This window comes from Enterovirga sp. CN4-39, assembly GCF_049446235.1.
Classification (GTDB): Bacteria; Pseudomonadota; Alphaproteobacteria; order Rhizobiales; family Beijerinckiaceae; genus Enterovirga.
The window spans coordinates 112,824-167,386 of the sequence record NZ_JBMSEF010000007.1; the positions used below are offsets into that span (position 1 = coordinate 112,824).

57 protein-coding genes and 1 tRNA gene (2 of these 58 cut by a window edge) are annotated in these 54,563 nt (G+C 67.9%); 34 read left to right on the forward strand and 24 right to left on the reverse strand.

The genetic code is table 11. The features are described 5' to 3' along the window. Together alr and ACO2SS_RS13495 are read right to left on the reverse strand one after the other, a co-directional pair. Positions 1-126 carry the 5' portion of an alanine racemase gene (gene alr, locus ACO2SS_RS13490; protein ID WP_423278191.1) on the reverse strand. It extends 1,053 nt beyond the left edge of the window, so 126 of the gene's 1,179 nt are visible here — the first part of the coding sequence; it begins with the start codon at positions 124-126; its stop codon lies off the left edge, out of view. Beyond that, positions 71-1,558 carry a replicative DNA helicase gene (locus ACO2SS_RS13495; protein ID WP_423278192.1) on the reverse strand — a complete coding sequence of 496 codons (1,488 nt, stop codon included), beginning with the start codon at positions 1,556-1,558 and terminating at the stop codon, positions 71-73. The genes alr and ACO2SS_RS13495 overlap by 56 nt, the downstream gene beginning before the upstream one ends. Positions 1,559-1,676: 118 nt before the next feature. Here ACO2SS_RS13495 and ACO2SS_RS13500 point away from each other — a divergent pair, with 118 nt between their 5' ends. Beyond that, entirely contained in the window at positions 1,677-2,006 is a 330-nt protein-coding gene (locus ACO2SS_RS13500; protein ID WP_423278193.1) for a hypothetical protein, read from the forward strand. Between the two features lie 45 nt (positions 2,007-2,051). On the opposite strand, the gene rplI is transcribed toward ACO2SS_RS13500, so the two are convergent. The 4 genes from rplI to rpsF all read right to left on the reverse strand — a co-directional run bounded on the left by rplI (position 2,052) and on the right by rpsF (position 4,419). Continuing rightward, a complete protein-coding gene (gene rplI / locus ACO2SS_RS13505; RefSeq protein ID WP_423278194.1) occupies positions 2,052-2,618 on the reverse strand; it encodes a 50S ribosomal protein L9 in 567 nt (188 codons plus the stop codon). A 15-nt stretch (positions 2,619-2,633) separates the two neighbouring features. Further along, positions 2,634-3,626, reverse strand: a complete 993-nt coding sequence (locus ACO2SS_RS13510; protein WP_423278195.1) for a DUF2232 domain-containing protein — start codon at positions 3,624-3,626, stop codon at positions 2,634-2,636. A 124-nt stretch (positions 3,627-3,750) separates the two neighbouring features. Next, positions 3,751-4,008 carry a 30S ribosomal protein S18 gene (gene rpsR / locus ACO2SS_RS13515; RefSeq protein ID WP_171217731.1) on the reverse strand — a complete coding sequence of 86 codons (258 nt, stop codon included), beginning with the start codon at positions 4,006-4,008 and terminating at the stop codon, positions 3,751-3,753. Between the two features lie 3 nt (positions 4,009-4,011). Beyond that, positions 4,012-4,419, reverse strand: a complete 408-nt coding sequence (gene rpsF, locus ACO2SS_RS13520; RefSeq protein ID WP_423278196.1) for a 30S ribosomal protein S6 — start codon at positions 4,417-4,419, stop codon at positions 4,012-4,014. A gap of 316 nt (positions 4,420-4,735) precedes the next feature. On the opposite strand from rpsF, the gene ACO2SS_RS13525 reads away from it, so the two are divergent. The 7 genes from ACO2SS_RS13525 (at position 4,736) to era (ending at position 9,632) form a co-directional block, all read left to right on the forward strand. Next, complete coding sequence (locus ACO2SS_RS13525; RefSeq protein WP_423278197.1) at positions 4,736-4,942, forward strand: hypothetical protein; 207 nt, start codon at positions 4,736-4,738, stop codon at positions 4,940-4,942. A gap of 12 nt (positions 4,943-4,954) precedes the next feature. Then, positions 4,955-5,893, forward strand: a complete 939-nt coding sequence (locus tag ACO2SS_RS13530; RefSeq protein WP_423278198.1) for an arginase family protein — start codon at positions 4,955-4,957, stop codon at positions 5,891-5,893. A 22-nt stretch (positions 5,894-5,915) separates the two neighbouring features. Continuing rightward, entirely contained in the window at positions 5,916-6,674 is a 759-nt protein-coding gene (locus ACO2SS_RS13535) for a pyridoxine 5'-phosphate synthase (protein WP_423278199.1), read from the forward strand. A 79-nt stretch (positions 6,675-6,753) separates the two neighbouring features. Beyond that, complete coding sequence (acpS, locus tag ACO2SS_RS13540) at positions 6,754-7,155, forward strand: holo-ACP synthase (protein ID WP_423278200.1); 402 nt, start codon at positions 6,754-6,756, stop codon at positions 7,153-7,155. A gap of 78 nt (positions 7,156-7,233) precedes the next feature. Continuing rightward, positions 7,234-8,004: a signal peptidase I gene (lepB, locus tag ACO2SS_RS13545; protein WP_423278201.1), complete on the forward strand. Its 771-nt coding sequence runs from the start codon at positions 7,234-7,236 to the stop codon at positions 8,002-8,004. Between the two features lie 7 nt (positions 8,005-8,011). Further along, complete coding sequence (gene rnc / locus ACO2SS_RS13550) at positions 8,012-8,722, forward strand: ribonuclease III (protein ID WP_423278202.1); 711 nt, start codon at positions 8,012-8,014, stop codon at positions 8,720-8,722. Then, positions 8,712-9,632 carry a GTPase Era gene (gene era, locus ACO2SS_RS13555; RefSeq protein ID WP_423278203.1) on the forward strand — a complete coding sequence of 307 codons (921 nt, stop codon included), beginning with the start codon at positions 8,712-8,714 and terminating at the stop codon, positions 9,630-9,632. Before rnc ends, era begins: the two co-directional genes overlap by 11 nt. A 5-nt stretch (positions 9,633-9,637) precedes the next feature. Here the strand turns inward: era and ACO2SS_RS13560 are convergent, their stop codons facing one another. Continuing rightward, the gene (locus tag ACO2SS_RS13560; RefSeq protein ID WP_423278204.1) at positions 9,638-10,639 is read right to left on the reverse strand and encodes a hypothetical protein; all 1,002 of its coding nucleotides are present in this window, start codon (positions 10,637-10,639) and stop codon (positions 9,638-9,640) included. A gap of 188 nt (positions 10,640-10,827) precedes the next feature. On the opposite strand from ACO2SS_RS13560, the gene ACO2SS_RS13565 reads away from it, so the two are divergent. Continuing rightward, a complete protein-coding gene (locus tag ACO2SS_RS13565) occupies positions 10,828-11,715 on the forward strand; it encodes a methylated-DNA--[protein]-cysteine S-methyltransferase (RefSeq protein WP_423278338.1) in 888 nt (295 codons plus the stop codon). 12 nt (positions 11,716-11,727) lie between these two features. On the opposite strand, the gene ACO2SS_RS13570 is transcribed toward ACO2SS_RS13565, so the two are convergent. Together ACO2SS_RS13570 and ACO2SS_RS13575 are read right to left on the reverse strand one after the other, a co-directional pair. Then, the gene (locus tag ACO2SS_RS13570) at positions 11,728-12,693 is read right to left on the reverse strand and encodes a hypothetical protein (RefSeq protein ID WP_423278205.1); all 966 of its coding nucleotides are present in this window, start codon (positions 12,691-12,693) and stop codon (positions 11,728-11,730) included. Between the two features lie 90 nt (positions 12,694-12,783). Then, positions 12,784-13,986 carry a cell wall hydrolase gene (locus ACO2SS_RS13575; RefSeq protein WP_423278206.1) on the reverse strand — a complete coding sequence of 401 codons (1,203 nt, stop codon included), beginning with the start codon at positions 13,984-13,986 and terminating at the stop codon, positions 12,784-12,786. A 74-nt stretch (positions 13,987-14,060) separates the two neighbouring features. Here ACO2SS_RS13575 and mobA point away from each other — a divergent pair, with 74 nt between their 5' ends. Continuing rightward, on the forward strand, positions 14,061-14,684 hold the full coding sequence (gene mobA, locus ACO2SS_RS13580) for a molybdenum cofactor guanylyltransferase MobA (RefSeq protein WP_423278207.1): 624 nt from the start codon (positions 14,061-14,063) through the stop codon (positions 14,682-14,684). Here the strand turns inward: mobA and glp are convergent. The 4 genes from glp to ACO2SS_RS13600 are packed head-to-tail and all read right to left on the reverse strand — an operon-like array spanning position 14,678 to position 19,537. Next, entirely contained in the window at positions 14,678-15,931 is a 1,254-nt protein-coding gene (gene glp / locus ACO2SS_RS13585; protein ID WP_423278208.1) for a gephyrin-like molybdotransferase Glp, read from the reverse strand. The genes mobA and glp overlap by 7 nt on opposite strands. A 10-nt stretch (positions 15,932-15,941) precedes the next feature. Beyond that, positions 15,942-16,478: a molybdopterin-guanine dinucleotide biosynthesis protein B gene (gene mobB / locus ACO2SS_RS13590; RefSeq protein ID WP_423278209.1), complete on the reverse strand. Its 537-nt coding sequence runs from the start codon at positions 16,476-16,478 to the stop codon at positions 15,942-15,944. Next, positions 16,479-18,434 (reverse strand): molybdopterin biosynthesis protein, encoded by a 1,956-nt coding sequence (locus tag ACO2SS_RS13595; RefSeq protein WP_423278210.1) that lies wholly within the window; start codon positions 18,432-18,434, stop codon positions 16,479-16,481. Further along, the gene (locus tag ACO2SS_RS13600) at positions 18,431-19,537 is read right to left on the reverse strand and encodes a hypothetical protein (protein ID WP_423278211.1); all 1,107 of its coding nucleotides are present in this window, start codon (positions 19,535-19,537) and stop codon (positions 18,431-18,433) included. The genes ACO2SS_RS13595 and ACO2SS_RS13600 overlap by 4 nt, the downstream gene beginning before the upstream one ends. 45 nt (positions 19,538-19,582) lie before the next feature. Between ACO2SS_RS13600 and ACO2SS_RS13605 the strand changes: the two genes are divergently transcribed. Continuing rightward, positions 19,583-19,843, forward strand: a complete 261-nt coding sequence (locus ACO2SS_RS13605; protein ID WP_423278339.1) for a sulfurtransferase TusA family protein — start codon at positions 19,583-19,585, stop codon at positions 19,841-19,843. On the opposite strand, the gene ACO2SS_RS13610 is transcribed toward ACO2SS_RS13605, so the two are convergent. Next, the gene (locus ACO2SS_RS13610; protein ID WP_423278212.1) at positions 19,818-20,441 is read right to left on the reverse strand and encodes a DNA-3-methyladenine glycosylase; all 624 of its coding nucleotides are present in this window, start codon (positions 20,439-20,441) and stop codon (positions 19,818-19,820) included. The genes ACO2SS_RS13605 and ACO2SS_RS13610 overlap by 26 nt on opposite strands. Before the next feature lie 66 nt (positions 20,442-20,507). Between ACO2SS_RS13610 and ACO2SS_RS13615 the strand changes: the two genes are divergently transcribed. Continuing rightward, positions 20,508-21,677, forward strand: a complete 1,170-nt coding sequence (locus ACO2SS_RS13615; RefSeq protein ID WP_423278213.1) for a mandelate racemase/muconate lactonizing enzyme family protein — start codon at positions 20,508-20,510, stop codon at positions 21,675-21,677. A 146-nt stretch (positions 21,678-21,823) separates the two neighbouring features. Then, positions 21,824-22,915 (forward strand): UDP-glucuronic acid decarboxylase family protein, encoded by a 1,092-nt coding sequence (locus tag ACO2SS_RS13620; protein ID WP_423278214.1) that lies wholly within the window; start codon positions 21,824-21,826, stop codon positions 22,913-22,915. A gap of 10 nt (positions 22,916-22,925) precedes the next feature. Here the strand turns inward: ACO2SS_RS13620 and ACO2SS_RS13625 are convergent, their stop codons facing one another. Further along, entirely contained in the window at positions 22,926-23,261 is a 336-nt protein-coding gene (locus tag ACO2SS_RS13625; RefSeq protein WP_423278215.1) for a hypothetical protein, read from the reverse strand. A gap of 793 nt (positions 23,262-24,054) precedes the next feature. On the opposite strand from ACO2SS_RS13625, the gene ssb reads away from it, so the two are divergent. The 11 genes from ssb (at position 24,055) to ACO2SS_RS13680 (ending at position 34,100) form a co-directional block, all read left to right on the forward strand. Further along, a complete protein-coding gene (gene ssb / locus ACO2SS_RS13630; RefSeq protein ID WP_423278216.1) occupies positions 24,055-24,579 on the forward strand; it encodes a single-stranded DNA-binding protein in 525 nt (174 codons plus the stop codon). A 21-nt stretch (positions 24,580-24,600) separates the two neighbouring features. After that, the gene (locus ACO2SS_RS13635; protein ID WP_423278217.1) at positions 24,601-25,737 is read left to right on the forward strand and encodes a M20 family metallopeptidase; all 1,137 of its coding nucleotides are present in this window, start codon (positions 24,601-24,603) and stop codon (positions 25,735-25,737) included. 191 nt (positions 25,738-25,928) lie between these two features. Next, the gene (gene gyrA / locus ACO2SS_RS13640) at positions 25,929-28,727 is read left to right on the forward strand and encodes a DNA gyrase subunit A (protein ID WP_423278218.1); all 2,799 of its coding nucleotides are present in this window, start codon (positions 25,929-25,931) and stop codon (positions 28,725-28,727) included. Between the two features lie 56 nt (positions 28,728-28,783). Then, complete coding sequence (gene coaD, locus ACO2SS_RS13645) at positions 28,784-29,278, forward strand: pantetheine-phosphate adenylyltransferase (protein ID WP_423278219.1); 495 nt, start codon at positions 28,784-28,786, stop codon at positions 29,276-29,278. A 40-nt stretch (positions 29,279-29,318) separates the two neighbouring features. Then, positions 29,319-29,882 (forward strand): peptidylprolyl isomerase, encoded by a 564-nt coding sequence (locus ACO2SS_RS13650; RefSeq protein WP_423278220.1) that lies wholly within the window; start codon positions 29,319-29,321, stop codon positions 29,880-29,882. A 16-nt stretch (positions 29,883-29,898) separates the two neighbouring features. After that, a complete protein-coding gene (locus ACO2SS_RS13655; RefSeq protein ID WP_423278221.1) occupies positions 29,899-30,366 on the forward strand; it encodes a peptidylprolyl isomerase in 468 nt (155 codons plus the stop codon). Between the two features lie 58 nt (positions 30,367-30,424). Next, positions 30,425-31,513, forward strand: coding sequence for a tRNA preQ1(34) S-adenosylmethionine ribosyltransferase-isomerase QueA (gene queA, locus ACO2SS_RS13660; RefSeq protein ID WP_423278222.1), 1,089 nt, complete (start codon positions 30,425-30,427; stop codon positions 31,511-31,513). Next, on the forward strand, positions 31,510-32,676 hold the full coding sequence (gene tgt, locus ACO2SS_RS13665) for a tRNA guanosine(34) transglycosylase Tgt (RefSeq protein WP_423278223.1): 1,167 nt from the start codon (positions 31,510-31,512) through the stop codon (positions 32,674-32,676). Before queA ends, tgt begins: the two co-directional genes overlap by 4 nt. 115 nt (positions 32,677-32,791) lie before the next feature. Next, positions 32,792-32,867, forward strand: a tRNA-Lys gene (locus tag ACO2SS_RS13670). Between the two features lie 310 nt (positions 32,868-33,177). Further along, the gene (locus tag ACO2SS_RS13675; protein ID WP_423278224.1) at positions 33,178-33,603 is read left to right on the forward strand and encodes a hypothetical protein; all 426 of its coding nucleotides are present in this window, start codon (positions 33,178-33,180) and stop codon (positions 33,601-33,603) included. A 257-nt stretch (positions 33,604-33,860) separates the two neighbouring features. Then, on the forward strand, positions 33,861-34,100 hold the full coding sequence (locus tag ACO2SS_RS13680; RefSeq protein WP_423278225.1) for a hypothetical protein: 240 nt from the start codon (positions 33,861-33,863) through the stop codon (positions 34,098-34,100). Positions 34,101-34,183: 83 nt separating this feature from the next. Here ACO2SS_RS13680 and ACO2SS_RS13685 read toward each other — a convergent pair whose 3' ends face one another. Next, on the reverse strand, positions 34,184-34,375 hold the full coding sequence (locus ACO2SS_RS13685; protein ID WP_423278226.1) for a hypothetical protein: 192 nt from the start codon (positions 34,373-34,375) through the stop codon (positions 34,184-34,186). 311 nt (positions 34,376-34,686) lie between these two features. Between ACO2SS_RS13685 and ACO2SS_RS13690 the strand changes: the two genes are divergently transcribed. Then, positions 34,687-35,061, forward strand: coding sequence for a hypothetical protein (locus tag ACO2SS_RS13690; RefSeq protein WP_423278227.1), 375 nt, complete (start codon positions 34,687-34,689; stop codon positions 35,059-35,061). Positions 35,062-35,070: 9 nt separating this feature from the next. On the opposite strand, the gene ACO2SS_RS13695 is transcribed toward ACO2SS_RS13690, so the two are convergent. The 5 genes from ACO2SS_RS13695 to ACO2SS_RS13715 all read right to left on the reverse strand — a co-directional run bounded on the left by ACO2SS_RS13695 (position 35,071) and on the right by ACO2SS_RS13715 (position 38,595). Next, positions 35,071-36,237, reverse strand: a complete 1,167-nt coding sequence (locus ACO2SS_RS13695; RefSeq protein WP_423278228.1) for an AraC family transcriptional regulator — start codon at positions 36,235-36,237, stop codon at positions 35,071-35,073. 101 nt (positions 36,238-36,338) lie between these two features. After that, positions 36,339-36,773 (reverse strand): hypothetical protein, encoded by a 435-nt coding sequence (locus ACO2SS_RS13700; RefSeq protein ID WP_423278229.1) that lies wholly within the window; start codon positions 36,771-36,773, stop codon positions 36,339-36,341. Positions 36,774-36,875: 102 nt separating this feature from the next. Then, positions 36,876-37,547, reverse strand: a complete 672-nt coding sequence (locus tag ACO2SS_RS13705; protein WP_423278230.1) for a 3-oxoacid CoA-transferase subunit B — start codon at positions 37,545-37,547, stop codon at positions 36,876-36,878. Continuing rightward, complete coding sequence (locus tag ACO2SS_RS13710) at positions 37,528-38,175, reverse strand: CoA transferase subunit A (protein WP_423278231.1); 648 nt, start codon at positions 38,173-38,175, stop codon at positions 37,528-37,530. Before ACO2SS_RS13710 ends, ACO2SS_RS13705 begins: the two co-directional genes overlap by 20 nt. Positions 38,176-38,277: 102 nt before the next feature. Continuing rightward, a complete protein-coding gene (locus ACO2SS_RS13715) occupies positions 38,278-38,595 on the reverse strand; it encodes a DUF1476 domain-containing protein (RefSeq protein WP_423278232.1) in 318 nt (105 codons plus the stop codon). 251 nt (positions 38,596-38,846) lie between these two features. On the opposite strand from ACO2SS_RS13715, the gene ACO2SS_RS13720 reads away from it, so the two are divergent. From ACO2SS_RS13720 to atpC, 6 genes are all read left to right on the forward strand, one after another. After that, positions 38,847-39,821, forward strand: a complete 975-nt coding sequence (locus tag ACO2SS_RS13720; RefSeq protein WP_423278233.1) for a phosphate acetyltransferase — start codon at positions 38,847-38,849, stop codon at positions 39,819-39,821. Between the two features lie 3 nt (positions 39,822-39,824). After that, positions 39,825-41,027, forward strand: coding sequence for an acetate/propionate family kinase (locus ACO2SS_RS13725; protein ID WP_423278234.1), 1,203 nt, complete (start codon positions 39,825-39,827; stop codon positions 41,025-41,027). Positions 41,028-41,039: 12 nt separating this feature from the next. Then, positions 41,040-41,546 carry a hypothetical protein gene (locus ACO2SS_RS13730; protein WP_423278235.1) on the forward strand — a complete coding sequence of 169 codons (507 nt, stop codon included), beginning with the start codon at positions 41,040-41,042 and terminating at the stop codon, positions 41,544-41,546. Positions 41,547-41,647: 101 nt separating this feature from the next. Further along, complete coding sequence (locus ACO2SS_RS13735) at positions 41,648-43,882, forward strand: DUF3141 domain-containing protein (protein WP_423278340.1); 2,235 nt, start codon at positions 41,648-41,650, stop codon at positions 43,880-43,882. A gap of 29 nt (positions 43,883-43,911) precedes the next feature. After that, entirely contained in the window at positions 43,912-44,694 is a 783-nt protein-coding gene (gene fabI / locus ACO2SS_RS13740) for an enoyl-ACP reductase FabI (RefSeq protein WP_423278236.1), read from the forward strand. Positions 44,695-44,714: 20 nt separating this feature from the next. Then, positions 44,715-45,116 carry an ATP synthase F1 subunit epsilon gene (gene atpC, locus ACO2SS_RS13745; RefSeq protein WP_423278237.1) on the forward strand — a complete coding sequence of 134 codons (402 nt, stop codon included), beginning with the start codon at positions 44,715-44,717 and terminating at the stop codon, positions 45,114-45,116. A gap of 363 nt (positions 45,117-45,479) precedes the next feature. Here atpC and ACO2SS_RS13750 read toward each other — a convergent pair whose 3' ends face one another. Both ACO2SS_RS13750 and phaZ read right to left on the reverse strand, forming a co-directional pair. Continuing rightward, positions 45,480-47,657 carry a mechanosensitive ion channel family protein gene (locus ACO2SS_RS13750; RefSeq protein WP_423278238.1) on the reverse strand — a complete coding sequence of 726 codons (2,178 nt, stop codon included), beginning with the start codon at positions 47,655-47,657 and terminating at the stop codon, positions 45,480-45,482. Further along, on the reverse strand, positions 47,644-48,750 hold the full coding sequence (phaZ, locus tag ACO2SS_RS13755; protein WP_423278239.1) for a polyhydroxyalkanoate depolymerase: 1,107 nt from the start codon (positions 48,748-48,750) through the stop codon (positions 47,644-47,646). Before phaZ ends, ACO2SS_RS13750 begins: the two co-directional genes overlap by 14 nt. A gap of 281 nt (positions 48,751-49,031) precedes the next feature. Between phaZ and ACO2SS_RS13760 the strand changes: the two genes are divergently transcribed. Genes ACO2SS_RS13760 through ACO2SS_RS13770 form a run of 3 tightly spaced genes read left to right on the forward strand, consistent with a single transcriptional unit; the run spans position 49,032 to position 53,613 of the window. Continuing rightward, complete coding sequence (locus ACO2SS_RS13760; RefSeq protein ID WP_423278240.1) at positions 49,032-50,153, forward strand: efflux RND transporter periplasmic adaptor subunit; 1,122 nt, start codon at positions 49,032-49,034, stop codon at positions 50,151-50,153. Between the two features lie 2 nt (positions 50,154-50,155). Next, on the forward strand, positions 50,156-53,347 hold the full coding sequence (locus ACO2SS_RS13765; RefSeq protein WP_423278241.1) for an efflux RND transporter permease subunit: 3,192 nt from the start codon (positions 50,156-50,158) through the stop codon (positions 53,345-53,347). Then, positions 53,344-53,613, forward strand: a complete 270-nt coding sequence (locus ACO2SS_RS13770) for a hypothetical protein (protein ID WP_423278242.1) — start codon at positions 53,344-53,346, stop codon at positions 53,611-53,613. Before ACO2SS_RS13765 ends, ACO2SS_RS13770 begins: the two co-directional genes overlap by 4 nt. Positions 53,614-53,627: 14 nt before the next feature. On the opposite strand, the gene ACO2SS_RS13775 is transcribed toward ACO2SS_RS13770, so the two are convergent. Further along, on the reverse strand, positions 53,628-54,563 hold the 3' portion of the coding sequence (locus tag ACO2SS_RS13775; RefSeq protein WP_423278243.1) for a glycosyltransferase. The gene runs 348 nt beyond the window's last position; the window shows 936 of its 1,284 coding nt (coding positions 349-1,284); its start codon lies off the right edge, out of view — the gene reads right to left on this strand; it ends in the stop codon at positions 53,628-53,630.

Sequence of the window (54,563 nt, forward strand, 5' to 3'; positions counted from 1 at the left end):
CAGGAGCTGCCAGTTCGCGGCGAGCGCGCTGAGATCGATGGTGAGGGTCGCCGGGGCGAAGGCCGCTGCCCTAGTACTGCTCAGGGAGACTCTCCTCCTGCGCGAGATCGGTGAAGCGCGTGACATCCGCCTGGAACGCGAGCTTGATCGTGCCGGTCGGGCCGTGGCGCTGCTTGCCGATGATCACCTCGGCCTTGCCGTGGATCTCGTCCATCGTGGCCTGCCACTTCATGTGCTCTTCGGTGCCCATCTTGGGCTCGCGCTTGTCGAGGTAATATTCCTCGCGGAACACGAACATGACCACGTCCGCGTCCTGCTCGATCGAGCCCGATTCGCGAAGGTCGGAGAGCTGCGGTCGCTTGTCGTCGCGCGACTCGACCTGACGCGAGAGCTGGGAAAGCGCGATCACGGGAACGTTCAGCTCCTTCCCGAGCGCCTTCAGGCCCGTGGTGATCTCGGTCACCTCCTGAACGCGGTTGTCGCCCTTCTTGGATGAGCCGGAGAGCAGCTGGATATAGTCTACGACGAGGAGGTCGAGGCCGCGCTGGCGCTTCAGCCTCCGCGCCCGTGCGACGAGCTGGGCGATGGAGATGCCGCCCGTCTGGTCGATGTAGAATGGCGTCGTCTGCATCTCGCGGGCGGCGGCGGTGATCTTGTAGAAGTCGTCCTCGCGCATGTCGCCGCGGCGGATCTTGTAGGACGGCACGCCCGATTGCTCGGCGATCACGCGCGTGGCGAGCTGCTCGGCCGACATTTCGAGCGAGAAGAAGCCGACGATGCCGCCATTCACCGTCTTGATCGAGCCGTCCGGCTGCTTCTCGCCCTGGTAGGCCTTCGCGACGTTGAAGGCGATGTTCGTCGCAAGCGCGGTCTTGCCCATGCCCGGGCGGCCGGCGAGGACGATAAGGTCGGAGGGCTGCAGGCCGCCCATCTGCTTGTCGAGATCCGCAAGCCCGGTCGAGATGCCGGACAGGCGGCCCGCGCGCTTGAAAGCGGCCGCCGCCATGTCGATCGCGGACGTCAGCGCATCAGAGAAGCGCTGGAAGCCGCCTTCCGTCCGTCCCGTTTCCGCGAGCGCATAGAGGTGTCGCTCCGCCGCCTCGATCTGGTCCCGTGGCGAGAGCTCGACGGGGGCGTCGTAGGCAGTGTTCACCACCTCCTCGCCGATCCGGATGAGGTTCCGGCGCGTAGCGAGGTCGTAGATCGTGCGGCCGTAATCCTCCGCATTGATGATGGTCGTCGCCTCGGCCGCGAGCCGGGCGAGATACTGAGGCGGGGTTAGGCCGCCGAAATCCACGTCCGTGATGTGGGTCCGCAGCGTCACGGGCGTCGCGACCTTGCCGGCCTTGATGAGCGTCGAGGCGACTTCGTAGATCTTGCGGTGCCCGGGGTTGAAGAAGTGCTCCGGCGTCAGGAAGTCCGACACCCGATAGAAGGCGTCGTTGTTGACCAGGATCGCGCCGAGGAGGGCCTGCTCCGCATCGATGTTGCTCGGCTGCTCACGAAACTCGCGGTGCGGCGGCTCGATGCGCGTGACGAGGGCGTTGGCGGGAGGCATCAGGACTCAATTTGCTTGGGTGACCAAGGCATTGTGGATGCCCCGATTCGGGTTATCGCACTCGCGCATGGAAGCCACATTCCCCGCTGATCACAGCGGTGCACCGGAAAAAGAGTCGATGTGGAAGGCTAGAACAAAAAAGGAACAGCTTCAACTCGCAGCGCTGGCCTGCGCCGGAACGCTTCTGGCGAGCTGGAGCGCCGCGGCCCAGGAGAGGGTGCCGGCGCCGAACCTGCCATGCGCGAGCGTAAGGGCGATGGTAGACGCCCGGGGTGCCCTCGTGGTTTCCACCGGCCCGATGTCATACGAGCGCGTGGTGAGGGACGGCGGCTTCTGCGAGCTCGAGACGACCACGGCTCCGGCCTGGGTGCCGACCGCGGATAACCCGCAATGCTTCGCCGGCTATCGCTGCCGGCAGATCAATCGGGGCGAAAGCCGCCCCGATTGATGACGGTCCCCGCCGGACCGAGCCCGGCGGAAGGTTGTGATCCGATCAGAGCTCGACGCGATCGCCGGCCTCGGCCAGCGCAGCGCCGACCTCGAGCCCGAGATCGTCGATGTCGAACTCCTCGCGGGCGAGCACGCTCTCGCCGCGGGCCTGGCGCTCGGCCTCTTCAGGGCTGCGGGCGACGTTGATCGTGACCTGAACCTCGACCTCCGGATGCAGCGACACCGGCACGGTGTGCAGCCCAAGGGTCTTGATCGGCGTGTTGAGGATGAACTGGTCGCGGGCGACCGTGAACCCTTCGGCCGTGATGACCTCCGCGAGATCGCGCGGCGAGACGGAACCGTAGAGCACGCCGGTGTCGCCTGCCTGGCGGATCATCGTGAAGCTCTGGCCATTGAGCGCCTCGCCGACCTTCTCCGCGTCCTGGCGGCGCTCGAGATTGCGAGCCTCAAGCTGGGCGCGCTGGTTCTCGAAGTGCTGAAGGTTCGACTTGGTCGCACGGAGCGCCTTGCCGCGGGGCAGCAGGTAGTTGCGGGCATAGCCGTCACGAACGTTCACGGTCTCGCCCATCTGGCCGAGCTTGGCCACGCGTTCGAGCAGAATGACTTGCATCGTTGATCTCCTGGTTCAGGTGGGGGAGGGCGGCCCGTTCCGCCCCCCGGGGTTGTGATTGCGGGTCAGGCGCTGCCGCAGCGGCGTCGCCGTATCGAGCATCCCGGCCACCGCGAGGAGCGGCAGGAGGATATGTCCGAGGAGGATGGTGAAGAGGTAGGTGAGCGCGAGCAGCGCCGGCCGGCCCTGCTTTCCTCGGGTGATCAGGTGGACGAGGGCGAGACCCTGCAGGGCGAACATCATGATGAGGCCGCCCGCCAGGGCGCGCCCGGCAACGCCGAGCCAGCCCGCGAACAAGGACGCCAGGAAACCTGCCCCGAGCAGGATGAGGGCCGCCGGCGGCATGCGAAGCTCGGCGATCTCCGGCCAGGGCCGCGGCAGGCGCCCCGACATGAAGACGATCTTCGCCCCGAGCCAGACATTCAGGGCGAGTGTCAGGCTGAACACCGCCGCTGCCACCACGGGCGTGATCAGGACGAGCAGCCGGACCAGCGTCTCGCTCGGCACCCCGCCGATCGTATCGGCCGCACCCTGGCGCGGCATCCCGCTCTCGCTACGCAGGAGAGCGTCGGTCGCCTGGCGCAGCATGTCGATGAAGTGGGCGTAGTCGCCGCTGCCGAGACCGACCGCAGCCGCCACGGCGATCGCGCTTCCGGTCACGCCCGTCCAGAGCAGGAGGCGTCCAGAAGGCATCCAGTCGAGGGCGCCGCCGCGGCGGGGATCAGCCCGGCCGAGCAGGGCGAGATAGGCGATCCACCAGGCGGGGAGGGCAGGGCCGAGCGCGAAGGCCAGCCCGGCACTCGACCGCAGCACGAAGGAAAGGATCAGCGCGCCGGAAATTGCAGCCAGCAGCCCGACGAGATGATGCCAGCCGAGCGCGACGATCAGGATGGGAAGGGGAGCCAGGTAGGACAGCAGCATTCCGGCCGGCGAGCCCACGGCCACCACGCCGAACAGGAGCGCGGATACTGCGCCCGCTCCGAATGCAAGAAAGAGAAGCTGTCCCATTTCGCCGCTGTCCCGCCGCTCGAGGAGCGGGGTTAGGAGCGGCTCGCAGGCCGCCCCAACGAGCCGGGCGGCAGTGCCGCTCGGCCTTGGAGGATCCGGCGGCCGAGAAGCCGCCGGACGATGCTTATTGGATCACGTAGGGCAGAAGGCCCAGGAAGCGTGCGCGCTTGATCGCCTGGGCGAGCTCACGCTGCTTCTTGGCCGAGACCGCCGTGATGCGCGACGGCACGATCTTGCCGCGCTCGGACACGTAGCGCGAGAGCAGCTTCGTGTCCTTGTAGTCGATCTTCGGCGCGTTCGGGCCGGAGAACGGGCAGGTCTTGCGCCTGCGGAAGAAAGGCCGACGGCCGCCGCCGGCACCTGCGCCACCAATCGCCGCCATCGCTTAAGCTCCCTCGCCCGACTCGGGGCTGTAGCCGTAACCTTCCTCGTCGCGACGCCGACGCTCGCGATCCTTGCGCTCGTCGCGGTCACGCTTCTGCATCATGACCGACGGACCTTCCTCGATCTCGTCGACCTTCAGCGTCATGAAGCGGAGGATGTCCTCGCTGATCCGCATCTGGCGCTCCATCTCGGCGACCGCCGCCGGAGGGGCGTCCAGGCCGAGAAGCGTGAAATGCGCCTTGCGGTTCTTCTTCAGCCGGTAGGCGAGGGACTTCACGCCCCACATCTCGGCCTTCACGACGTTGCCGCCGCCCGCCTCGATGACGCCGCGGAACTGTTCGATCATCGCCTCGACCTGCTGGGCCGTGACGTCCTGGCGGGCCAGGAATATGTGCTCGTACAAAGGCATTGTGAGCCCTCTGGAGTGTCGGAAGCACCCGCCGCCTTGCGGTCGGGAGCCGGTTCACGCATTCGTCCGGCGCCAAGCCCTTCGAGCCTACGGGGCTCGAGCGGTTCTTCGAAGGCGGGAACACCGGACGTCGGGCCCACATGGAGCCCTGCCTGACCACAGCGATGCGGAAGAGGCCGTCCGTTCAGCCCCCGGCCGGGGCGAACACGAAGCCGGTCACATAGTCGAGAAGGCTTCCTCAGGCAAGCTCGATCCATGATCCCTCGCCCGCGTCGAATGGGCTTCGGTCTCGCTCCCGACGTGGTAGCCTCTGGCGATGACCGTCTCGCAGCACGACCTCGAACACCTTGCGGCCTTGATCAATGCAGCAAAGGCACATGCCGATCGACTCGGACCAGAAGTCCGGGCGGTGTGTTCGCTCCTGGGGGAGTCGCTGACTGTCGTCCGGGAACTGCAGGGCAACGGCGGCAAGGCGGACGAAGGCTTGCGACCTGATCAGCTGACGACCGAGAACGACGAGTAGGCAGGGCTTCCGATGGCCGCCGGCAGTGTCGGGGCGACCTTTGCCGCGCTGAAACGGGCGGATCTCGGCGAGTTGTCCGGCGCAGCCGCCGTCATTGTCGGCGTTGATGAAGCCTCGCCTTACGTAGTCGGCGAAAGAAGCCATGCGGCGGGCGCCGCGGCGGCTCTTCGCAGGGCCTCCGCGGGCCTGCCTGCCAAGCGGCAATTCGACTACGACATCGGCCGCGTCCTGCTGCGCGCCGACCAGGAAGGCCTGATCGTCGATGCCGGCGATCTCCTCACGGACCCCTCCAGTCCCGAGGGCAATCGAGAGACCATCGAGCGGGCCGTCCGGGCGATCCTCGATGCCGGCGCGGTTCCGGTCGTCATCGGGGGCGACGATTCCGTACCGATTCCGGTGTTGCAGGCCTATAGCGGGCGAGGCCCCCTGACGGTTCTGCAACTCGATGCCCACCTCGATTGGGACGACGTCATCAAGGGCAACGCGCTCGGCTACGGCTCGACCATGCGGCGTGCGGCCGAGATGGAGTGGGTGCAGCATGAGGTCCAGGTGGGCATGCGCGGTCTCGGCAGCGGCACGCCGGACCAGTTGGATGACGCCGAACGCTGGGGCAGCCGCGTCGTGACGATGCCTGAGTTCCGCCGCCTGGGACCGGAAGCCGTTGCCGAGCTCGTGCCGGCGGATGCCGGCTGCTTCATCGCGATCGATCTCGACGGCCTGGACCCCTCGATCATGCCGGCCGTGAACATGCCTGCCCCCGGCGGGCTGCTCTACGGCGAGACGCTGGCCTTGCTCCAGGCCGTCGCGCAGCGGACGCGGATCGCGGGCGTCTGTCTTGTCGAGTTCGTCCCGGAGCGCGACGACCTGCACGGACTTTCTGCTCTCACGGCCGCGCGCTTGCTTCTTTCGGCGGTCGGACTGATCCGCCTAGAAGGGGGAGCACCCACCTGACATGCCCCGGCTTGAGAAGCAGATGACCCCGCCCCTTCGTCTTGGTGTCAACATCGATCACGTCGCAACGCTGCGCAACGCCCGCGGCGGTTTCTACCCGGACCCGGTCCGCGCGGCTCACGAGGCGATCATGGCGGGCGCCGATGGTATCACGGCGCATCTCCGGGAGGATCGCCGGCACATCCGGGACGAGGACATCGAGCGGCTGAAGCGGCAGATCCTCACGCCCCTGAACTTCGAGATGGCGACGACGGACGAGATGGTCGCCATCGCCCGGCGGGTCAGGCCACACGCCGCCTGTCTCGTGCCGGAGAAGCGGGAGGAGAGGACGACGGAAGGTGGCCTGGACCTGCGGTCCAGCCCGGAGCGCCTGGCGGCCGTCATCGGAGCGCTCAACGAAGCCGGCATCCGCGTGTCGTTGTTCGTCGAGCCCGATCCCGAGGTGATGAGCGCCGCACACCGGCTGGGCGCGCCCGTCGTCGAACTGCACACCGGGGCCTATGCCGAAGCGTTCATCGCCGGAGACGAGCCCCGGACCACCACGGAGCTCGACCGGATCAGGCGGGCGGCCGCACACGGGGCATCCCTCGGCCTCGAGATCCATGCCGGCCATGGGCTGACCGAGGAGAATGTCGGCCGGGTGGCCGCGATCCCAGAGATCGTCGAGCTGAATATCGGCCACGCCCTGATCGGTGCTGCCGTCTTCGTCGGGCTCGCGGATGCCATCCGGGCGATGCGAGCGGCCATGGAGAGGGGCAGGGGATCCGCGGCCGCCTCGTAGGCCGCCTGTTCCGAATCGCGCCTGGTCGCCCCATATGCGTGGATCAGGAATGTAGGACCCTGGTTCTGGGCAAGGAAGCATGATCATCGGGATCGGATCGGACCTCTGCGACATCCGGCGGATCGAGAAGTCGCTTGCGCGGTTCGGCGACCGGTTCACGGACCGCGTCTTCACGAGCGGCGAACGCGCCAAGAGCGACGGCCGCGCGAACCGGGCGGGATCTTACGCGCGCCGTTTCGCAGCCAAGGAAGCTTGCTCCAAGGCGCTCGGGACCGGGATGAGGGCGGGCGTGTTCTGGCGCGACATGGAGGTCGTCAACCTGCCAGGCGGGAAGCCGACGATGCGTCTCACCGGCGGAGCGCTCGAGCGCCTCTCGCGCATGATGCCGGAAGGACATGAGCCCGTGGTCCATGTCTCCTTGACGGACGATCCGCCGCTCGCACAGGCTTTCGTCGTGATAGAGGCGGTTCGGCGGCCCTGATACGCCGCATTGCCGCAAACTGGGGCTTCGTCTAGAGCCCATCGAGGGCGCGCCGGGAGATCCGGCCGGAGGATAAAGATGGCTCGGGTCGATACGGGCGCCAAGATCAGGACCAAGGACGAGGGCGGACTCTTCGAGACCGTGAAGGTCATCATACAGGCGCTTCTCATCGCGCTTGTCGTCCGAACCCTGCTCTTCCAGCCGTTCAACATCCCGTCGGGTTCGCTCGTGCCGACCCTGCTGGTGGGGGACTATCTCTTCGTCTCGAAATATTCCTACGGGTACTCGAAGCACTCGATGCCGTTCAGCCCTCCGCTCTTCGAGGGCCGGATCTGGGCCTCCGAGCCACAGCGCGGCGACATCGCCGTATTCAAGCTGCCCAAGGACAATTCGACCGACTACATCAAGCGCGTGATCGGGCTGCCCGGCGATAAGATCCAGGTGATCGACGGCGTCCTGCAGATCAACGGCAAGCCGGTCCTCCGCAAGCGCGTCGAGGACTACCGTACGTCCGATCCGTATGGTCGGCCCGTGAATGTGCCGCAATACGAGGAGACGCTGCCGAACGGCGTCACGCACCGGATCATCGAGCGCGACGGCGATCAGGGCTACTGGGACAACACCAACGTCTATACCGTCCCGCCGAACCACTTCTTCATGATGGGCGACAACCGCGACAACTCGACCGATTCCCGGGACGAGGCGAGCGTCGGCTACGTCCCGTTCGAGAATTTCGTCGGGCGGGCAGAGATCATCTTCTTCTCGATCGACGAGGGATCGTCCGCCTGGCGGATCTGGGAGTGGCCCTGGTCGGTCCGTTGGGGCCGGATCCTGACCCCGATCCGATGAGCCCGAGATGGCTCGCCGCAGCAAGCCTGAACGGGCCGAGCTCGAAGCCCGGCTCGGACACACGTTTCGCGACCCCGCCCTTCTGGATCGGGCGCTCACCCATGTGAGTGCCGCCGCGGGCGAGCACGCGCAGAGCAACCAGCGTCTGGAATTCCTGGGCGACCGCGTCCTCGGCCTCTCGGTCGCGGAACTCCTGTACGCCGCTTTCCCGATCGCTACGGAGGGTGAGCTGTCCCGCCGGCTCTCGGTGCTCGTCCGGCGCGAGAGTTGCGCGGACATGGCCGAGCAATGGAGTCTCGGTGGCTTCCTCCACCTGGGCTCGGGCGAAGGAAAGGCGGGTGGCCGCCGGAACCGGGCGACGCTCGCGGACGCGACCGAGGCCGTGCTCGGCGCGGTTTTCCTCGATGCGGGATACGAGGCGGCGAAGGGTGTGATCGAGCGCGCGCTGGGCGAGCAGATCCGCGCGAGCGTGAGCCCGCTGCGCGATCCCAAGACTGCGCTGCAGGAATGGGCTCAAGGGGAAGGCAAGCCGACGCCGACCTACACGGTTGTCGAGCGCACCGGACCCGACCACGCGCCGCGTTTCGCGGTGGCGGCCCGGATCAAGGGTGTGGAAGAGGGCGTTGGAGCTGGTAGCTCAAAGCGGGAAGCCGAGCAGAGCGCCGCGCTGGTCGTGCTGAGGCGTGAAGGTGTTTGGACAACCGACGATGCAGCCTGAAGAATCGCAGACACCCCAGACGCGCTGCGGCTTCGTCGCGCTGATCGGCGCGCCGAATGCCGGCAAGTCGACCCTGCTCAACAGCCTCGTCGGGGCGAAAGTGTCGATCGTCTCGCGCAAGGTGCAGACGACCCGCCAGCTCGTGTGCGGCATCGTGATCGAGGGTGCCTCGCAGATCATTTTCGTCGATACTCCCGGCATCTTCCAGCCGAAGCGCCGGCTTGATCGGGCGATGGTCACGACGGCATGGGGCGGGGCGGGCGACGCCGATGTGATCGGCCTCCTGGTGGATTCCCGAAAAGGGCTGGATGAGAGCGCGGATGCGCTGCTCGCAAGGCTCGGAGAGATCAGGCGGCCTAAGATCCTGATCCTCAACAAGATCGACGTCCTCCAGCGGGACAAGCTCCTGGCGCTGGCAGCGGGTCTCAACGAGCGCGCCGAGTTCGCGCACACCTTCATGATCTCCGCCCTGACCGGTGATGGCGTGGACGACCTCAGGCGCAGCCTTGCCGGCATGATGCCGGAGAGCCCCTGGCTGTATCCCGAGGACCAGATCACCGACGCGCCGCTCCGGATGCTCGCCGCCGAGATCACGCGGGAGAAGATGTTCGAGCGCCTGCACGACGAACTCCCTTACCAGTCCACGGTCGAGACCGATTCCTGGGAGGAGAGGCCGGACGGCTCCGTGCGGATCGAGCAGACCGTGTTCGTGGAGCGCGAGAGCCAGCGGAAGATCGTGCTCGGCGAGAAGGGGCAGACCATCAAGGCGATCGGCCAGGCCGCCCGCCGCGATATCGCCGAGGCGGCGGAGACCCCCGTCCACCTTTTCCTGCACGTGAAGGTCCGCGAGAACTGGAGCGAGGATCCCGCGCGCTATCGTGAGATGGGCCTCGACTTTCCGCGGGGCTGAGATCCCTACGGTATCCGGATGATCTGGACGCGGGCGCCGTAGGCGTCCGTGATGCCCGCGGTCCCGGCCGCGAAGCTGTAGGCCCGGACATTCGCGGCCGAACCCGCCGGCGCCGGGACCGCACGGAACTGCGCCGGAGCGCTGCCGGAGGCGAACCGGGTGCGCCTCGGCCCGGTCGGGCGCCTGTTCTCCGGCGGGGATGACGGCCGCTGCTCGGCCGGCCGGGCGCTTCCGTTCTGCGGCGGCTCCGGAGCAGCCTTGGAGGTAGCGTTCTCAGGCTGAGCCAGACGGGCGGGCGCCGTCGGCGCAGGAGGCGCGGCCGGTTCGATCGGCTCGGACGGGGTGAGCGGCGCGGGAACGGGCGGCGCGGTCGCAATGCCTGGAACCGGGGGAGCTCCGCCCTCGCCGAGTGGCTCCGGGCCTTCCAGGTCGGCTCCGGCCGATCGGGCGGCAGCGGCTGGAGGATCGGCCGCCGATTGGTCCGTGTTCGAGGTCGGGTCCGAGGGACCCCTGTCTGTCGGGTGGATATCCGGCTTGGCCTCGGCGAGCTGTCCGGCGATGGGTTCAGGCGCGGAGGCTTCCTCCGCCTTCCTGTCTAAGGAACTCGCTTCGCCGGCGGCGGCGGCTTCGCTGGACGCCTCGGGCCTCGCGGCCGAGGCAGGCGAAGGCGCATCAGCCGGGACCGGCTGCAGAGCGCTTGCAGCGACGGGACCCTTCATCTCGGGCTCCGGCTGTCCGGCAGCGGCCCTTTCCACGGGGCTTTCAGGTTCAGGTCTGGACCCGGGCGCCTGGGCGGCGGGCGCTTCCGGCGTGGCAACAGGCCTGGTGTCGGCCATTTCCCGCGGCATCGGCAGCCAGCCTTCGGCGAAACGCGTGAACGCCGAGACGGTCGTGGCAAGGCCGATCCCGCAGATCGCCACGGCGGCGTAGCGAAAAGCGGCCGAGCGCTGGACGCGCTCGCCAGTGCCGATCCGGTCGGAGGCGGTCGGATCGTAGCTTTGCGGCATTCGGAAGGTTGGATCCAGGGCGGGGCTGCGTGGGCAGAATAGAAGCAGTTTGCCGCAGTTCAAACGACCTCTGGGCGGGGCCGGATGATTTCGTTCTCGGTGATGTGAGCTTCGCAGGAACCGGGTGTCAGCCTCGGCGCGAGACGGCTATCTCCTGAGTCAAACGGAGGTGCGTTATGCTCGATCTCATGACAGGCATCGGAGACGTGGCCGCGCCGAATCTCTGGCGGGAAGAGCCGCCTTGCGCCGACTACGAGCGCGTCCGCAGCATCGTCTCCTTCATTTCCGAACGCTGGCGCGGCCAGCCTTCCATCGAGGACATCGCAGAGCATGCGGGAATGTCCCCGACTCACGTGCATCATCTCTTCAGGCGCTGGTGCGGCCTCACGCCGAAGGATTTCCTGGCGGCGATCACCCTCGACAATGCCCGGGCCTTGCTCGCCGATTCGGCCTCCGTGCTCGATACCAGCTATGAGGTCGGCCTGTCCGGACCGGGGCGGTTGCACGATCTCTTCGTCGCGCACGAGGCCATGACGCCGGGCGAGTACAAGGCGGGTGGCGCCGGGCTCGACATGGCCTATGGCTTCCACCCGTCTCCCTTCGGCGAGGCGATCATCGTCGCGACCGAGAGAGGGCTCGCGGGCGTGGGCTTCGTCGACGGCGGCGACCGCGATCATGCCCTCGCCGACATGCGGCGCCGCTGGCCGCGCGCGAGCTACCGCGAGGACGGGAGCTTCACGGAGCCCTATGCGCGCCGGATCTTCGAGCCGGAGCTCTGGCGGCACGAGACGCCACTCCGCGTCGTGCTGATCGGGACCGATTTCGAGATTCGTGTCTGGGAGACCCTGCTCCGGATCCCGCTCGGCCGGGCAACGACCTATTCAGGGATCGCCAACCATATCGGCCGCCCCAGCGCCGCCCGCGCGGTCGGCGCGGCGGTCGGCAAGAACCCGATCTCCTTCGTCGTGCCTTGCCACCGCGTTCTCGGCCGCTCCGGACAACTCACCGGATACCATTGGGGGCTGACCCGGAAACAGGCGATGCTCGGCTGGGAGCGCGGCCGCGTGGCGAACTGAGCCCCGGCGGGCTTAGTCGTCGCCCGGCTGCCGCTGCATCAGCTCGTCCGACGACGGAAGCGAGTAGGGGTCCACCTGCTGCCGACGGCGCGGACGCGGCTCGGCGGAGGCTGTCGTGGAAATCCCGACACCGAGGCGCGTCGCCAGCGACAGCGCCCGGGCTTCCGTGAACTTCGCGTTGCAGAAGCTGGTCGTGCCCTCGCGCGCATAGGAGCGGCACATCATCTCGCGATCCGACGAGAACGCCGCCTGCTCGGCGATGATCGGGCGTGCGTTCTCCGAGCGGGCGCGGGTCGCCAGGACCTTGTAGTTGTCCCGCACGATCTTGTCGGCGGATCCACGCATGGCCTCGTAGTCCCGGATCCTCGGCATGAGCTGAGCCGGCTCGGGCCCCCACATGCCGCTCGGATCCGCCTGACACGAGACGCTCTGGAAGGTGCAGATCTCGGTTGGGCCCTTCACGATGACGGCCTCGTCGAGCACGTCGAGCTGCAGCGGGCAGGTCGGGTCCTGCAGCTGGTAGCGCGGCGCGCCTTCCGGACGCCCCTGCGACACGAGAGGAGCGCCTTCGCCGCCGGCAAGCGGAATGGTGCAGGTCTCGACCGACTGCGCGGAGCGGCGTCCGACGAGGGTCAGCTTCGCCCGAAGATCACCGCGCGCCGTACGCTCGATGCGCAGGCTGCCATTCGAGCCGTTCTGCTTCAGGTCGCGCCCGAGCACCGATTCTTCGCTTGGAGCCTTAACCGAGCCGACTCGCGGCAGGGCGGGACCTGAAGGGGCGGCAGCCGGGCGGCGCGGCTCGTCGAACGGCATCTCCGGCGGAGGGGCCTCCGCAGGCGGGCGTCGATAGGCGGGCTGCTCCTGCGGGGGCCGCGAGGGCTTGATCCCGAAGAGCAGCTCGAAAATGTTCTGCGCTTGCGCATTTCCGGCTGCGAGGGTCAGCGCAGCCACGGAGATTGCGAGGCTAATGCGTTTCATATTGGGGAGCGGTCGCGCAGGTCTGCGCCGAAACTATGGCTGACTACCATATGCCCCCAGGGGAATGGTGGCTTCCTTGCCACAGGCCGGTCAGGTCTGGCCCGGACGTAGCTTGTAGAAGACATGCCGTCCGATCACGTCCATCTTCTTCAGGCGCCGCGCCCAGTACGGGCGGACGTAATCGGCGTGATAGTGCGTCGCCCCCCCGACATCGGCCAGGTAGGTCTTCCCTTCCATGACGTCCTGGGCAACGCGCCGGGCCGAGTCCCACGCATCATTTTCGGTGATACGGAGCGACTTGCCCTCGCAGGCGAAGGTGAACTGGCAGGCGAGGTGGCGGTGCCGGTTCTGGTACACTACGCCGCAGACCGAATTTGGGTAGAGCCCGCTCCGGACGCGGTTCAGGACAACCTGCGCGACCGCCGCCTGGCCCTCCTGCGGTTCGCTCCGCGCTTCGAAATAGACCGCCTCCGCCAGGCATCGCTGCTCCCGTTCCAGGTTGCCGGGGGCAATCAGGTCGGCGTAGCGCGGCGGCGATTCTCCTTCGAGGCGGGCGAGGCCGGCCGCAGGACTTTGCGGCAGCGATACGGGTGCGGCCGCGATCGCGAGCGGGATGCTCTCTACCGGGGCGGGCGTCGTGGACGCGAGCGCGACGGCGCGCGGCGTCGAGGGTGTGGCGCCGTCCCCAGAGAATCGGGCCGGCCCGCGGGACGCTCCGGTGGATCCGGCTGCGGCGGCTTTCGGCGACTGTACCGCACTCGAGTACCGGGTGGTGGTCGGAGCCTCGCCGGCCCAGGGCTCGAGCGAGCGCGAGGCCTCCCAATCGGGGCCATCCAGCGAGCCCGGCATCAGCACGGTCGGTGGCAGGACCTGCTCGTCCTGGGCGAAGGCGAGGCGCTGCGAGACGGGCGTGGCGCTACGCGCGAGTTCGACGCCGCGCCGGCTCAGGCTCGGCTTGTGCTGAGGCAGAGGCTCGGCCTTGCGGGCACGCTCGATCTGGGGAGTGAGAGCGCCGGGACCCTTGGCCTCGAACCGCAACGTGGGCTGCGCGCCCCCGGGAATCAGGTCGTCGAGCCGAAGCCGCGGCAGCATCGCGCTCGCTCCGGCCAGGACACCGCCCGCCAGGACGAGCTGACCCTCATGCACCCGGGACTGACGGTAGGTCGGCGCGGCGCTGGCGCCCGCCTGTGGGTCGTTGCTCGCCACGGCCGTGAAGGACACGAGCATGCCGACGGCCAGCGCCCACGGCGCCACTGTTGCGCAAACCCAGCGCAGGTTCGAAAGCCGACCCATCCTCGTCCAAAGCCCGCCGGGAAACAGGGTCGAATTTTCGGCAATTACGGTTTCGGAGACGTTAAGGAGCGCAGATGCGGACCTATCCAGACACGCTCGGGGTCATCCTTGCCGGTGGGCTCGCGCGCCGCATGGGCGGCGGCGACAAGGGCCTGAACACGATCGCGGGTCGGCCGATCCTGGCGCAGGTCGCGGAGCGCCTGCAGCCGCAATGCGCGGGCCTGATTCTCAATGCCAACGGCGATCCGGCGCGCTTCGCGACGCTCGGGCTGCCGGTCGTGCCCGACTCGGTCCCGGGCTTTGCGGGACCGCTCGCGGGCGTGCTTGCGGGGCTTGAGTGGGCAGCCGAGCACCGCCCCGACCTCGCCTGGATCGCAACGATCGGAGGCGACACGCCCTTCGTGCCGGGGGACTTCGTGGCGCGGTTGCACGCCGCCCGGGAGAGCGCCGGCGCCATGCTCGCATCGGCTTCCTCCGGCGGGCGGACGCATCCGGTGAACGGCATCTGGCCCGTCGCGCTCCGCGAGGATCTGCGCCGGTCCCTTGTCCAGGAGGAGGAGCGCAAGGTGGGCCGCTGGACCTCACGCCATGGGGCGGCACTTGCGGAATGGAGCGGCAGCCCGGACCCGTTCTTCAACGTCAACGAGCCGGCTGACCTGGAGGAGGCGCGCCGGATCGCCGGCCCGGAGGGTCAATAAAGCGAAGCGTAGGAATGGAAGCCGACCCGGTCCCCCGGTTCGATCCGCGTCACGGCTTCGCCGATCTCGACCAGCCCGTCGGTCTCGGTGAGGGAGGCGATGATTCCGGCTCCCTCGCGCGGATGCTTCCGCGCCACGACCGCCCCGGCATCGTCGCGTTCGAGCCGGACGCGGACATATTCCCGGCGGCCCGCCTTCTTCTTGTATGAAAAGCCCGTGCTCACGCTGACCGGAACCGGCGAGAGGCGCCGCTCTCCCGAAAGACGCGCGACGAGCGCCCGCCCGAGGAACGCGAAGGTCACGAATGCTGCCGCGGGATTTCCGGGGAGGCCCATGAAGGGCGTTCCGCTCGCCACGCCCATGGCCACGGGACGGCCGGGCTTGATCCCGATCCGCCAGAAGGTGAGGGCGCCTGTCTCCTCGAGAGCTGCCCGGACGTGGTCCTCCTCGCCCGTGGACACGCCGCCCGTGGTGAGGATCAGGTCGTGCCCGTCGCCGGCTCGCGCGAGAGCCTCGCGCACGGCCTCGCGCCGGTCGGGCAGGATGCCGAGATCGTTCACCGCGCACCCGGCACGCCGGAGAAGCGCAGCCAGCATGGGCCGGTTCGCGTCGTAGAGCTGGCCGGGACGGAGCGGAGTGCCCGGCTGAGCGACCTCGTCCCCTGTGGAGAGAAGAGCCACCCTCAGCGTCTTCCGGACCGCCACGGTGGTGCAGCCGAGCGCGCCGAGGAGGGCGAGGTCGGCGGGCCGCAGACGTAGTCCAGCCTGCATCACGGAGCTGCCGACCGCCACGTCCTCCCCGGCCGTCCGGCGATTCGCGCCGGGCTTCAGGCCTGCCGGGAGGCGAGCCCTGCCGCCCGGTTCGCTGACGACGTCCTCCTGCATGAAGACGGTGTCGAAGCCCGGCGGCATGGGTGCGCCGGTGAAGATCCGCACGGCCGTTCCCGGCTGCGCGGCATCGGGCGCCCCGCCTGCCGCGATGCGACCCACGACGGGCAGCACCGTATCGCCCCGGGGAAGCAGATCGGCGAAGCGGACCGCGTAGCCATCGACGGCGGAGTTGTCGAAGGGCGGGAGGTTCAGGCCGGCGACCACGTTCTCCGCGAGGACGCGACCATCCGCATCGAAGGCCGGTATCGTTTCAGTCCCGACCGTGCAGGACACGCGCGTCTCGATCAGTTCGAGGGCGTCTTCCAGCGGCATCAGCCGGTCGCCGGTCGCAAAGCAATCGTTCGTGAGCTGAGCCATGCCGTGGGACCTAAGCGGCAGAGGCCGCAAGCCGACGCAGAACGTCGCCCAGCGGCAACGCATGGGATATCACGATGTTCGCGATCCCGGCCGTGTCGTCCAGGTGAACGGCTGGCATCGGCAGGTCGGCCGGAAGCTCCCCGTCCGTCGCGAGGGCGACGATCGCCGGCAGTTCGGGAAACAGAAAGGGCCGGCCATTGGCGACGCGGTGCACCTCGATCTTCGGGTGCGCCGAGCGCTTGAAGCCCTCCACGATCACGAGATCGACCGGCGCGAGGCGTCCGAGCAGCGTGGCGAGGTCCGCCTCCGGCTCATCCCGGAGCTCGTGGATCAGCGCGTAGCGCCGGCTCGACGAGATGAGGACCTCGGTCGCGCCCGCCGTCCGGTGGGTGTGCGAGTCCTTGCCCGGCTGGTCGATGTCGAACGCATGATGGGCGTGCTTGAGCGTCGAGACGGAGATGGAGCGGCGCGTCAGCTCCGGGATGAGCTTCGCGAGGAGCGTCGTCTTCCCGGCGCCGCTCCAGCCGGCGAGGCCGATGACGTGCATTCAGGCCTCGCCTGCCGGCTTGAAGCCGAGCTTGTGAAGGGCCGCGAGCGAGGTTGGCTCGTGGAGGGCGGCAAGGAACCTGCGGACGGCGGGCCTCTCACTTCGCGAAGAGAGCAGCGCGAAGTCGTAATGCTCCTCGGCAATGGGGATGAAGCGCAAGCCATAGGCATCGGCGACGGGCCTGATGGCGATCCCCCAATCGGCACGGCCTCTCGCGACGGCCGCAGCGACCGCGTTATGCGAGCGTGGCTGGTTAGAGTAGCCCTCCGGCCGCGCGCCCTTCAGCAGGCCGTCGATGACGATGCGGGTGCCGGCGCCGGCGTTGCGGTTGACCATGTGGCAGTCGGGATCGGCCAGCGCGGCCGCCACAGCACCGGCAGCGGAGAGGCCCTCGAACCGGGTGTCGCCGGGCCGATACAGGAACCCCTGCATCCGCCGCCAGCCTTCGACCAACTCCATGCCGTCGGTCAGGTACGAGCGGTTGTAGATGCCGGTCGTCGGGTCGACGAGGTGGATCGGGGCGAGATCGCATTCGCCGCGCCGCAACGCAGCGAGCCCGCCTTGGCTGCCGACGGCCATCAGCCGGGTTCGGATGCCCTCGGCCGCGAGATGGGAGATGATCGGCTCGAGCCCGACGCAATGGCTGCCCATGATGACGAGATCCGGCTCGCTCACATGCGGCGTGAAGAGCGTCACCTCCACCTGCGTCCCGGCCGGTACGGTATCCGCAAGGGCCTCAACCGTGACGAACCCGTCCGCTTGCGAGAAGGCCGTGACCGAGCCCGAGCCCTTTCCGATCGGGTAGGCGGCGAGGCCGCTCTCCGTGCCGACCAGGGACACCATGACGAATTCGGTCCGGCCGAGCTCGGACGGGACCCGCATCGGCAGCGTTGCGTCCACGACGGCGCTGGTCCGGGGCGGCAATCCGGCAAGGAGGCGTAGGCTCGGCGCCACCATGTCGTGGAACGTGAACATGGCCGAGGTCGGGAAGCCCGGAAGCACCACGACCGGCTTGCCTGCGCAGACCGCGAGCAGAAGCGGCTTGCCCGGCTTCAGCGCCACGCCATGGGCCACGATCCCGGGCGGCCCGAGCTCGCCGATGAGCCGGTAGGTCAGGTCCCCGGCGCCCTTGGAGGTGCCGCCGGACAGCACGACCATGTCGCACTCGGCGTGGGCTCTTGCGATGGCGGCGCGAAGCATCTCCGGCTCGTCCGGGATGGTGCCGTAGGCGATCGGCTCGCCGCCATTCTCCGCCACGGCCGCGGCGACCACCGGGCCGTTACTATCATAGATGGAGGCCGGCCCGAGCGGCTGGCCAGCGGGCACGAGTTCGTCGCCGGTCGAGATGATTGCCACGCGGGGTCGTCGCCAGACCTCGACCTCCGCGATGCCGCACGCGGCCAGGACACCGACCTCGCGGGATCCGACCACCGTTCCACGCCGGACGATCGTCTCTCCGGCCGTGATGTCCGATCCGGCAAAGGACAGGAAAGCGCCCGGCGCGACGGGACGGCGCACCTCGATCGCGCCCGAGCCGACGGGCTCGGTTGTCTCGACCATGATCACCGCGTCCGCCCCGCGGGGTACCGGGCCGCCCGTCGCGATCGGTGTCGCCGTCCCGTGCATGACGTCGAGGCGGGGGACGACCCCGCAGGCGATCGTCTCCCCGTTCAGTTCGAGGCTGACCGGGCTGCCTTCCGATGCCGACGCGAGGTCCGCCGAGCGAACCGCGAAGCCATCCACCAGCGCGCGATCGAACGGCGGCACATCGATCCCGGCGGCGACGTCCATGGCCAGCACGCGGCCGAGCGCCACTGCTAGTTCGACGCGCTCCGTCCCGACCGGCTTTGGGCGGAGCGCGCTTTCGAAGCGCAGCAAGGCCTCGTCGCGCGGGAGAACCTGAAGAAACTGGTCCTGCGTCGCGGCGGCGGGAAGATCACGGGGTTGGCTGTTCATAGGACCAGGAACTCGGCCGATACGGTCTCGCCCGCGGCAAAGCCTTCGCTTTCAGGGGGGATGATCGTCCAGGCATCAGCTGCAGCCATGACCTGTAGTGGCAGGTCGCCGGTCGCAAGAGGCTCGAGGCTGTCACCCGCCCTGCGAAGGAGGACGAGCTCCGAGATCCCGATCGTCGAGGAGATCTTGCGCGTGAGTCGCCGGTCCTCGCGGGCCGGATCGCGCGCGCCCGCAAGTTTCGCGACGACGGGGCGGGCGAGGGCGAGCCAGATCCCGAGCGCGTCCGCGAGGCGGTTCGGCACGACGAGAACCGGGATCGTGCCAAGAAGGGACGCCATCCCGTCTTCGCCGGGGCGCAACGCGAGCCGATCCGCGACAGGCTGCACCGCCCGTCCGCCGAGCATCGTGGCCCACTCGGCCGGAGGCCCGATGGCGATGACGAGATCAGGCCTGCTGCTGGCTATCTCGCCTGCCGAGGCGCTGGCACCTGCCGCGCGGGCGACCTCGAAGAGCAGTCGGGCGATGGGCCCTGCGGAATCCTGGCCCAGCACGGCGAGATGGGGACGTCGGATCTCGCAATGCGTGATCCCGGCCGCAGCCGCGAGGGCGATGTCGAGTGGGCGGAGGACCTCGCCAGCACCTCTCAGGACCGTGCCGGCAGGAGCATCCTCGCCGATCCGGCGCGCCCAGGCGCCAGGCGCGGCGCTCTCCTGAGCCTCTGCCAGTCCGCCCATCGCCAGGATGGCATCCTCCGGCAGCACCGCATCCGCGCCGTTCGGCAGAACGTCTCCGGCCTCCACGAGCGTCGGCATGGCGGGGAGGGGGAGGGGAGAATACGGCCCCGCCCCGAGCGTATCGGTCGACCGGACCGCGTAGCCGCGCCGAAGCGCGATCGCTTTCCCGGGGACGGGAGAGGGCACGACGAGCGGCGAGGCGAGCACCCCGCCCTTCGCCTCCGCGAGCGCAGCGCGATGCGGCAGCACCGGGCCGATGCCCGCGAGCAGACCCGCGAGCACGCGCGCGAAGGGTACCGGCAGCCCGGCCGATGCGGGCGGCGATGATTTGAGCGCGGTGGACATCATGTTCCAGGCGGATTCTGGCATGCCAGACTGGCGCCGGGAACCTCCTTGCGGCATCTGGCCCCCACCATGTCCGAGCAGGCCGAACTCCGTCTGGATCTCCGAGGTCTCAAGTGTCCGCTGCCGGCGCTGAGGACACGCGTGGCGCTGGCGCGCCTGCGACCGGGCGACGTCCTCACGGTCGAATGCACCGATCCGCTCGCCGGCATCGACATCCCTCACCTGGTCCGGGAGACCGGCGACAGCCTCGAAGGGTCGGAGCGGGTCGGAGACGCGATGATCTTCCGGATCCGCAAGGAGCCTTTCATGCCTTCGGAAAGCTCCGGCTGAGAAAGGGAGATCCGGCAAGGCCGAACCGCCAGGGCAGGTCGACGGCCTTGCTGATCCCGATCCGCGGACCCGCGACGATCGGCAAAGCCGTCCCGCTCCGCGCCTCGAGATCGAAGGGCGGCTGACGGAGCGACAGGCTGTCATGCGCGATCGTGATGCCCAGCGCCTGGGTGAGGCGGCCGGGGCCCGCGCACAACGCCCGCATCTCTGCGACGCCGCGCCTCGACCGCATGGTGTCGAGCCCCGCGGTTGGCTCCAGCGCCCGGATCAGGACCGCGCTGCCACGCCCTTCGTCCCCGCAGACGAAGTTGAGGCACCAGTGGATCCCATACGACCGATAGACGTATGCCCGCCCGGGCGGGCCGAACATAGCCGCGTTCCGACGGGTCGGTCCCGAGAAGCTGTGCGAGGCCGGGTCCTCCCGATCATAGGCCTCCGTCTCGACGATGATGCCGCCGATACCGTCCAGCATGAGCGTCGAGCCGATGAGGTCCCGGGCGACTGCGACGACCGGACGAGCGAAAAACCGCTCGTCCAGGGTCTGGGCCGCACGCGCGGGTTGCGCCGGCTCGGTTGATCTTTCACTCACAGCGTCCATACGACCTCAACGAACAGGCTGCCCGAGGGCGACCTGGCTGCAATGCGACGAGCCGAGAAGGGCGAGATGTCAGTCAAGATCCTGGACGTGAAGGAGGTGACGCAGCCGATCGCCTCGCCCATCCGCAACGCCTATATCGATTTCAGCAAGATGACGACGAGCCTCGTGGCCGTCGTCACGGACGTGGTGCGCGACGGGCGCCGCGTCGTCGGATACGGCTTCAACTCGAATGGGCGCTACGGCCAGGGCGGGCTGATCCGCGAGCGCTTCCGCGACCGCATCCTCGGCGCGGAGCCCGCGACGCTGCTGGACGAGAGCGGCAAGAACCTGGACCCGGACAAGGTCTGGGCCGCCATGATGCAGAACGAGAAGCCCGGCGGTCACGGTGAGCGCTCGGTCGCGGTGGGCACGATCGACATGGCGGTCTGGGACGCGGTCGCCAAGATCGAGGGCAAGCCGCTCTTCCGCCTCCTTGCGGAGCGGCATGGCCGCGAGGCCAATCCGCGCGTCTTCGTCTACGCGGCCGGCGGCTATTACTACCCGGGCAAGGACGATTCCGCGCTGCGCGCCGAGATGCGCAGCTACGTCGAGCGTGGCTACAACGTCGTGAAGATGAAGATCGGCGGCGCCCCGCTCGACGAGGACCGTCGCCGCATCGAGGCGGTCCTCGAGGAGATCGAGGGAGACGCCCAGCTCGCCGTTGACGCGAACGGCCGCTTTGATCTCGTCACCGCCATCGACTACGCCCGCATGCTGCGGGAATACCCGCTCTTCTGGTACGAGGAGGCCGGCGACCCGCTCGACTACGCGCTACAGGCCGCCCTCTCGGAGTTCTATCCCGGCCCGATGGCGACCGGTGAGAACCTCTTCTCGCACCAGGATGCCCGCAATCTCCTGCGCTATGGCGGGATGCGGCCGGACCGCGACTGGCTGCAATTCGACTGCGCGCTCTCCTACGGCCTTTGCGAGTATCTGCGCACGCTCGATGTCCTGACCGGGATGGGCTGGTCGCCCTCACGCTGCATCCCGCATGGCGGGCACCAGATGTCGCTGAACATCGCAGCGGGGCTGCAACTCGGCGGCAACGAGAGCTATCCGGACCTCTTCCAGCCCTATGGCGGCTTCCCGGACGGCGTGAAGGTCGAGGATGGGTGCATCGTCATGCCCGACCTCCCGGGCATCGGCTTCGAGGGCAAATCGGACCTTATCCGGGTGATGCGCGAACTCGCCGAATAGGCAAGGCCTCATCATCTTCAACAAAGACATGGAACCAGCCCGCCGAAGTTGAACTTACCCTGACCACTCGCTCAAGCTTTCCGCGTCGCGAGTGGTTGATGGGCTAGGACGCGTCGCGCGTGTCCGGGGCGGAGGAACGGTTTCGCATGCGTTATGGTTCGACGAAGAGAGTTCTCGTCACCGGCGGAGCCGGTTTCCTCGGCTCCCACCTCTGCGAAAGGCTGCTCGCCCAGGGTCACGAAGTCCTCTGCGTCGACAACTTCTTCACCGGCACGCGACGCAACATTCGCAAGCTGCTCGACCATGAGCGATTCGAGTTGAAGCGCCACGACGTGACCTTCCCGCTCTATGTCGAGGTCGACGAAATCTACAATCTGGCCTGTCCGGCCTCGCCGATTCACTATCAGTTCGATCCCGTACAAACGACGAAGACCAGCGTAATTGGCGCGATCAACATGCTCGGGCTCGCCAAGCGGGTTCGAGCACGGATCATGCAGGCCTCGACCTCGGAGGTTTACGGCGATCCCGAGGTGCATCCGCAGCCGGAAGCTTACTGGGGGCGGGTCAACCCGCACGGGCTTCGCTCCTGCTACGACGAGGGCAAGCGCTGCGCCGAGACCCTGTTCTTCGACTATCACCGCCAGCATCGGCTGGAGATCAAGGTGGCGCGGATCTTCAACACCTACGGCCCGCGCATGCATCCGAATGACGGCCGTGTCGTCTCGAACCTGATCGTCCAGGCCCTCAAGGGCGAGCCGATCACGGTCTATGGCGACGGCTCGCAGACCCGTTCCTTCTGCTACGCGGACGATCTGATCGACGGCTTCCTGAAGCTGATGGCCGCGCCCGCGGATGTCACGGGGCCGATCAACCTCGGCAATCCGGGAGAGTTCTCCATCGCCGAACTGGCCGAGATCGTCCTCGACCTGACCGGTTCCCGGTCCAAGGTCGTCCATAAGCAGCTTCCCGCCGACGATCCGCGCCAGCGGCGTCCCGACATCGCCGTCGCCCAGGCCGAGCTGGGTTGGGAGCCCAGGGTGCAGTTGAGGGAAGGGCTCGTCCGCACCATCGCCTATTTCGAGGAGCTCCTCAGCGAGGAAGGGACCCTGCAGGCGCCGGCTCCGAAGCGTAGCCAGACCTACAAGGCTGTGGCGAACGGCAATGGCAGCGGAGGCGCCCCCACGGCAAAGCCGACAGCGCGGGCGAGGGTGGTGACCGCAGGAACGGCGGTAAACTAGCCGCTCTGACCTACCGGCAGGAGCGCCAGCCTTCCCGGTTGCCCCGGGTGTAGTGGCACAGGCCCATGGACCGGAGGGTTGAGCCGATCTGCCGGCGTTCCGTGCAGGCCTCCTGCCTGGCGACGGATACCTGCGCCCGGCAGCGTTGCCGCGCATCAAGCCAGAGCTTCGTCAGGCGGCGGGTGTCCCGGACCTTGGTCCATGAAGCCTCGGGATCCGCAGGTGGGAGCGGCTCCTCGATGGCGGCCGAGTCCGGGCAGCGGATCAGATCCCGTGAGCGTGGGCGCTTGTTCGCCGGGAGGTAGAAGACCGCACTCTCGCGGGATTTCGGAAAAAGCCGCATCATGCGCTGGCCTGGAGCGGCGCTGCATTGGAGGACGAAGAACAGGGAGCCGTCGCCTCGCGACCACCGGTCCGCGATGTTGCAGGTCTCGTGGTAGTCCGTGATCTCCCCGGCCGTGATGGTCAGCCGGGTCTCGTCCTCGTCCGTCGATAAGGTGCAGCTATCGAGGTCGCGAGACCATACGCCTTCGTGAGTGGCCGGAACGGCGCTGGCCGGAATGGACGAGAGGCTCAGAAGCGCAAGGCCCAGAAATGCCCCGGAGACGGCGCGAGCGGCGTTGGTCTCGCGTGAGTGCGCGGGAGCCTGCCCGCAATGTGCGGTTTGGAGACGCGGGAACGATGACAGGGAACACCTCGGGCCATTTCAATGACGAAACGTCCCGAGGATGCCACGGTTTCGTCGCGCACCGAACCCAGAGCTCGCCGTGAGAATAAGGCGCCGCCCGTCAGAGACGCGTGGGAGCGGGCGGGGCCTCAATGATACGCGAGGAGCCAGCCCACGCTGAGCAGGGGCGCAATCACCCCCAGGGTGAAGCACAAGATCACGTTCGGCATCTTCGTCACCGCGATATCGGAGCGCCCCGAGGGCGCGGATTGTTGCCAGGAAAACGGACATGGGGATTTCCCTGTTCCATCTCGGGACATCGCGGTGGCTTGACACGAGGCCGCACTTCTGCGTCGTGTATAGAACGTATAGTGAACAAGAGTCTCAGAACGCTGTGGGCTGCTGCTGTTCTGGCTTGTTCGCCGGGCGGCTTGGGCGGATAAGGCGCTGAGCTCAGGAAAGGTGGTGTCGCATGGCCGGCAGCGTGAACAAGGTTATTCTCGTCGGCAATCTCGGCCGGGATCCGGAGGTGCGCCGGATGGGATCGGGCGATCCGGTGGTGAACCTGCGCATCGCGACCTCCGAAACCTGGAAGGACAAGGGGACGGGCGAGCGGAAGGAAAAGACCGAGTGGCACTCGGTCGTGATCTTCAACGAGAATCTCGGCCGCGTCGCGGAGCAGTACCTGCGCAAGGGCTCCAAGGTTTACATCGAGGGCCAGCTGCAGACCCGGAAATGGACCGATCAGTCGGGCCAGGAGAAGTACACGACCGAGATCGTGCTCCAGCGCTTCCGCGGCGAGTTGACGATCCTCGACAGCCGGGCAGGCGGCGGATCGGAATACGGGGACGAGCCCGGGCAGGTCAGCCGGGGCGGTGATTTCGGCCGGTCCGGTCCGATGGAGAAGCGTCCCGCCACGGCCAGCGGAGGAGGTGGGGGTGGCGGCAACTCGCGCGGCGGCTATTCCAACGATCTCGACGACGACATTCCCTTCTAGTCCCTGAGCCCGATCGATCGCGTGACATCCTCCCTCAGCGCCCTGGACGACGCCGCCGTCGTCGCGGGCATCGCCGCCTGGGCGCGGGTGGAGAGCCCGACCCACGATGCGGCGGGCGTCAACCGCGCCATGGACCTCGTCGCCGCCGAGGCCGGCGAGGCCGGGCTGGCGACCGAGCGCATCGCGGGCCGGGACGGGCTCGGCGATAGCATCCTGCTGCGTGCCGGCCGGGGATCACAGGATCGGGGGATCCTGGTGCTCTCGCATCTCGATACGGTCCATCCCGTCGGCACGCTCGCGCGGGACCTTCCGGTAAGGGTCGACGGAGACCGTCTGTACGGCCCTGGCGTCTACGACATGAAGGGCGGGGCATGGCTCGCCTTCCAGGCCTTCAAGGAGGTCGCGCGGGCCGGAAGGGCCGCGCTGCCGCTGACCTTCCTGTTCACGCCAGACGAGGAGATCGGCTCGCCCACGACCCGCGCCATCATCGAGGATCTGGGCCGCAACTCGGCCTATGTGCTCGTGACGGAGCCGGGCCGTGACGGCGGCAAGGTCGTCACCTCCCGAAAGGGCGTCGGGCGCTTCGTCGTGGAGATCGAGGGGCGCCCCTCCCATGCCGGGACGCGGCATGCGGACGGCCGCAGCGCGATCCGCGAAGCCGCACACCAGATCCTCGCGATCGAGGGCCTCACCGACTACGCCCGCGGCGTGACGACGAATGTCGGGTCGATCTCGGGCGGGACGGCCGAAAACGTCGTGCCGCAGCATTGCCGCTTCACGGTCGACCTGCGCGTCGAGACGCATGCGGACGGCGAGGCGTATTCGAACAGGATCCTCGGCCTTTCGCCCGTCGGGGACGGCCTGCGGCTCCGCGTGACCGGCGGGATGAACCGGCCGCCCTACGAGCGATCGCCCGAGACGGGACGGCTCTACGAACAGGCTCGTGCCTTCGCCGGCGAACTCGGCTTCGCGCTGGGCGAGGTGCCGCGGACGGGCGGTGGCTCGGACGGCAACTTCACGGCCGCGCTCGGCATCCCGACGCTCGACGGACTGGGGATCGACGGCGACGGCGCGCACACCCTGCAGGAATACGGGCTGATCTCGTCGGTCCGGCCGAGGATGCGGCTGATGGCCCGCCTCCTGGAAGAGCTGCACTGATTCGGAGACTCGGCCCGTTCGGCCGCGTGGCGCGGTTGCCCCAGCGGCCTGGACGTCCCATATAATACCCCATCAAGATCTTGGCCGGCTTCACGAATTCGGCGAAGACCCTGCCCGGACACATTCCCTAGGTTGCGGGCGGGGCGCATCTCGTGTGCTAAGCCGCGCTGACCTGAATTCGGACGAAACGTTTGGCTGACGAGACGGACAACACCGGCGATCCCGGCTTCACTCCGGCTGCTGACATCAAGCCGGTGTCGATCACCGACGAGATGCGGCGCTCCTATCTCGATTACGCGATGAGCGTGATCGTGAGCCGGGCCCTGCCCGACGTGCGCGACGGCCTCAAGCCCGTGCACCGGCGCATCCTGTTCGCGATGTACGAGGGCAATCTCGTCCCCGAGCGGCCCTATGTGAAATGCGCCCGCGTCGTCGGTGACGTGATGGCGAAGTACCATCCGCATGGCGACGGCGCGATCTACGACGCGCTCGTCCGCATGGCGCAGGACTTCTCCATGCGGCTGCCCCTCATCGATGGGCAGGGCAATTTCGGCTCCGTCGACGGCGACCCACCGGCTGCCTACCGGTACACCGAGTGCCGGCTGCAGCGCGCAGCCGTGCCGCTCCTCGACGACATCGACAAGGACACGGTCGACCACGTCCCGAACTACGATGGGAAGGAGAGCGAGCCCTCCGTCCTTCCGGCGAAGTTCCCGAACCTTCTTGTCAACGGCGCGGGCGGCATCGCCGTCGGCATGGCGACCAACATCCCGCCGCACAATCTCGGCGAGGTGGTGGACGCCTGCATCGCCTATATCGACGATCCGGCGATCTCGCTGGAAAGCCTGATGGAGATCGTCCCGGGGCCGGACTTCCCGACGGGCGGCTCGATCCTCGGCCGGGCCGGCATCCGCTCGGCCTACCAGACCGGCCGCGGCTCGATCCTGATGCGCTGCAAGTGGGACACGGAGGAGATCCGCGACCGCCAGGCCGTGATCATCACCGAGATCCCCTATCAGGTGAACAAGCAGACGCTGATCGAGCGGATCGCGGAGCTCGTGCGCGAGAAGCGCGTCGAGGGCATCGCCGCGATGCGCGACGAGTCCGATCGCGACGGCATGCGCATCGTCCTCGAGATCAAGCGCGACTCGATGGCCGAGGTCGTCCTCAACCAGCTCTATCGCTACACGCCGCTCCAGACGAGCTTCGGGGCCAACATGGTCGCCCTGAACGGCGGCCGGCCGGAGACGATGACGCTGCAGGACATGATCCGCGCGTTCGTCGAGTTCCGCGAGGTGGTCGTCAGCCGGCGCACCAAGTTCCTGCTCGGCCGGGCTCGCGATCGCGCCCACGTCCTGTGCGGCCTCGCCATTGCGGTCGCCAACATCGACGAGGTGATCCGGCTCATCCGGACGGCTCCCGATCCGAATACGGCCCGCGAGCAACTGATGGCCCGCAACTGGCCCGCCGCCGATATCGGACCGCTGATCGCCCTCGTGGACGACCCGCGTCACAAGATCCAGGACGACAACACCTACCGCCTCTCTGAGGCCCAGGCGCGCGCCATCCTCGACCTGCGCCTGCAGCGTCTCACGGCGCTGGGCCGAGACGAAATTGGCGATGAGCTTCAGAAGCTTGCGGCCGAAATCTCAGAGTATCTCGAGATCCTGCGGTCGCGCGAGCGCATCCTGGGAATCGTCAAGGACGAGCTCCGTGCCGTCCGCCAGGCGTTCGCCACCCCCCGCAAGACGCAGATCCTCGACTGGGATTCGAACGTCGAGGACGAAGACCTGATCCAGCGCGAGGACATGGTTGTCACCGTGTCCCACGCCGGCTACATCAAGCGCGTTCCGCTCTCGACCTACCGGGCGCAGAAGCGCGGCGGCAAGGGCCGCTCCGGCATGCAGACGCGGGACGAGGATTTCGTCACGCGCCTGTTCGTCGCGAGCACCCACACGCCCATCCTGTTCTTCTCGTCCCGTGGCCAGGCCTACAAGGAGAAGGTGTGGCGGCTGCCGCTCGCGGCCCCGAACGCGCGCGGCAAGGCGCTGGTGAACATGCTGCCACTCCAGGAGGGCGAGCGCATCACCACCATCATGCCGCTGCCCGAGGACGAGGGATCCTGGGAGCAGCTCGACGTGATGTTCGCCACGGCCTGCGGGAACGTGCGGCGCAACAAGCTGTCCGACTTCGTGCAGGTGAACCGCAACGGCAAGATCGCGATGAAGCTCGACGAGGGCGATCGCATCGTGGGTGTCGCCACCTGCCGCGAGGCGGCCGACGACCATCCGGGCCATGACGTCCTCCTCACGAGCGCGGGCGGGCAATGCGTCCGCTTCCCGGTTTCCGAGGTCCGTGTCTTCAAGGGCCGGGACTCGACCGGCGTGCGCGGCATCGCCCTCGCCAAGGGGGACGAGGTCATCTCGATGTCGATCCTCCAGCATTTCGAGGCGACGCCCGAGGAGCGCGCGACCTACCTGAAGGATTCGATGGCGCGGCGCCGGGCTGGCGGCTCGGAGCCCATCGACGACACCGCGGGAGCGACCGACGGGGCCGAGGAGGGCGTCTCCGCGGAGGTGGAACTCGGCGACAAGCGCATCCAGATGGAGCTCGCGGAGCAGTTCGTGCTCACGCTTTCCGAAAAGGGCTTCGGCAAGCGGACATCGTCCTTCGCCTATCGCACCACGCGGCGCGGCGGGAAGGGCATCGTCGCCATGTCGATGTCGGAGCGCAACGGCCGGATCGCGGCGTCCTTCCCGGTCGGGGAGCACGACCAGATCATGCTCGTAACGGACGGCGGCCAGCTCATCCGCGTGCCCGTCAATGGCATCCGGATCGCCGGGCGATCGACACAGGGCGTCACGGTGTTCAACACCGGGCCGAACGAGAAGGTGGTCTCGGTCGAGCACCTGGAGGGCGAGGAGGACGACACCCCGCCGCCTGAGGCCGACGAGATCGCGGAAGGCGGCGCGCCCGACGCCTCGGTCTAGGGCAGGGCCGGGAAGGCGGGCTTGCCCGCCTTCTCGGGAGCCGCTAACCCGCCCCCATGCCGCGCATCGCTCTCTACACGGGCACCTTCGACCCGGTCACCAACGGACATCTCGACGTCGTGCGCCGGGCTGCCCGGATCGCCGACAAAGTCGTCGTGGCTGCCGGGATCCACTCCTCCAAGACGCCGATCTTCTCCGTCGAGGAGCGGCTGGAGATGCTGCGGGAGGTGTGCGGCCCGGTGGTTGCCGAAGCGGGAGCGGAGCTCGAGGTCGCGACCTTCAAGGACCTCGCCATCGACGCGGCCCGCCGGCATGGCGCGACGATCATCGTTCGCGGCCTCCGGGACGGGACCGACCTCGACTACGAGATGCAGATGGGCGCCATGAACGAGACGATGGCACCCGACATCCACACGGTCTTCGTGCCCGCCTCGCCGGCCGTCCGCCCCATCACGGCCACTCTTGTGCGTCAGGTCGCGGCGATGGGCGGCGACGTCTCGGCCTTCGTGCCCCCGGGCGTCGCCAGGCGCATCAAGGCCAAGTTCGCCTGAAAACACCGGCCGAGCCGGCAAGGGACAGCAGGATCACAGGATGACGGGATCAAGCCTTACCCGCCGCGGCGCAGCGGCGACCATTGCCGCTGCGCTCGCCACGCCCGCTCTCGCTCAGCAGGGCGGCGCGGACCCGCAGAATACGGTCTATCTCGAAACCAAGGACGGCCGGATCACGATCCGCCTCAGGCCTGACCTCGCCCCCAAGCACGTGGCGCAGATCAAGACGCTCGTGAAGCGCGGCTTCTATGACGGCCTCACGTTCCACCGCGTGATCGACGGCTTCATGGCGCAGACCGGCGACCCGAAGGGCAACGGCACGGGCGGATCCGACCTGCCGAACATCCCGGCCGAGTTCTCGTCCGCGCCGTTCAAGCGCGGCACCGTGGGGATGGCGCGTTCGCAGAACCCGAACTCGGCGAACTCGCAGTTCTTCATCTGCTTCGGCGATGCGAGCTTCCTGAACAACCAGTACACCGTAATCGGTGAGGTCACGGCTGGCCTCGACATCCTCGACAAGATCAAGAAGGGAGACCGGAACGCCAATGGCTCCGTGTCCAATCCCGACAAGATCGTCCGCATGCGCCTCGCGGCAGACGCGTAAGTAAGGAGAGCACCCAATGGCCGATCCGGAGAACACGCTCGTCCTCGAGACGACGAAGGGCAGGGTGGTGATCGAGCTCCGGCCCGATCTCGCCCCGCTGCATGTCGAGCGGATCAAGACGCTCGCCCGCGAGAAGTTCTACGACGGGGTGCCTTTCCACCGCGTCATTGAGGGCTTCATGGCGCAGTCCGGCGATCCGACCGGCACCGGGACGGGAGGCTCCAAGCACCCCGACCTGAAGGCCGAGTTCAACGCCGAGCCGCACGTCCGGGGCGTCTGCTCCATGGCGCGCACGAGCAATCCGAACTCGGCGAACTCGCAGTTCTTCATCTGCTTCGACGACGCCCGCTTCCTCGACAAGCAATACACGGTGTGGGGGAAGGTCGTCGAAGGCATGGAGAACATCGACAAGGTGAAGCGCGGCGAGCCGGTTCGCGATCCCGACCGGATCACCTCGATGCGGGTTCAGGCCGACGCGGCCTGATCTGGCCAGGGAATTCGGGAGAATCGTGCGCGGCCGCCCGGGCGGCCGCGCCTGACCCATGCGTGTCGATGCGTTCGATTTCGAGCTGCCGCCCGAGCTGATCGCGCTTCGGCCGGCAGAGCCGCGCGAGGCGGCCCGGCTGCTGGTCGTCCCTGCGTCCGGAGATTTCCAGGACCTCCAAGTCGGGGATCTGCCCCGGCTGCTCCGGCCCGGTGACGCCCTCGTCGTCAATGACACGAAGGTCGTTCCGGCGCGCCTGCGCGGGATCCGCGTTCGCGGCGACAACGTCGCCCGGCTTGAAATCATGCTCCATCAGCGCATCGGGCCGGACCGATGGCGCGCCTTTGCCCGGCCCGCAAAGCGGGTCCAGGTGGGCGAGCGAATCCGCTTCGGCGACAGTGGCGAGAGCACGGCCTGCTTCCTGGGCCAGCTTGATGCGGAGGTTGAAGAGAAGGGCGAAGGTGGCGACGTCACCTTGCGTTTCGCCTTTTCCGGCCCGACCCTCGACGAAGCCATCGCCGGGCTCGGGGAAATCCCGCTGCCGCCCTATATCGCGGGCCAGCGCCCGGCAGACGAGCGCGACAGGACGGATTACCAGACCGTCTTCGCGCGGGAGGAGGGTGCCGTGGCGGCACCCACGGCCGGCCTCCATTTCACGCCCGGCCTCATCGCGGCCGCCGAGGCGCGCGGGGTGAGCCTGCACAAGGTCACGCTCCATGTCGGCGCCGGCACCTTCCTGCCCGTGAAGGCCAACGAGACCGAGGAACACCGGATGCATGCCGAATGGGGCAGCATCAGCTCGGAGACCTCTGCGGCGCTCAACGAGGCCCGCGACCGGGGAGGGCGGGTGGTCGCAATCGGCACGACGGCCTTGCGCCTCCTCGAAAGCGCCGCGTCGGAGGATCACAGGATCAAAGCCTTCGAGGGCTGGACGGACATCTTCATCACCCCCGGCTATTCCTTCCGGGCCGTCGATTGCCTGATGACGAATTTCCACCTGCCGCGCTCGACCCTTTTCATGCTCGTTTCGGCCTTTTCGGGTCTGGAGCGTATGCAACACGCCTACCGGCATGCGATCGCGGCCGGCTACCGCTTCTACTCCTACGGCGACCCCTGCTTCCTCGAGCGCGCCCAGACCGGCCGATGACCGACACCTTTTCGTTCGCTCTCTCCGCGACCGATGGCGAGGCCCGCATGGGCGAGATCAGAACGCCCCGGGGCAACATCAGGACGCCCGCCTTCATGCCCGTCGGCACGGCCGGCACCGTCAAGGCGATGCTGCCCGAGCAGGTGCGCGAGGCGGGCGCCGACATCGTCCTCGGGAACACCTACCATCTGATGCTGCGGCCGGGCGCGGAGCGCGTCGCGCGGCTCGGCGGCCTGCACCGGATGATGAACTGGCCGCGGCCGATCCTGACCGATTCCGGCGGGTTCCAAGTCATGTCGCTGTCGGCGCTGCGGAAGATCGACGAGCGCGGCGTCACCTTCCAGTCGCATATCGACGGCTCCCGCCACGAACTGACGCCCGAGCGCTCGATCGAGATCCAGGGCCTGCTCGGCTCCGACATCCAGATGCAGCTCGACGAATGCGTGAAGCTGCCCTGCTCCGATGCGGTCGCGGAGAAGGCCATGCATCTGTCCCTGCGCTGGGCCGAGCGGTGCCGGGTCGCCTTCGGCGAACAGCCTGGGCGCGCAATGTTCGGCATCGTGCAAGGCGGGGCCGTAGAGGCGCTTCGCGTCGAGAGCGCGCGGGAGCTGACCCAGCTCGGCTTGAAGGGCTACGCGATCGGCGGCCTGGCCGTCGGCGAGCTGCAGGAGGTCATGCTGCGCATGATCGAGACCGTCATGCCGCACCTGCCCGCCAGCAAGCCGCATTATCTGATGGGCGTCGGCACGCCGGACGATATCGTCGAGGCCGTGCGGCGCGGAATCGACATGTTCGACTGCGTGATGCCGACGCGGGCGGGGCGGCACGGCCAGGCCTATACGCGCTTCGGCCGGCTCAACCTCCGCAACGCCATCCACGCCGACGATCCCCGCCCGCTCGACCCGGATTCGCCCTGCCCGGCCGCGAGGACCTATTCGCGCGCCTACCTGCACCACCTCGTCCGCTCGGGCGAGATCCTGGGAATGATCCTGCTGACCTGGAATAACATCTGGTATTACCAGCGCTTGATGGCGGGTCTTCGCAAAGCGATCGAGGAAGGCTGCCTCGCCGACCACATCGCCGTCGTGAAGGAAGACTGGGCGCGCGGATGGCCGGAGAGCCCTCGGACGGCAGAAGGCGTTCCTGCTGCGGCCGAACTCTGAGGCCGGACGCTGCCCTATGGGAGGCGAGGACGTGGGCGCGCGCTGCGTTTTCGCAGCCCTACCCGCAACGCAGCATTTGACCCCGCACCCACATTGCCCCTATCTGGCGCTGACCGAGCGCGTAGCTCAGCTGGTAGAGCAACGGACTTTTAATCTGTAGGTCCTGGGTTCGAGTCCCAGCGCGCTCACCACCCGTCGATCCTCAGCAAGAAGAGAGCCGGTCCGGGCGGGATCTGTCCCAGCTGATGACGGCTCTCGTGCAGCCCGGCCTCGAGCGGATGGCTGCCATGCCTCACCGTGTTGAGAGCCTCCTCAGACGGCTTGAAGGCGATTCTTTCGGTTGAAGGCGTGCCGAAAGCTGGCCAATATCTGCCATCGCTGATCGGCCTCCCGGCTCTGGCAGGCTCGGTTACGCAGCGCATGCCCGCGGCGACGCTGCCTGCGGAAGCGCGCGTTGCGCCCGCCTGATCAACCTCGAGGCGCCTCTTCGGGGAGGCCTTCATGGCAGGCGAAATACGCCTTACGTCGCGGACGGCGGATCCGCGAAGCACGCTCGTTCACCTCGCGAAACGGCTTGGCGTGACGACAAGTGCGGAAGCACGTGGCGAGCTTTTCGCGGCCTTCCTGCGCGAGGAGCAGGCGCTGAGCGATTCCGAGGCGGCCGGCATCATCCAGTCCTGCCTCGACGAGTGCCTCCTCAAGCTGGAGAGACATTCAGCGCTTGCGCAGGAGCAACTCGCCGCCCTGACGAACCTGGCAGATCTCCACTTTTTCCTGGCCGGCCGGGCCGAGCGCCGCATCGGCGGCGTCACGACTGCCTCCGCAGGTGTCTCGCGTCCGCGCGGGGCGGCCGGCCCGTCCCGGCGACCGTCGGCTCGGCAGATCACGCGATCTCCTGACGCTCGTCGGGCCAGCCGGACGGGCTGACCCGGCGGGCTCCCTCGCTTTGGTCATTCCCGGTCCAGTGTTTCGAAGAGGAACTCCAACGACCAAGCGGGGGCACGATCATGGGGATTGTCGGGCGGGTGGGAAGCGCGGCTGCGCTGCTCTTGGCTAGCGCGGGCGCGTCCCCTGGGAATGCGGCTCCGGACCTGGCGCGCTATCAGGGCGCTTGGCTCGAAGGAAGCACCCCATGTGAGGAGACCTTCACGCGGACCGGCCGAGGAATCACGTTCCGCAGCCCCGTGAGCCCGTTCGCGCCGGCGTTCATCATCTCGGGCAGCCGGCTGCGCACCCCCTCGGCGACCTGCCGCATCAAGGGCGTCAAGCAATCGGGCGATCGCGAGAGCCTTCTGCTCGACTGCGCAACCTCCGTCGCGGTGAGCGACGTGGCCGTGCTCATGTCGCCTTCCGGAGACGTCCTGAAACGATTTACGGGCTCAGCCGACCCCGTCGGCATGGCCTATAGAAGGTGCAAGCTCTAGCGGACGCCCGTCAGAGAACGGTCTCGACGCGGCCGCCTCATCCAATCGCCGGCCGCGTTGGAGCAGGACGGCGGCCGCGCGGCTCAGTCCGTGTCCCGTGGTGTGGCGAGGACGCTGTCCGATCCCTTGGTGAACCGCAATTCCCGCTCGAGTTGCCGTGCTTCATCCTCTCGCCCGATCCAGCGCAGCTTTCGGATCATTTTCACCTTGTGAGTGTGATCGTCCAGGCTGGACGGAGAGTGCGAAGCGTTCGTCCGATCGACCGCCGTCTCCATGAACTCCTCCGGTATTTTTCTTGATGGGGCGTACGGCTACGGCCCTTGCTTCAAGCTCACTTGATCCCTTGGGGCCGAAAACAAGGAAGCCGATGTCCGTGGCGCGGGGCAGCCATGATCCAGCGCCTCAATCATCATACAGCAGGACCAAAATCGGAAAAACTGCGATGAAGTGTCGTGAGGTCACGATTTATCGTCGCGCCGTAGCCCAAATGATCTACGCATTATCCTTCTTTTTGCGGACTTGCTGCGCAAGGTATTGGCAACATGCAGGGCAAAGTGCTTTCGTGTGTTGAGTGAAGCTGGGTCGGGTGACGTTGAAGACGATGCTGCGGTCAGGCGAACGGTCACGCCGAAGCAATGGCGCGAAGAGCTCTCTCGCGGAGCATCTCATCCCAATCCTGCACCGGCTGGAGGCGGAGGCGGACCCCTCCGTCCGGGAGACGCTGAAGCGCTCCTTCCTGGCCGAGGAAGACCGCTGTTCGTCGGTGGCCGACAAGGCCGCCGCCGTGCAGGGCTTTGCCGACGAGTATGGCCAGAAGCTCGAACGGCAGAGGGCGATCACGGCCGAAGACAGCGCGCCGAACCATGCTCAATCCGACTTGCTCGCCCGGATCGTCGACGTCGACCTGTTTCTCAGGAGCCGCGCGACCGTGCTGACCAACAAGCTGAACGGCATCCTGTAGCTGACACTCTCATGTGGGGACGCCGACCACGGTCCGGGCGTCCCTGCCGGATCGAGGTCTGCGCGGCTTGCTCGACGGGCGGCCGAGGTCCCTCTTGCTTGCTGCCCGCCAGGCGCTCGGCGTCTGCCCCGACCAGCGCCGGAAGGCGCGCGTGAAAGCCGCAGCCTCGGAGAAGTCCAAGGCTGCCGCGATCTGCGCCAGGCTTATGGTCGTATCGCGCAAGAGCTGCCGGGCGATTTCGTAGCGGATCTCGCTGACGACGATCTTGAAGCTGCGACCTTCAGGCTGCAGGCGGCGATTGAGGGTGCGCCGGTGCATCGCCAGGCGGCGGGCGACGTCCCTTGCCGGGCACCGGTCCCGGATAAGCTCCGTCCGCAACAGGCGGCGCAGCTCGTCCGTGAACGCGCGGGGCGAATCCTCCTCGAGCCGCAGGATCTTGTCCTCCAACTCGCGGTACAGCACCGGGTCGGCAGTCCGGAGCGGGACGGCGAGCGCGGCCGCTGGAAAGACCAGCGCGGCCATCTCCTGATCGAAGCGGAGTGGTGCGCGGAAGAAGCGCCGATAGGGCTCTATGTCGGCTGGTCTCGCGCGGGGCAGCATGACCTCGGCGGGCGCCCAATCCTCGGCCAGAAGCTCGCGTATGATCTTCACGCTGACCGCGAGCGCGCCCTCCGAGTGGAGGGCCGCACCCCGGGCTCCGGGCTGGTACGGCGAGTAGCTCAGCACCGCGAGGTCGTCCTCGGCGGTCAGCCGGACGACCGCACCGCGGTTCTGAAGGCAGAGATGACGCTCGAGCGAGTGAAGGGCCTGCCGAAGGGTTCCGGAGCTGCCCATCAGGGCTCCCAGCAGGTGAAGCGAGCCGAGACTGGCCCGGCTTCCTACGAGGATGCCGAGATGGGGGCAGCCCGTCTGCTCTGCTGCCAGCGAGATGATGTTTCCGATCGCCGTGAACGGCACGAGGTTCTTCGGTGAACGGAAGATCCGCGGATCGATTCCCGCCTCGGCGATGATCCGGTCTGGGTCCTCGCCGAGTTCGCGGATGACCGGCCGGATCTCCTGCAGCACGCCGAGGTTGATGAAGCCGGGGGGCGCTGCCCGGTCCAGCCAGTCCTGCTGGACGACGGGATGGATGCGACCTTGAAGGCGGGTCGCTGCTGGGTTCGTGTCTGAAGCCATTTCGACCGGCTCCGTCGTTAGTGATGCGGCCAACTCTTCGGCCCGCCGCTGCGGCGGCATCGAATTGGCCCGGACAACCGCCAGATCTGGCTCCGCGACCGCTAATCCAGCCTCACGTTCACGCCCCCGAGATCCAGCGAGGCCTCGAAGCCAAGCTGCCTCCCCTGCAACTCGAGGACGACGCCCTTCTCGTTCTGCAGCCTCGCGACCTTCCCTCCTCCAATCACGGACAATCCGGCGGAGCCGACCGAGTAGGAGCCGGTAATATCCTCCGGACGGCGAAGGTTGTAAGCCTTCCCGACCAGATCCGCTCGGGCTACCCCGATCGTGCCAGCCGTTATCCCGTCGACCCGGAGCCGATAGTTCCGGCCCTTGAACTGGAGGTTTCCGGAGCCGCCGCCCACCCCGATGATGAACCCGGCCTTCGCGATGTTGAAGCGCACCCGTCCGGTCGCAGCTTCGGCGACGGAGGTTCCGGCAACGGCAAGCGCAAGCAGAGCCGCAGCGAAACGGCCGAGATGGTGGTTACGGAGCATGGACGCCCTCCTACTGCCCGAGCGGCAGCAGCAGGTTCTCGGGACAGTGGTCCGGCGGCTTGACCTTTTGGGTCATGCTTCGGACGCCCCGGCGGGCCGCCCTCAGCTCTGCTCGCCGAAGCGCTCGGGGACGTGAAGGCTTGCCTCTGTCGCCTCGAGCACCTCTCCAACCTCGACGCCCTCGGCGGTCTCGACGAGAGTCGCGCGGCCGTCGGGGAACGCGATGACCGCCAACTCGGTCACGATCAGGTCGACGCGGCGATCGGACGTGAGCGGAAGCGAGCATCGCTTCACGATCTTCGACTTGCCCTTGGCGCTGTGCTGCATGGCGACAATGACCCGCCTCGCGCCCGTGACCAGGTCCATCGCGCCGCCCATGCCGGGAACCATCTTCCCGGGGATCATCCAGTTCGCGAGGTGGCCTGCCTCATCGACCTGCAGCCCGCCCAGCACCGTGAGATCGAGATGTCCCCCACGGATGAGAGCGAAGGATGTCGCGCTGTCGAAGGTGCTGGCTCCAGGCAGCGCGGTCACGGGTTTCCCGCCAGCATCGGTCAGCCACCTGAGCGCCATCCCGGTCTCCGGGACCGGGCCTGTCCCGATCAGCCCGTTCTCCGATTGGAAGAAGACATGCATCCCCGGAGGCACGAAATCCGCCACGAGGGTCGGAATGCCGATCCCGAGATTGACGAGCATGCCGTCTCGGAGTTCGCGGGCGATCCGCTTCGCTATCTGGTTAGGCGGATCGAGAAGCTCAGCATCGTGAGATGACATAATCCACCAGGGGGGCAGGCGTGACCACGTGGTCGGGCGCGATGACCCCGATCGGGACCACGTTCTCCGCGCAGACCACGACCGTATCGGCGGCCATCGCCATCAGGGGATTGAAGTTCCGTCCGGTGAGGGCGTAGGTCAGGTTGCCGAGGTAGTCGGCAAGGAATGCCTGGATCAGCGCGAAGTCGGCGCGGAGCGGAGGCTCCAGGAGGAAGGGGCGCCCATCCACCTCGATCACGCGCTTGCCCTCCTGCACGACGGTGCCCAATCCCGTCGGCGTCAGGACACCACCCAGCCCGCATCCCCCCGCGCGTATCCGCTCGGCCAGTGTCCCCTGGGGTACGAGAACCACCTCGAGGGAGCCCTCGATCATCTGCTGCTGGGTCTCGGCGTTCAGTCCGATGTGGCTCACGATCAGGCGCCGCAGCATCCGGCCTGAAACGAGCTTGCCGATCCCGATCCCGGGCCTTGCCGTGTCGTTCGCGATGACCGTCAGGCCGCGCCGCTGCTGACGCACGATCTCGTCGACGAGTTCCTCCGGGGTTCCGACGCCCATGAAGCCGCCGATCATCAGCGTCGCCCCATCCGGGATCAGCGCTACGGCGTCTTCCAGCGGGATGGACTTCATGCGCGAGTCCGGCAACCGTCGGGCCCAGTGGGCGGTCGCACAACGCCGCGCGCTTGATCCGATGAGACTCCGCTGCCACCTCAGGCCGGTCCTGATCCCCGACTACGCCGCGACCCGCTGGACCGCTTCCTCGAGGAGCTCGGTCATCTTGGCATGGATGTCCGCTTCGGACATCGCGATGCCCGCCCGCTCGAAATCGTCGCGGAGCTTCGTCTCGACTTCGAGCTCGCTCTTCTGGGAGAGCAGGCTTCTTTCGAAGCTGCCGACGTAGGCCGCAGCGGCGTCGCCGGCGAGGCCCAGCCGGGTCGCCGCCCACTGGCCGAGAAGCCTGTTCCGCAGGGCCGTCGCCCGGAAGCGCAATTCCTCCTGCCGGGCGAACAAGTTCTCGAAAGCGCGCTCGCGCTCGGTGAAGAGTGTCATCACGCACCTCGTCAGGGAGGTTGATCAGAACATCGCGATACGATTGCGCGTGGCGTTCCGGGTCAACCCGGCAGAAGCGCACAGCTCGCGCACGGCCCCGTGGCGGTGTCCCGTCGGATCAAGCTTGACCGCTTCCCGGGTCCAAACCTTCGCCTGCTCGCAACGAGTTTTCTCCGTCTGAAAGCCGGAGCGGGCGTGCTGCACCTCGCCTCCCCCTCGGGGGCTCGCGAGCCAGGCATCAGGAGAGGCGCGTGACCGTCGCAGCCGTGGAAAAGTCGACGCCCGAACCGCGTCGGCACGAGAAATACGACCGGCTGATTGCCGCGGCCAAGAAGCTTCCGAAGCTGCGCGTCGCCGTCGTTCACCCCTGCGACGAGGCCGCCCTGGGGGCCGCGCTCGACGCCTCCGAACTGGGCCTGATCGAGCCCATCCTGGTCGGGCCGAAGGCAAAGATCGAGACCGCCGCAAAGGCCCTGAAGACCGATCTGTCGCCATTCCGGCTGGTCGATGCCGCTCACAGCGATGATGCCGCCGCCCAGGCCGTGGGGCTCGTCCGCTGCGGGGAGGCCGAAGCCCTGATGAAGGGCAGCCTGCACACGGACGAGTTGATGGGCGCGGTGGTCCGCAAGGATGGCGGGCTCAGGACCGCCCGCAGGATCAGCCACTGCTTCATCATGGACGTGCCGAGCCACGACCGCCCGCTGATCATCACGGACGCGGCCGTGAACATCGCGCCGACGCTCGAGGAGAAGCGCGACATCGTGCAGAACGCGATCGATCTCGCCAACGCCCTCGGTGCCGAGACGGTCAGGGTGGCCATCCTCTCCGCCATGGAGACCATCAACCCCAAGGTGCCATCCACGATCGATGCGGCCGCGCTCTGCAAGATGGCCGATCGCGGCCAGATCACGGGCGGGCTGCTCGACGGCCCGCTCGCGCTCGACAACGCGATCGACCTCGGGGCCGCACGCATCAAGAAGATCAGCTCGCCGGTCGCCGGGCAGGCCAACGTGCTCGTCGTGCCCGATCTCGAGGCGGGGAACGTGCTGGCGAAGAGCCTCACCTTCCTGACGGATGCCGATGCGGCCGGCATCGTGCTCGGCGCGCGGGTGCCGATCATCCTGACCAGCAGGGCGGATTCCCGCCTGACCCGGCTTGCCTCCTGCGCCGTGGCCTCGCTGGTCGCCAACGCGCAGCGCGCGACGCCCACAGGCCCCAAGGTCTGAGCCATGGTCTCCGTGCTGCTCGTCCTCAACGCCGGCTCCTCCAGCCTGAAGTTCCAGGTGTTCGAGGCCGTGGACGCGGGCGATCCGCAGCGCATCTTCCGAGGACAGTTCGAGGGATTGAGCGACGCTCCGCACTTCTCCGTCCGCGACGGTCACGACGCCGTTCTGGTCGATCGGAGCTGGACGGAACCGTTCGGGCATGAACAGGCCCTGAGGGAGCTCACCTCATGGCTGCGTGAGCATCGCGGCGAGTACCGGCTGGCGGCGATCGGGCACCGGGTCGTGCATGGCGGCATCCGCCATCACGGGCCCGTCCTGGTGGACGACGGGGTCCTGCGGGAGCTCGAGGCGCTGGAGCCGCTGGCGCCCCTGCACCAGCCGCACAACCTCGAGCCGATCCGGATCGTGCGCAGCATGATGCCGGATCTACCGCAGGTCGCCTGTTTCGACACGGCGTTCCACCGTCGCCAGCCGGAGGTCGCGCAGCTCTTCGCGCTGCCGCAGGACATGATCCGGATGGGAGTCAGGCGCTACGGCTTCCACGGGCTGTCCTACGAATACATCGCGTCGGTCCTTTCGGATTACGACGCCGGGCTCGCGTCTGGCCGCGTCGTCGTCGCGCATCTCGGAAACGGCGCGAGCCTCTGCGCGCTCGCGAACGGCGAAAGCGTCGCCACGACGATGGGCTTCTCGGCGCTCGAGGGGCTTCCGATGGGGACCCGGTGCGGCAGCCTGGATGCCGGGGTCGTCTTCTTCATGCTGCGCGAGCTGAAGCTCAGCCCGGGGGAGGTCGAGCAGATCCTCTACAAGAAGTCCGGCCTGCTCGGGCTGTCCGGCCTGACCAACGACATGCGGAAGCTGCGCTCCGCCGCCCCGACGAACCGCGATGCGCGGCTCGCGATCGACGTATTCGTCTATCGGATCGTGCGCGAGATCGGGTCGCTCATCGCGGCGCTGGGCGGCATCGACGGAATCGTCTTCACGGCGGGCATCGGCGAGCACGACGTCGCGACCCGCTCCGAGGTGCTGCGGGGGCTCGCCTGGGCGGGTTTTCAGCTCGACGAGGCGGCGAACGCCGCGGGCGGGCCGCGCGTCACCCGGCAGGGCGCGGCCAATGCCTGGGTCATTCCCACCAACGAGGAACTGAGCATCGCGCGCGGGATGGTCTCGGTGCTGTCCGAGACCCGGCGTGCACTCGCTGTCTGACGGAGGTTGACGATGGAGACGCAAACAACGCCGCAGGAGAAGGACCACCCGCTCGGCGACGAGACGTTCATGTCGGCGGACGACCTGCGCGCCTACACGACCGAGCTCAGGCTGGCGAAGGCCTCCAAGGACGTCGATTCGATGAGCCGCGCGGACAAGGCGCGCGACGAGCTCGTGAAGACGCTGTCGGCCCGGATGGAGCTCACTCCGGAAAAGCTCCAGGAGATCACCGGCAACCTGCTCCGGAAGCTTCGGACCGCCGCCGAGAAGGGCGACACCGAGCTCATGGTGATGCGGTTCCCGAATGCCCTCTGCTCGGACAAGGGACGCGCCATCAACAACGGTGAGCCGGACTGGCCCGAGACCCTCACCGGCCGGCCGCGCCAGGCCTACGAGCTGTGGCTCGACCGGCTCCGCCCCGCCGGCTACGGCCTTGCGGCGATGATCGTGGAATGGCCGCGGGGAATGCCGGGCGACATCGGCTTCTTCCTCACCTGGGGCGACAAGCGCACCCACTGACACATACGCTCTCAAGGGCCGCGATGATGTCCCTCCAGCCGCAGATTACAGACTCCGGCAACTCCCCCGCGGAGGAGCGTCTGAACCTTCCGGCCTTCTACATGCGGCTCGGCGAGGTCCATCAGGGCCGGGTGGCATCCGCCTGGGAGAAGTACTTGAACGCGACCGCCGGGGCGGCGCGGGCCTGGACGGAGACCGGCGTGCCGGCGACGCCCCTGGATTTCTGGCGCGATGCCACGACCTACGCGAGCGATTTCGTCCAGCGCTCGTTCATGTTCTGGGACACGCTCCGGCAGCGGGGCGACAACTGGCTCCAGCACGAGGAGGCCGGCAAGCCTCCGCTCCTGGCGTTCGAGACGGAGATGATCGCGGATGCGCGGCAGTTCGAGCGGCCCGTCAACTACGCGCTCGTGCGCATCGTGCCGCCACAGGGGATCAAGGTCGACGACGGCAAGCGGCCCTATGTGATCATCGATCCGCGTGCGGGGCACGGGCCGGGGATCGGCGGGTTCAAGGACGATTCCCAGGTTGGCGTGGCCCTCAAGGCGGGGCATCCGGTCTATTTCGTCGTCTTCTTCCCGGAGCCCGTCGAAGGCCAGACGCTTGCGGATGTTTCGCAGGCCGAGACGGAGTTCCTCCGCATTGTGCGGAAGCGGCATCCGACGCGAGGCAAGCCGGTCATCGTCGGCAATTGCCAGGGCGGCTGGGCCGCGATGCTGGTCGGCGCGGTCGATCCGGAGGCTGCCGGCCCCATCGTGGTGAACGGCGCCCCCATGTCCTACTGGGCCGGGAACGATGCGGAAAACCCCATGCGGTATGCCGGGGGCATCCTCGGCGGCAGCTGGACGGCGCTCCTTGCGAGCGATCTCGGGGGCGGACGATTCGACGGCGCCTATCTGGTCGACAATTTCGAGTACCTGAATCCGGCGAACACCTACTTCTCGAAATACTACAACCTGTTCTCGAAGATCGACACGGAGCCGGAGCGCTTCCTCGAGTTCGAGCGCTGGTGGGGCGGCTATTTCCTCATGAACAGGGAGGAGATCAGCTGGATCGTGGACAACCTCTTCGTCGGCAACCGGCTCGCTGCGGGACAGGCGCAATGGAGCGAGGGGAAGGCCTACGATCTTCGCGCGATCCGTTCGCCCATCATCCTTTTTGCGTCGCTCGGCGACAACATCACGCCGCCGCAACAGGCGTTCAGCTGGGTCGCGGACATCTATCCGACGACGGAAGCCCTCAAGGCCAACGGCCAGGTGATCGTCGGGCTCATGCACAAGAGCATCGGGCATCTCGGCATCTTCGTGTCCGCCAGCGTCGCCAAGAAGGAGCACGCGCAGATCGTCGACCTGCTCGAATACATCGAGCACCTGCCGCCCGGCCTGTACGGCATGCAGATCGAGGAACGCCAGGCGAACGGCGTCGCCCAGTACGACGTGATCATCAACGAGCGTCAGGTCGAGGACCTGCAGGTCCTGTACAAATATGGCCGCCGCGACGAGGTGCCGTTCGAACTCGTGGCGAAGGTCTCCGAGGCCAACGAGGCGCTGTACGAGACCTGCGCCCATCCGGTCCTCGGCGCGGCCGTGACGCCCGCCATGGGCAAGCTGGCGCGGAACCTTCATCCGCTCCGGATGCAGCGCTGGGCGGTGTCGGACCTGAACCCCACGATGGCGCCGGTGAAGGGTCTGGCCGAGTTCGCCAAGGCCTCGCGCACCGTCCGTGACGAGCATGGGCCGAGCGTCGCGGCCGAGCATTGGGCGGCAGCGAACATCGTTGCGGGCTGGGACCTCTACCGCCAGCTGCGCGATGCCGCGATGGAGAACCTTTTCTATCAGGTCTACGGATCGGCCAGCGTCCTGGGCCGCGAGATGGGCTCGCGCGCCGAACCTGTACCCGAGGCTCTTCCGGCCGGGCGGGACACGCCGGAGGTCAGGGAGGCCCTCGAGCACCTGTCGGAGGGAGGGTTCACGGCGGCCGCGGTGCGCGGGGCGCTCCTGGCAGCCCGGGTGGGCCATCCGCAGAGGCGGCTTTCCCGCTTCAAGCAGATCCGCGAACTGGTCGGAGCGGAGGTCGGTCTCCTCGACCTGCCCGCCGACGAAGCCCGCCGCATCATCCGGCAGCAGACGCACATCGTCGATTACGAGCCCGAACTCGCCCTTGCCACCCTGTCGAACCTGCTCACGACGCCAGATGACGCTGAACGCCTGGTGGGAATGTTCGAGCGGCTGGTCGGGAAGGTCGAGCTGGACGCCGCGCAGGTGGAGTTTCTCCGGAACTTGCGGAGCCTGCTCACAGCCAAGCCGGCGGGGCCTGCCAAGGAGATCGCGGCCTAGCGGGCCGGGAACAGAAGCGAGGAGCGGCCGTGAGAAAACTTCCCGAAGGCAAGGCGCTCCTCGGCAAGAGGGCGCTGGTGCTCGGCGTCGCGAACGAGCATTCGATCGCCTATGGCTGCGCGAAGGTTTTTCGCGCGCTCGGCGCGGAGCTGGCGCTCACCTATCTCAACGACAAGGCCAAGCCCTATGTCGAGCCGCTCGCTCGCGAGCTGGACGCACCGCTTTTCCTTCCCTGTGACGTGAGCAGGGAAGGGGACCTGGAAGCCGTCTTCGGCGGGATCTCGGAGAGGTGGGGCAGCCTCGACATCGCCCTGCACTCGATCGCGTTCGCCCCGAAGGCGGACCTGCAGGGCAAGCTCCTCGACAGCTCGTCGGAGGGCTTCAAGATCGCGATGGACGTGTCCTGCCATTCCTTCATCCGCATGGCGAGGCTGGCCGCGCCCCTGATGAAGGACGGCGGCACGCTCATCACCATGAGCTATCACGGGGCCGAGAAGGTGGTCCCGAACTACAACCTGATGGGCCCCGTGAAGGCCGCCCTCGAGAGCGCGGTCAGGTATCTCGCCTTCGAGCTCGGCGACAGGGACATCCGCGTCCACGCGGTCTCGCCGGGGCCCCTGAAGACACGCGCCGCATCGGGCCTGAAGGATTTCGACGTCCTGCTGACGGAAGCGGTCGAGCGCTCTCCCATTCACGAGCTGGTGGACATCGACGACGTCGGTCTCACCACCGCATTCCTCGCCACGCCCTTTGCGGCGCGGCTCACCGGGATGACCGTCCATGTCGACGGGGGGCTCAGCATCATGGCCTGAGGTGCCGCCGGAGGTTCGCCATGCCGACGATGCTCGCGGAGCTGTTGTCCCCGGAGCGCCTCGTCTTCGCAGGCCAGGTCAGGTCCGTGGTGCTTCACGCGATCGACGGGGACCTGACCGTGCTGCCAGGGCACGAGCCGATGATGACCATGCTTCATCCCGGCCTGATCTTCGCCACCGACGCGGAGGGCAAGGGGCGGCGGGCCTTCATCACCGGCGGGTTCGTCGAGATCAGCGCGTCCAAGGTCACCATCCTGGCAGACAGCGTCCGTGCCATCGAGGAGATGACGAGCGACACGATCGACGAGGAGATCGTCCACCTCCAAACCCTCCGCGACGGCCTGGAGGACGATCCCGAGCGCGCGAGAGCCGATGAATCGATCAGCAAGCTCCTGGAGTTCAAGAGCAGCCTGGGTCTCTGACCCCGCTCTTCTGCCGAGGGACATCATCCGGGGAGAAGTCCGGGTACACGGAGGGAGGGACCCATGAGACGAGGCATCTGCCTGGCGGTGCTTCTCGGCGCCTGTTTCGTGACGCCTGCGTCCGCCCAATACGAACGGAGCGGGACCACAGCCGGAGGACCTGGCGCCTACGGCAGACCCGGCGAGCTGATGCCGGGCGAAAGGGTATACGGGGCGGGCCGCGGTCCGTTGCGGCCCTATAGGCGCAGGCCCGGCGAGCTGGCTGCGGGAGAGCGGCCCTATGGGCTCGGCGCGCCCCCGGCCAGGCCATACAAGCGCAGACCAGGCGAGGTTTGGCGCTAAGCTCCCGATCCCGGCGAGTGTTCAGCTCGCCGGCCCCGGCTGGACGAGGCGGAGGCCTTCGCGGCCCGCTCCGGCGGTCGCGCTCTCGTCTCGTGCGCCAGGCTGGCCCACGCGATAGGCGAACTTGATTCCGTTCGCCTCGAAGGCCGTCTTCATCATGGCCAGCGCGCGCCGCCGGATCAGGAACTGTTCTCCCGGCTTCGTCATCATCTTCATGCGGAGCTGGATGGAGATCTCGCCGAACTGTTCCACGCCCTGCATCTTGAGGGGCTCGATGATGCTGCCCGCGAATTCGGGATCCTCGGCGAGCTCCTTGCCGATCTGCTTCACGATCTTCCGCACCGCTTCGAGGTCAGTGTCGTAGGTCACGCCGACGAGGAACTTGTCGATGACCCAGTCGCGGCTCATGTTCTGGACCGCGCCGAGCTGGCCGAACGGCACCGTGTAGATGGGCCCGCGCTGGTGGCGAAGGCGCACGGAGCGGAAGCCGATCGATTCCACCGTTCCCTTGAAGTTGCCGCTCTGGATGTACTCGCCGACCCGGAAGGCGTCGTCGAGCAGGTAGAAGATGCCGCTGATCACGTCCCTGACGAGCGTCTGCGACCCGAAGCCGACCGCTACGCCGACGATCCCGGCACCCGCGATGAGGGGAGCGATTTCGACCCCGAGCGCCGACAGCGCCATGAGGACTGCGATCACCGCCAGCGTGATGAAGACGACGTGGCGGAAGATCGGCAGGAGCGTGCGCAGGCGGGCCTGCCGCAGCGCCTCTTCCCGCGTCGCGCCCGGCCCGAGAGGGGCCTGGGACAGCCGCCTGTCGATCGCGCGCTTGGCCAGCTGCCAGACGAGGTCTGCCGCCATCAGGATGATCGCGGCCGTGACGCCGCCGCGCGCGAGCCGGGCGGCCAGCGTGTCCCGCCCCGCCGTCTCCAGGATGTCGAACTGGAGCGAGTAGAGGACGAGCAGCACCGAACCCACGACGAGCAGCGCCCGCAGGCCCTTGGAAAGGTAGATCTCAGGCAGCGCCCGACCGTCGTCCGTGCGGGGCGGGCCGTCGGGCGCGGCGAAGAGGCGGTGTGCCACCTCGTCGGTCGCCCGGAAGGCGGGTGGAAGAACGAGCGCCAGGACGCCGAGCCAGAACACGCCGAGGAAGCCGAGGACCCAAACGCCCCAGAGCAGAACCAGGCAGACGGAGAGCAGCACAGCCCGCAGGCGCTCCGGGCGGCGGCCGGAGACGGCGGCGGCCTGTTGCATGTGCCAGGACCAGATTGTCTCGAGCGCGATGGCCAGAAGCCCGATCCCGAGCGCATAGGCGGCGATCTGGCGGACGCTCAGGGAATCTCCGAGGATCTCCAGGGCCTCGACGCTCGCCCAGCCCAGCAGGAACCATGCGGCGAAGGCGATGATCCGGCGCGACCAGAACCGGGCGGCGTGCTGGGTCGTCGGGACCAGCCGGAACCGCTCCTCGACCTCCGGGCTGCCGACGCGATAGGCGAGCAGGAGCCGGATCAGGAAGACCACGAACCTGAGCGCAATCGCCGCCGCGAGGTATGTGAGCGCAATCTCCCGGAGCAGCGGCGGCCACCGGAACGCCAGGAAGGCGCCCAGGCTGCCTGCCGCGAAGATGGCGAGCCCGCCGAAATCCACCGCGGCCGCCACGCCGAACGCCCGCAGGCGGTCGCTCGTGCTCACCTGCCGCATGTCCCGCGTCCGCCTGAGCAGCGATGCCGTCATCCGCCGGTAGAGCCATTCCGTGCCCGCGCCGAGCGCGATGAAGCCGAGGACCAGGAACAGCACTCTTGCGGGACCGTGGTTTCCGAGCTCGTCGGCGAGCCGGCCGAAACCCTGCGCCAACTCGGCGGGTGCTCTCGGCAGCGCCGCTCCCAGTTCGTGCATATGCGTCCGCAGTATCTCGAGGCGGGCATCGATGATCCGGGCCGAGACCGAGGCCGGCGGGCCGCTCGCCGCCGGCTCTCCCTGCTGCTGGCGTTGGCGGCCGAGCCATTCCGTCACGACGGGGTCGCGGGTGAGTTCGAGAAGCTGCCGCACCTGCTCGGGCGGGCTGCCCGGCGGCGTCTCCGCGAGGCAGGGCGCGCCGGCCGAGGCGAGGAAGATCAGGATGACGGCCGACAGCAGCCTCCGCGGGCAGCGCGGCCGCGGCCCTGCTCGGCCGGGGGCTGCCGCTCTAGTGCACGGCATCGTCGGCATCCCGGAAGAAGCTCAGCATGGCAGGGAGCACGGTCGAACGCAGCCGAGCTCCGTGGAAGAGGCCGAAATGCCCGCACCGGGGCACCCGCAGGTGACGCCGCGCCTCGGAGGGTACGCCGGTGCAGAGGTCGTGCGCCGCGAGTGTCTGCCCCGGGGCCGCGATGTCGTCCTCCTCGCCCTCGACGGTCATCAGCGCGGTTCGCCTGATGGCCCCGGGTGTCACCGCCTTGCCGCAGGCGGTGAGCGTTCCCGCCTGGAGCAGGCGATCGACGAAGATGCTCTGGACGGTATCGAGGACCAGCTCGGCCGGCAGGTTCATCAGCTGCGTCACCATCCGCAGGAACGGGTAGTGGAGCGGGTCGGCCCCGTCGTCGCACAGGAGCTTCCAGAAGATCTCGCCGCTACCCCAGTGCCGCGCCAGATAGCCCGAGAAGGTCGCGAGCTGCATGCTGGACGGGTAGATGAGCCGTCCCGCTCCGGGGAAGCCGCCCGGGACGGTGCAGAGCGCGTGCCGGTGAAACCATTCCGGCGCATGCGACCGCGTCGCCTGAACGACGCGGGTCGGATTGGCGAGCGGATCGATGGGGCCGGCGATCAGCGTGAGCGTGCGAGGGGCGGCACTCTCATCCAGCTCCGATAACAGGGCCGTTGCCGCAAGGGCCGTCACGGTGCCCTGGCAGACGCCGACGACATGCGTGTCGGGCCCCGCGGCGCGCAGCATCTCGACGACATAGGCGATGTTGTCGGCGAGGCCGAAGGCCCCGCAGGACACGGGAATGTAGAAGGACTCCCGCCAATCCGTGATCATCACGTCGGCTTCGGGAAGCAGCCCGACGACGAGGTCGCGGAGCAGAAGCGGGTGGGCGCCGGCAAGCGGAGCGACGAGAAGCACGCGCCTCGAACCCGCCCCCGCCGAGAACCCCGTGAGCACCCCGAAATCACCGGCCCAAAGGTCCTGGGCCTTCACCTCGACCTGCCCGGCGCCGGACCGGACGGAGTCGATCCCGAAGGGAGTCCGGCCGCCGTTGGAGACGAAGCTGTCCCGACCGGCATCCGCAGCGGCCGCGAGGTGCCCCTCAGTCATCGGCACGATCCGCCCGCAATCGTTGGAGCGTGAAGTCTCTCTTCCAAGCTCACAGGCGCCACTTCTCATCATCCGATCCCCCGCTTCTTGACCGGACGGGACAGGATCGGAGGCCGGCTTTTCCTCCCTCGGCCGCCCTGCGGCAGGCCCGGAAAGCCTGTCCCAAATGGTCAAGCTGACAGCGGTCCGGGAGCGCCAATCTCGCGGGCTCGGTCCCGAATCTCCTGCGCGGAATCTTCGCGCGCGGACGCAGCGATCGGGACGATTGGGAGGCAGGCGGCGTGCGGACCAGAATCCAAAGCCTCTCCGTTGCGCTCCTGACCGGTCTGTTGCTGCTCCCTCCAGGGGCGGGGCGCGCCCAACCGGCGGATGCCGCCATCCCGGTCGGCATCGCCCCGGTCCAGCGCCGTGTCATCAGCAAGGCCCTGGACTTCGTCGGTCGCGTCGAAGCGGTGAGCCGCGTCGAGGTCCGTGCGCGCGTCGTGGGCTACCTCGAGGCGGTCGAGTTCAAGGAAGGCGACCTGATCAAGGAAGGCGCGCCGCTCTACCGCATCGAGCCCGAGCTGTTCGAGGCCGCCGTGAAGCAGGCCGAGGGCGCCCTTCAGCGCAGCAAGGCCGGCCTGAAGCTGGCCGAGATCCAGTTCCAGAGAGCGCAGGAGCTCCTGGACCGGAACGCCGGAACCGTCGTCGCCAGGGACCAGGCGCGGGCGGCGCAGGAGCAGTCGCTTGCCGCCGTCATGACGGACGAGGGCAACCTGCAGACGGCCCGGATCAATCTTGGCTACACCCAGATCACCTCGCCGATCGCAGGCCGCGTGGGCCGGACGAGCGTGACGAAGGGTAACGTCGTCGGCCCGGACAGCGGCGTCCTCACGACCATCGTCAGCCAGGACCCGATCTACGTCACCTTTCCGGTCAGTCAGCGGGAATTCCTGAGGCTTTCCCAGGACGGCAACAGGCTAGACCCCTCGAAGATCAATGTTCAGCTGAAGTTCTCCGACGGGTCGATCTACCCCCATCCCGGCAAGATCGACTTCGTGAACATCAGCGTCGATCGGGCGACCGATACGGTCTTGGTTCGCGCCGTGATGCCGAACCCCGACGGCGCGCTGAAGGACGGCCAGCTCGCACGCGTCCTTCTCCAGACCGGCGAGGAGCAGGAAAAGGTCGTCGTGCCCCAGGCGGCCCTCATCGCCGACCAGGGCGGCGTCTATGTCTTCGTCGTGGAGGACGGCAAGGCCGTCATCCGCCGCATCAAGACCGGCGGGGAGAGCGGGACGGAGGTCGTCGTCGATGACGGCCTTTCGGGCTCCGAGCAGGTGATCGTCGACGGATTGCAGCGGGTGAAGGCGGGCTCGCTCGTCAGGGGCGTTCCCGCAACGCGTGCCGTGACGCGGAGCTGATCATGCTGTCGGCCATCTTTGTCGACCGGCCGCGCCTCGCCATCGTCATCGCGATCGTCATGACCATCGCGGGTCTTCTCGCGATGATGGCGATCCCGCTCGCCCAGTACCCCGATATCGTGCCGCCGCAGGTTTCGGTCACGACGAATTACCCCGGCGCCTCCGCGGCGGTGGTCGACGGGACCGTCGCGCAGCCGATCGAGTCGCAGGTGATCGGCGTCGACAAGATGATCTACATGAAGAGCGTGAGCGGCGACGACGGCAGCTACACGCTCACGGCGTCCTTCGAACTCGGCACAGATCCGGACATCAACGCGGTCAACGTCAACAACCGTGTCCAGGTCGCGCTCTCGAAGCTGCCGCAGGACGTCCAGCGGCAAGGCGTGACGGTCAAGAAGAAGTCCTCCGCGCTGCTCGGGGTGCTGGCCGTCTATTCGCCCAAGGGCGAGCAGGACCCGCTCTTCATCTCCAACTATGTGACCATCAACCTCCTCGACCAGATCAGGAGCACGCCCGGCGTCGGCGACGCGACGCTCTGGGGACCGCAGGACTATGCGATGCGCGCCTGGGTCCGGACTGACCGGCTGACGGGACTGGATCTCACGACAGGGGACATCATCAGCGCCATCCAGGCGCAGAACGTCCAGGCTCCCGTCGGGCGGATCGGAGCGCGGCCGGTATCGGAGGACCAGCGGCTGCAGCTGAACGTCCAGACTCAGGGGCGGCTCGCCTCGGCGCAGCAATTCGAGAACATCGTCCTCAGGACGAACCCGGATGGATCGGTCCTCCGCCTCGGCGACGTCGCGAGGGTGGAGCTCGGTGCGGCCAATCTCGACCGTGAGACGCGGCTGAACGGGAGCCCTGCTTCCGTCATCGCGATCTACCAGGCGCCCGGGGCCAACGCGATCACGACGTTGAAGGAGATCCGCTCCCGCGTTTCGGAACTCGCAAAGAGCTTCCCCGAGGGCCTCGAGTGGAAGGTCACCTACGATCCGACAGCGTTCATCACCGAGACCATCCACGAGGTCCAGAAGACGCTGATCGAAGCCTTCATCCTCGTCGTCATCGTCGTCTACCTGTTCCTCGGCAGCGTGCGCGCGACGCTCATCCCGACGCTTGCCGTCCCGGTCAGCCTCGTCGCGACCTTCATCGTCATGAAGGCAGTGGGTTATTCGGCGAATACCGTCTCCCTGCTGGCCCTGGTTCTCGCCATCGGCATCGTGGTCGACGACGCGATCGTCGTGGTCGAGAACGTCGAGCGCGTCATGGAGGAGCATCCCGAGCTCTCGCCGCGGGAAGCGACGAAGGTCGCGATGGCGGAGATCACCGCGCCCGTGATCGCGATCACGCTGGTGCTGCTCTCGGTCTTCGTGCCGGTCGCGTTCATCCCAGGCATCTCTGGCGAGCTCTTCCGACAATTCGCGGTTGCCGTCGCTACCGCCATGCTGTTTTCCGCGATCAATGCGCTGACGCTGTCGCCCGCTCTCTGCGGCATCCTGCTTCGTCCGCACCACGGCCCGCGGCGGGGCCCGATCGGGATGCTGATGCGGGGCATCGACTCGGTCCGTGACGGATACGGGGCCATCGTGGCGCGCATCGTCAGGCTGTCGGTGCTCGGGCTTATCCTGACCGCCGTCGCCGCCTACGGCACGTACGAACTCGGCAAGCGCACGCCAACGGGGTTCCTGCCGGAAGACGACCAGGGCGCGTTCTTCATCGTCGTGCAGCTTCCCGATGGAGCCTCGGTGGGCCGGACCTCCGAAGTCGTCGCGCAGGCGGAAGCGATCCTCAAGGAAGAGGAGGCGATCGCCGATTACACGTCGGTGATCGGGCTGAACTTCATCGACAACTACTCGCAGGGCAATGCTGCCTTCTTCGTCGTCACGCTGAAGTCCTTCGAGGAGCGCCGCGACCCCTCCGCCTCGGTGAACGCCATCATGCAGCGGCTCGGCGAGCAGTTTCGCCAGATCGGGGGCGGAACGGTCGTGCCGCTGGCGCCACCGCCGATCATCGGCCTGGGTACCGGCGGCGGCTTCACCTACGTCCTGCAGGACCTCAGGGGCGGAGACCCGAAGGAACTGGCGCAGGTTCTGCGAGGCCTGGTCGTGGCCGCGAACCAGGATCCGCAGCTGAGCCGGGTCTTCAGCACCTTCTCCGCAACCAGTCCCTCGGTGTATCTCGATATCGACCGGGACAAGGTGCAGGTCCTCGGCGTCCCCCTGAACGCGGTCTTCCAGGCGCTGCAGACCTCGCTCGGCGGCTATTACGTGAACGATCTCAACCTGTTCGGGCGCACCTGGCAGGTTCAGGTCCAGGCCGAGGCGGCCGACAGGTCGGCGGTCGACGACATCTACCGGATCAACGTCCGCAACAACGAAGGCAAGATGGTCCCGCTCCGCTCTCTTCTGGAGGTGCGGGTGGTGGTCGGACCGCCGGCACTCATCCGCTACAACAACCGGCGCGCCGTGACCGTGCAGGGCAGCCCGGCGCCCGGGGTCTCGTCGGGCCAGGCCCTTGCCGCCATGGAGCGGGTCGCCGCCGCGACGCTGCCCGCCGGGTACGGCGGCGAGTGGACCGACACGGCCTTCCAGGAGAAGCGGGCGGAAGGAAAGACGCCGATCATCCTCGGCTTCGCCGTGCTGTTCGCCTTCCTGTTCCTCGTGGCCCTCTACGAGAGCTGGACGATCCCCGTGCCGGTCCTCCTGTCCGTCGTGATCGGCGTGGCCGGGGCCTTTGCCGGGATCGTTCTGCAGAACCTCACCCTCGATCTCTATGCCCAGATCGGGATGGTGGTGCTGATCGGCCTCGCGGCGAAAAATGGCATCCTGATCGTCGAGTTCGCCAAGGAGCAGCGCGAGAGGCGCGTCCCCCTTCAGGAGGCGGCCACGGAAGGTGCCCGGCTGCGCTTCCGCCCGGTGATGATGACGTCCTTCGCCTTCATCCTGGGGCTGCTTCCGCTCGTCATCGCGACGGGCGCCTCGCAGCTGGCGCGGCGGGATGTCGGCACGCCGGTCTTTGCCGGAATGATCGCCGCCTCGTTCCTGGGCATCTTCGTGATCCCACCGCTCTACGTGCTGTTCCAGGGGCTGCGCGAGCGCGCGTGGCGGCTGGCCGGCCATCCGACCCCAGACGATCTGCCGAAAGCCGCCCCGCAGGCGGTCGGCGCCGAAACGCAGAGGCTTGCGGCCGAATGAGCGGGAGCGGCATGCTGCTCCTGATGCTGATGCGGCGCTTCCTCAACTTCGCGGCCATGGCGGCGGCTTCGCGCGCGCAGCGCCTCGCCATCACGGAATGTCCAGCGTCGATCCAGGTTGGCGACCTCGTGCGCCTGCAGGGGCGCGGGCCGCTCATGCGCGTGATCTCGCTCTCGGAATCGACGGCCTGGTGCGTCTGGTTCAACCGGATGGGCTGGCTTCAGCGCGGGGTGATTCTCCTCACCGAGCTGACGCTGACCGGTTGATCTTGCGGCGGGCGCTACGGCGCGAGCGCGCCCCGCGCGGTTCCAGCGGCCTCCACCGCTTCGATCGCCCTCGCCAATCCGGCTTCCGCCGCGATCGCGTCGGCCGCGGAGCGTGCTGCGGCTTGAAGGCGGCCGACCCGGTCGAGCCTGCCGGCCAGCTGCTCGGCGGACGCTCGGCGAAGGGTCGTCGGCTGTTCGGCCGCCCCGAGTTCGGCGAGCCGCCTTCCCCAGAAGAACTGGTCGCCGAACAGGGGACAGACGACGCTGGGCAGCCCGAAGCGCAGGCTGGCGGCCGTGGTGCCGACGCCGCCATGGTGCACGATCCCGGCCAGCTTCGGAAACAGGCGCGCGTGATCGACGTCGTCCACGAAGAAGACGTCTCCCGAGGTCGTTCCCCCGCTTTTGAGCCCCGAGCTGACGAGGGCGCGGCCGCCCCAGAGCGTCACGGCCCGAAGCACGGTTTCGACGCTGCGCTGGGCCAAGGAGCCCACCGATCCCAGCGTGACGTAGATGGCGGGCGCGCCTCCGTCGAGGAACCGGTCCAGCTCGGGCGTAAGCTCGCTCCCGCTGGGTTCGTCTGCGAAGAGAAAGCCGGTCGGCACGGGCCCCGCTCCACCAGGCGGGCTCCAGAGAAGCGGGCTCCAGGCGAACACGTCGGATCCGTCGGGACGTTCGGGGCGGAGCGGATTGCTGCCCGAACGCAGGGTGCGGCCGGCTCCCGTCTCGGCCCGAAAGCGTTTGAAGGCCGGCGCGAGGGCAACCGTGAGGATGCGCGGGCTCTCGTAGGTGAGCCTATTGAGGAGGGGGCCGAGCCCGCTTGCTCCCGTCACGGAGAGCGGGATGCGCCAATCGGCCGAGAGCGGCTGGAGGAGGACCCGCACGGAAGGAAGGCCCGCCTCGCCCGCAAGCCTGCCCGCGAAGAAGGCGATCGGCCCGTACACGACGATCTC

Bases quoted from the DNA above. Each gene is read 5' to 3' on its own strand.
- ACO2SS_RS13730 (WP_423278235.1), top strand. From the start codon at position 41,040: ATGGAGACGCAAACAACGCCGCAGGAGAAGGACCACCCGCTCGGCGAC.
- ACO2SS_RS13685 (WP_423278226.1), bottom strand. From the start codon at position 34,375: ATGGAGACGGCGGTCGATCGGACGAACGCTTCGCACTCTCCGTCCAGC.
- mobB (WP_423278209.1), bottom strand. From the start codon at position 16,478: ATGCACGTCATCGGCCTCGCCGGCTGGAGCGGCGCCGGGAAGACGACG.
- ACO2SS_RS13570 (WP_423278205.1), bottom strand. From the start codon at position 12,693: ATGAAACGCATTAGCCTCGCAATCTCCGTGGCTGCGCTGACCCTCGCA.
- mobA (WP_423278207.1), top strand. From the start codon at position 14,061: ATGCGGACCTATCCAGACACGCTCGGGGTCATCCTTGCCGGTGGGCTC.
- ACO2SS_RS13495 (WP_423278192.1), bottom strand. From the start codon at position 1,558: ATGCCTCCCGCCAACGCCCTCGTCACGCGCATCGAGCCGCCGCACCGC.
- era (WP_423278203.1), top strand. From the start codon at position 8,712: ATGCAGCCTGAAGAATCGCAGACACCCCAGACGCGCTGCGGCTTCGTC.
- ACO2SS_RS13715 (WP_423278232.1), bottom strand. From the start codon at position 38,595: ATGACACTCTTCACCGAGCGCGAGCGCGCTTTCGAGAACTTGTTCGCC.
- ACO2SS_RS13655 (WP_423278221.1), top strand. From the start codon at position 29,899: ATGGCCGATCCGGAGAACACGCTCGTCCTCGAGACGACGAAGGGCAGG.
- atpC (WP_423278237.1), top strand. From the start codon at position 44,715: ATGCCGACGATGCTCGCGGAGCTGTTGTCCCCGGAGCGCCTCGTCTTC.
- ACO2SS_RS13535 (WP_423278199.1), top strand. From the start codon at position 5,916: ATGACCCCGCCCCTTCGTCTTGGTGTCAACATCGATCACGTCGCAACG.
- ACO2SS_RS13530 (WP_423278198.1), top strand. From the start codon at position 4,955: ATGGCCGCCGGCAGTGTCGGGGCGACCTTTGCCGCGCTGAAACGGGCG.
- ACO2SS_RS13675 (WP_423278224.1), top strand. From the start codon at position 33,178: ATGGCAGGCGAAATACGCCTTACGTCGCGGACGGCGGATCCGCGAAGC.
- ACO2SS_RS13605 (WP_423278339.1), top strand. From the start codon at position 19,583: ATGTCCGAGCAGGCCGAACTCCGTCTGGATCTCCGAGGTCTCAAGTGT.
- ACO2SS_RS13565 (WP_423278338.1), top strand. From the start codon at position 10,828: ATGACAGGCATCGGAGACGTGGCCGCGCCGAATCTCTGGCGGGAAGAG.
- rpsR (WP_171217731.1), bottom strand. From the start codon at position 4,008: ATGGCGGCGATTGGTGGCGCAGGTGCCGGCGGCGGCCGTCGGCCTTTC.
- ACO2SS_RS13625 (WP_423278215.1), bottom strand. From the start codon at position 23,261: ATGATGCGGCTTTTTCCGAAATCCCGCGAGAGTGCGGTCTTCTACCTC.
- ACO2SS_RS13595 (WP_423278210.1), bottom strand. From the start codon at position 18,434: ATGAACAGCCAACCCCGTGATCTTCCCGCCGCCGCGACGCAGGACCAG.
- ACO2SS_RS13735 (WP_423278340.1), top strand. From the start codon at position 41,648: ATGCGGCTCGGCGAGGTCCATCAGGGCCGGGTGGCATCCGCCTGGGAG.
- ACO2SS_RS13560 (WP_423278204.1), bottom strand. From the start codon at position 10,639: ATGCCGCAAAGCTACGATCCGACCGCCTCCGACCGGATCGGCACTGGC.
- ACO2SS_RS13525 (WP_423278197.1), top strand. From the start codon at position 4,736: ATGACCGTCTCGCAGCACGACCTCGAACACCTTGCGGCCTTGATCAAT.
- glp (WP_423278208.1), bottom strand. From the start codon at position 15,931: ATGGCTCAGCTCACGAACGATTGCTTTGCGACCGGCGACCGGCTGATG.
- tgt (WP_423278223.1), top strand. From the start codon at position 31,510: ATGACCGACACCTTTTCGTTCGCTCTCTCCGCGACCGATGGCGAGGCC.
- coaD (WP_423278219.1), top strand. From the start codon at position 28,784: ATGCCGCGCATCGCTCTCTACACGGGCACCTTCGACCCGGTCACCAAC.
- ACO2SS_RS13600 (WP_423278211.1), bottom strand. From the start codon at position 19,537: ATGCCAGAATCCGCCTGGAACATGATGTCCACCGCGCTCAAATCATCG.
- rnc (WP_423278202.1), top strand. From the start codon at position 8,012: ATGGCTCGCCGCAGCAAGCCTGAACGGGCCGAGCTCGAAGCCCGGCTC.
- ACO2SS_RS13765 (WP_423278241.1), top strand. From the start codon at position 50,156: ATGCTGTCGGCCATCTTTGTCGACCGGCCGCGCCTCGCCATCGTCATC.
- rpsF (WP_423278196.1), bottom strand. From the start codon at position 4,419: ATGCCTTTGTACGAGCACATATTCCTGGCCCGCCAGGACGTCACGGCC.
- phaZ (WP_423278239.1), bottom strand. From the start codon at position 48,750: ATGACTGAGGGGCACCTCGCGGCCGCTGCGGATGCCGGTCGGGACAGC.
- ACO2SS_RS13705 (WP_423278230.1), bottom strand. From the start codon at position 37,547: ATGTCATCTCACGATGCTGAGCTTCTCGATCCGCCTAACCAGATAGCG.
- ACO2SS_RS13500 (WP_423278193.1), top strand. From the start codon at position 1,677: ATGTGGAAGGCTAGAACAAAAAAGGAACAGCTTCAACTCGCAGCGCTG.
- ACO2SS_RS13725 (WP_423278234.1), top strand. From the start codon at position 39,825: ATGGTCTCCGTGCTGCTCGTCCTCAACGCCGGCTCCTCCAGCCTGAAG.
- ACO2SS_RS13615 (WP_423278213.1), top strand. From the start codon at position 20,508: ATGTCAGTCAAGATCCTGGACGTGAAGGAGGTGACGCAGCCGATCGCC.
- ACO2SS_RS13695 (WP_423278228.1), bottom strand. From the start codon at position 36,237: ATGGCTTCAGACACGAACCCAGCAGCGACCCGCCTTCAAGGTCGCATC.
- ACO2SS_RS13610 (WP_423278212.1), bottom strand. From the start codon at position 20,441: ATGGACGCTGTGAGTGAAAGATCAACCGAGCCGGCGCAACCCGCGCGT.
- ACO2SS_RS13575 (WP_423278206.1), bottom strand. From the start codon at position 13,986: ATGGGTCGGCTTTCGAACCTGCGCTGGGTTTGCGCAACAGTGGCGCCG.
- ACO2SS_RS13710 (WP_423278231.1), bottom strand. From the start codon at position 38,175: ATGAAGTCCATCCCGCTGGAAGACGCCGTAGCGCTGATCCCGGATGGG.
- ACO2SS_RS13750 (WP_423278238.1), bottom strand. From the start codon at position 47,657: ATGCCGTGCACTAGAGCGGCAGCCCCCGGCCGAGCAGGGCCGCGGCCG.
- ACO2SS_RS13700 (WP_423278229.1), bottom strand. From the start codon at position 36,773: ATGCTCCGTAACCACCATCTCGGCCGTTTCGCTGCGGCTCTGCTTGCG.
- ssb (WP_423278216.1), top strand. From the start codon at position 24,055: ATGGCCGGCAGCGTGAACAAGGTTATTCTCGTCGGCAATCTCGGCCGG.
- ACO2SS_RS13510 (WP_423278195.1), bottom strand. From the start codon at position 3,626: ATGGGACAGCTTCTCTTTCTTGCATTCGGAGCGGGCGCAGTATCCGCG.
- ACO2SS_RS13650 (WP_423278220.1), top strand. From the start codon at position 29,319: ATGACGGGATCAAGCCTTACCCGCCGCGGCGCAGCGGCGACCATTGCC.
- ACO2SS_RS13770 (WP_423278242.1), top strand. From the start codon at position 53,344: ATGAGCGGGAGCGGCATGCTGCTCCTGATGCTGATGCGGCGCTTCCTC.
- queA (WP_423278222.1), top strand. From the start codon at position 30,425: ATGCGTGTCGATGCGTTCGATTTCGAGCTGCCGCCCGAGCTGATCGCG.
- ACO2SS_RS13620 (WP_423278214.1), top strand. From the start codon at position 21,824: ATGCGTTATGGTTCGACGAAGAGAGTTCTCGTCACCGGCGGAGCCGGT.
- rplI (WP_423278194.1), bottom strand. From the start codon at position 2,618: ATGCAAGTCATTCTGCTCGAACGCGTGGCCAAGCTCGGCCAGATGGGC.
- lepB (WP_423278201.1), top strand. From the start codon at position 7,234: ATGGCTCGGGTCGATACGGGCGCCAAGATCAGGACCAAGGACGAGGGC.
- acpS (WP_423278200.1), top strand. From the start codon at position 6,754: ATGATCATCGGGATCGGATCGGACCTCTGCGACATCCGGCGGATCGAG.